The following is a 57,671-nucleotide window of genomic DNA, read 5'->3' on the forward strand; positions in this document are numbered from 1 at the left end:
TTTTGGCATGAAAAAAACCCCTCAATCCATATTCCGGATTTTGGGGTTCAGCTCAAAACTGATCCTGCTTTTTTAATACTAAAATTTTCCTATACCTAATTTTTTATTATCTGCACCCTTGTTGTAAGCTGATTTTACTAATTTATCAATTAGTTCTTCGTACTCAATCCCTGAGGCTTTTGCTTCTAAAACATATGGAGATGAAGTTTTAGATAATCCTGGCATGGTATTTATTTCCATTATATAAGGCTCGCCATCTGCATTAAGTCTAATATCAATTCTTGCGTAAGTATCACAATTCATAGCCTTAAAAGATTTGATGGCTAGGTATTTCATTTCTAGCTCTAATTCTTCATCAATTTCAGCTGGAGTAGTTTTAATAGTCCATTTATTTTTAACGACATCCTTAGTTCTAAAGTTAACTCCACTTTCTTTATCAAAAGTAATTTCGGTTACCTCTAATGCTTTTATCTCACCCATATCTTCAAGAACTCCGACAGTAAATTCTCTACCTGGGAGGAATTCTTCAATGATTATTGGTGGGTTTACTTCAGAAAATATCCTGTCTAAAGTTTTTTCTAAATCTTCTTCGTTTTCTACCAAAGAATCACTCCTGATTCCTACTGAAACAGCTTCTGATTCTGGTTTTACAAATAGGGGATAGCTTTCTTTAAGCTCTTCTTTTAACTCTTCATCTTTTGAAAATAAGATTTGTGATTTTACTATTGGTAAACCATGAGATGCTAAAATTAAGTTTGCAGTCTCCTTTGAGAGAGCAGTAGCTTGCGCTAGCATACCGCTTCCTACTATTGGAATTCCTAGTAATTCTAATGCTGCAAATACATTTCCTTGAAGTTTTAGATTTTCTAATGGATCGTAATGGATAAATATTACATCAAGTCCCTCAATTTCCATAATATTTCTCATCATATCGATATTTGCTGGGATCTCATAAACTTCGTGGTTTTTATATTCCAATGCTTCTTTTATAGATGATAGCATATTTTTCATAATCCTATCTGCATTTGGATTTACCTGTCTGATTTCTTCTGTCATGTTTTCGTATTCTGCGTAAACTAAAGCAACTTTCATATGTACTCTTCCTTTTATAACATTAATATAGTAAATTATTTCCTGATAAACAAAAAGAATTAGGTTTATTCACCTAATTCTAATGATATTTGGTTTTTGGTTTTTTCTCGTTCGCCCATCATTTGATTGTAGCATTCCCTGCATAATGGTTCATACTTATCTTTTGAACCAATTTGGATTCTTGATTCATCAGTTGATTTTCTGTATGATGCCCAGGCATCGTCACCACAATTTGCACAAATGGCATGGTGCTTGGTAAGCTCATCTGCAATTGGCATAATTTCTTTTATAATTTCAAATGGTCTAGTTTTATAATCCATATCAAGTCCTGAGACTACGATGGTGATATTTTTTGCCATAAGTTCATTAAAAATATCGATAACTTCGGTTGGATCATTTGGGAAAAATTGCACTTCATCAATTCCTATGGCATCTAGCTCGTGCTTGGTTGCGTATTCCAGAACATCATTTAGATTTTCAACCTTTATGGCATCTAATTCTAAGTTATCATGAGAAACTATTTTTTTATCATCGTCACGATTATCAATTGCTGGCTTAAAGGCGGCAATCTTGTAATTAGCAATGCGCATCCTATAAAGCTCGCGCCATAGGGAAGTGGTTTTGCCTGAAAACATTGATCCTGTATGAACTATTAGTTTTCCTTGTTTTTTCATTATCTAACCTTACACATTAAATCTAAAGTTAACTACATCACCATCTTGCATAATATAATCTTTGCCTTCCATTCTTAAAAGGCCTTTCTCACGAGCAGCATTTATAGATCCACTATTTACTAAATCATCGTAAGAAACTATTTCTGCTTTTATAAATCCTCGGGAGATGTCAGTATGGATTTTGCTAGCTGCATCCACTGCTTTGGTACCATCTTTTATAGTCCAAGCGCGTGTTTCCATTTCACCAGTTGTTAGAAATGAAATGAGATCTAGGGTTTTGTAGCTATCTTTTATAACTTTATCAGTACCAGACTCGTTTAAACCAAGCATAGATAGGAAATCTTCTTTTTCTTCATCTGTATCAAGTTCTGAGATTTCCTGCTCGATTTTTGCAGATACTATAGAAACTTCTGCATTTTCATTTGCTGCAAATTCACGAACTTTTGCAACATATTGATTATCAGCTCCATCATTTGCTGCATCATCTTCATTTACATTACAAACATAGATTATCGGTTTTGTTGAAAGTAATTGGTAAGAACGAAGCAGTTTTCTTTCATCATCTGTTAGGTTAAGGACTCTGGCTGATTTTCCTTCTTCAAGCACAGCCTTTACCTTATCCAAAACTTCTACCTCTTTAGCCACTTCCTTATCATTTCTTGCAACTTTTCTACGTTTTTCTAAAACTTTATCAATCATATCAAGGTCAGCAAAAATTAATTCTAAGTTTATGGTTTCGATATCACGGATAGGATCAACGAATCCATCAACGTGTGTTACATTTGGATCATCAAAACATCTTAAAACTTCAACAATAGCATCAGTTTCTCTAATATTTGATAAAAACTGGTTGCCTAGACCCTCACCTTTAGAAGCGCCTTTTACAAGACCGGCTATATCATAAAATTCAATTGCAGCCGGAACTATTTTTTTTGACTCACTGATTTTAGCTAGGACATCTAGTCTTTCATCAGGTACATTTACTAGCCCCACATTTGGATCAATTGTTGCAAAAGGATAGTTTGCAATAAGTGCTCCAGCTTTTGTAATAGCATTAAATAAAGTTGATTTTCCAACGTTTGGCAAACCTACAATTCCAAGTTTCATTTATATTATCACCCCTCTAATATTTTTACACGATTGTATTTATTATAATTGATTTGCTAAAAAATTCAATCACTGATATGCTACCAAAAAGAGTGCTAAAAGGTATAATTATTTTATAAAATCAAGGAATTTTAACCTTTTAACAAAGTTACTTTTTTAAATATTTAAGGGAGTTTATATGAATATAGATCAAAGATTAGAAGACTTAAGAAATTTAATGGCAGAAAGAAAAATAGAAGCATACATAATTCCAACTTCTGATCCACATCAGTCAGAATATCTAGCAGCTCATTATAAAGAAAGAGAATTTATTTCTGGATTTACTGGTTCTGCGGGAACTGCTGTTGTTACACCAAATGAAGCAAAAGTGTGGACAGACTCCAGATATTTTTTACAAGCAGAAAAAGAATTGTCTAGATCAGAATTTGAATTAATGAAATTAGGAGATGAAGACTATCCATCTGTTGAAGAATACCTAGACCAAAGTGTAAGTGAATTTGGAAAAATTGCCTTTAATGGAAATTTGTTTTCAGTAAGAGAATATAAAAAACTCAGCGAATCAATGGGATCACGTACTCTAGTATCTGATATTGATTATATTTCAAAATTATGGAAAAACCGTCCAGATTTAAGAAAAGATAAAGCTTGGTTATTAGGCGAAGAATATACTGGCGAAAGTACAGAATCAAAATTAAGTCGTATTAGGGAAGAAATGAAGAAAAATGAATACGATTATTATTTTATAGGGGCAGTAGAAGACATATGCTGGCTTTTAAATATCCGTGGAAATGATATTGATTTTAATCCAGTTGTTCTATCTTACATGCTAATTTCAAAAGATAGGGCCTACTTATGCATAGACCAAGAAAAATTAGATGGAGAAGTAAAAGAATATTTAGATGAAAACAAAATAAAAATTCATTCATATGATTATATTTTTACACTATTAAAAGATATTCCTGGAAAAAATCGTATTTTCCTAGATCCAGCTCGTACTAATGTAGCAATTTATGATGCAATAAACTCCAATGTTAAGGTATCCACTGGGACAAATATTACTACAAATATGAAGGCGATAAAAAGTGAAAAAGAAATAGAAAATACTAAAGAAGCTTACATTATAGATGGAATAACCTTAGTGAAATTCTTTAATTGGTTAGAAGTAGGAGCAACAACTGGTACATTAAACGAATATGTAGCTAGTAAAAAGCTTCGTGAACTCCGTGCAGAAAATGAGAGCTTTGTAGAAGAATCTTTTGAATCAATCATAGGATTTAAGGATAATGCAGCCATAGTTCACTACGCGCCAGCAGATGTGGGCTCAAAAACAATTAGAACAAATGGAATGATTTTGATAGATTCAGGCGCTCACTATAAAGAAGGAACGACTGATATAACAAGAACTATTGCACTTGGAGAACTTAGTCAAGCAGAAAAAGATGATTACACCTTAGTTTTAAAATCACACATTGCACTATTTTTAGCGAAATTTAAAGAAAAAACCACTGGATCAAGATTAGATGCTATTGCTAAATATCCATTATGGCAAGCAGGAAAGGACTTTTTCCACGGAACAGGACACGGTGTTGGTTATCTATTAACAGTTCACGAAGGACCACAAAGACTTGGTATGGGACCTGGATCAGAGATAGAATTTAAAGAACATATGTTTACATCAGTTGAACCAGGTTTATATATTGCAGGCAGCCACGGAATTAGAATAGAAAATCAAGCTGTTGTGAAAAAAGCAATGGGAAATGAATTTGGTAAGTTTTTAGAATTTGAAAATCTAACCTACCTTCCAATTGACACACGTCCAATAAATATTGATATGTTAACAAATGATGAGATTAACTGGATTAATGATTACAATCAAAAATGCGAAGAAGTTTTAGCTCCACACCTAGAAGGAGCAGATTTAGAGTATTTGAAAGAGAGTTGTAGACAAATTTGAGTAAAGAAGAACTAAGGGCGAAGCTTAAAGAACTTCCTGATTTGCCAGGAGTTTATATAATTAGAAATGCCGATGATGAAATAATCTATGTCGGAAAGGCTATTTCTCTTAAAAAAAGGGTTCGCCAATATTTTGATAACAATAAAAACAAGGGTGCCAAAGTTTTGGCCATGGTTTCCCACATTGACCACTTTGAATATATCATAGTAGAAAATGAAGTGGAGGCCTTGGTTTTAGAATCAAACTTAATCAAAAAAAATAGACCAAAATACAATATCGTCCTTCGAGATGACAAGCAATACCCTTATATAAAAATCACAAACGAAAAATTTCCCCGTATCCAAAAAGTAAGACAGATTTATAATGATAAGGCTAATTATTATGGGCCATATCCTGATGCCTATGCAGTAAATGATGCCATAGATTTATTTCATCTATACTATCCATTTAGAACTTGCAATCTAGATTTTGAAAAAGGACAGACATTAGATAGACCATGTCTTAATTATTTTATTAAAAAATGTAACGGACCTTGTACCCATGATGAAGATGAGAGTCGCTACATGAAGCATTTAGATGATATAAAACTTTTTTTGGAAAACAAGTCTGATAAGATTCCAGAATGGGTTTTAGATAAGATGAATGAATCTAGTGCTAATTTAAATTTTGAAATGGCTTCAAAATATAGAGATTATTACAAGGCGCTATCAACGATATCCGAAAGACAAAAAGTTACAGAAGCTGCCGGAGAAGATATGGATATTATTGCCATGAGCAAGGGTGTAACAGCTATTGTCATGCAAGTTTTCTTCATGCGTCAAGGAAAAATTGTAGAACGTGAACATTTTATAATAAAAAATGACTATGTAGAAACCGATAAAGATATCATGAGCTCTTTTATCAAGCAATTCTACCTTGACATAATGTATATACCAAAAGAAATTTTGATAGAGACAGAGCCAGATGATTTAGAAACTATAAATGAATTCTTAAATCAAAAACGTGGGACAAAAGTCTTAATCCATAAGCCAAAACTTGGCAAGAAGAGAGATTTAATAAATATGGCTCTTACTAATGCCAATGATATGCGCATAAAATACGAAAAGCAAGCTGAAAAAAAAGAACGTAAGAAGTCAGCAGGTATCAATCAGCTAAAAGATATTTTGGATATGACGGAGATAAAACGTATCGAATGTTATGATATTTCAAATACATCAGGTGTTCAGTCTGTAGGATCTATGGTAGTTTTTGAAGATGGTCATCCAAATCCAAAAGAATATCGCAAATTTAAAATAAAAACTATTGAAGGACCAAATGACTATGGTTCCTTAAAAGAAGTATTAACTCGTAGATTTAAAAATGGTATAAAAGAGATGGAAAATGGCAATACTTCTACAGGTTTTGGAAATATGCCAGATTTAATTTTAATGGATGGTGGAAAGGGTCAGGTTTCATCAGCCCTAGAAATCCTTGATGAATTTAAATTGGATATAGAAATTGCAGGACTTGTAAAAGATGATAAGCACACCACCCGTGCTATAATTTATCAAGGTCAAGAGATATTTATTAACCGAAATGATCCGGTTTATAAATTAATTTACGAAATCCAAGAAGAAGCCCATAGATTTGCAATAAATTATCATAGAAAACTTATGCAAAATACAATGAAAACATCTGAGCTTGATAATATCAAGGGTGTAGGAATAAAGACTAGAACTAATTTATATAAACATTTTAAAAGCATATCCAATATTAAAAAAGCTAGTGTTGAAGAACTAATGGAAGTACCCTTAGTCGGCAGAGCCCAAGCCCTTGAAATTTACAAATACTTTAGATTAAAGGGATAGAAATAGGAGCATATTTATGGATAAAAATAACAATATGGTGGATAAATCATTAAATGAGCCTCAAGAATCAATGGTGGAAAGCGAAACTATATTAAAAGAATTACAATTAGGTGAGGAAAAAAATACTATAAAACTTCATAAGGTTGTTGAAAGATTAGGACTTGAAATTGTCCACCAATCATCAGATTATTATGATATTTGTCTGTTAAGCGCTGATGTAAATCGTCCTGGTTTACAATTGGCAGGATACTTAGAAGATTTTCCCTATAAGAGACTTCAAGTTATTGGTTCTGTCGAATACACATATCTTACAGGACTAGATAGTAAGCTTCAATATGAAAGATTTAGAGGCATACTTTCATATAGCATTCCTGCGGTAATTTTTTCTTATGATGTTGACATTAACCATGACATATTAGACTTAGCCGATTATTATGACAAAACAGTCTTAAGATCACCAGCAAAAACAACTAAATTAATTTCTGATATTTCTGATGAACTAGAATATCAGTTAGCCCCAAGAAGCAATGTCCATGGTGAGCTTTTGGAAGTTTTCGGTGTTGGGGTTTTAATTATGGGAAAATCCTCAGTTGGAAAAAGTGAAACTGCCCTAGATCTTGTAAACCGCGGTCACAGATTAGTTGCAGATGATATGGTTGATATAATGGCTATTGATAACAAAATTATTGGTGAGTCGCCAGATAATATCCGTCATTATATGGAAATAAGAGGGCTTGGAATAGTAAATGTGAGACGTTTATACGGTACAGGGTCGGTTAAAAATAGTACGCAAGTAGAAATGGTAATCGAGCTTGAGCAATGGAAAGAAGATTACGAGTACGACAGACTAGGGCTTGATGATCATTATATTGAGCTATTAGATGTCAAATTACCTCACTTAGTTGTTCCGGTTAGAGCAGGGCGAAATCTAGCTATGATTGTAGAAGTGGCTGCTATGAACCAAAGAGAGAAAAATTTTGGCTATAATGCAGCTCGTGTAATGACAAATAAGATATTTCATAAAGAATTAGTTGATGAAAACGATGACTTTGAATAAGTTTATCGTTTTTATTTTTTTGCAAATATATTGGTTAATTTTTAAATAAATTAATTATTTTGATATTATTTACCAAAGGCTCTTGACATTCGCTTTCATCTTATCTATACTTAAATTAGTGTTAACGATAATTGCTTATTAATTATTTTAGGAGGTCTAAATGACAATTACTAGAGCAATGAAGACTATGGACGGTAATACCGCTGCAGCTCACGTATCATACGCATTTACTGACGTTGCAACCATTTACCCAATCACACCATCTTCACCAATGCCAGAATCTATTGATGTATGGTCATCAAATGGACGTAAAAATGTTTTCGATAGAGAAGTTATGGTTAAAGAAATGCAATCTGAGGCAGGAGCAGCAGCAGCATTTCACGGTTCACTTGCAGCAGGAGCACTAACTACTACATACACAGCAAGTCAAGGTTTATTATTAATGATACCTAACATGTATAAAGTTGCTGGAGAAAGATTACCAGGTGTATTCCACGTTGCAGCTAGAACTGTTGCTACACACGCACTTTCAATCTACGGAGACCATTCAGATATATATGCAGCTAGACAAACAGGTGTAGCTATGCTTTGCTCAAACTCTGTACAAGAAGTTATGGACTTATCACCAGTATCTCACTTATCAGCTATTAAAGGTAGAGTACCATTTGTTAACTTCTTTGACGGATTTAGAACAAGCCACGAAATCCAAAAAATTAATGTTTGGGATTACGAAACATTAGAAAACCTTGTAGATTTCGAAGCAGTTGATAATTTCAAAAATAACTCACTTAACCCAGAAAGACCAAAACACATGGGTACAGCTGAGAAGAATATCTTCTTCCAAAGAACAGTTTCAAGAAACAATGCTTACACAGAAATCGTGGGTATTGTAGAAGATTACATGAACCAAATTAACGAATTAATCGGTACAAACTACGGTCTATTCAACTACTACGGTCAAGAAGATGCTGAAGAAGTTATCGTAGCTATGGGTTCTGTAAACCAAACAATTCGTGAAACAATTGATGAATTAGTAAAAGACGGTTACAAAATTGGTTTAGTAGAAGTTCACCTTTACAGACCATTCTCTAAAGAACACTTATTAAAAGTTGTTCCTAACACAGTTAAGAAAATCGCAGTTCTTGATAGAACAAAAGAACACGGAGCTGAAGGACAACCTTTATACCTAGATGTTAAATCAGCATTCTACGGAGTAGAAAACGCACCAGTTATCTATGGTGGTATCTACGGACTTTCAAGTAAAGATACAGTTCCTGGAGATATCAAAGCTGTTTATGACAACCTTAGAAAAGAAGATACAAAAGATAACTTCACACTTTCAATCACAGATGATGTTACAAACACATCTTTAGAAAGAGAAGACTTCAAAGTACGTCACGAAGGTACAACAAGATGTAAATTCTGGGGATTCGGATCTGATGGTACTGTTGGTGCTAACAAACAAGCTATCAAAATCATCGGTGATAACACAGACATGTTTGCTCAAGGATACTTTGACTATGACTCTAAAAAATCAGGTGGTTTAACAGTATCTCACTTAAGATTTGGTAAAGAACCAATCAAATCAACATACCTACTTGACGAAGCTGACTTTATGTCACTTTCAAAACAAGCTTACCTACACCAATATGATGTATTAAAAGGGCTTAAAGATGGTGGTACATTCCTTCTTAACACAACTTGGAGTGAAGAAGATTTAGACGAACACCTTCCAGCAAATGTAAAAAGATACCTTGCTGAACACAATATTAACTTCTACATCATTGATGCAAGCCACATTGCTCAAGAAATTGGACTAGGTTCAAGAACAAATATGATTATGCAAGCTGCATTCTTTAACTTATCTCAAGTACTTCCAATTGAAGAAGCTGTTGGATACTTAAAAGATTCTATAGTTAAAGCTTACGGTCACAAAGGTGATGATATTGTAAACATGAACTATTCAGCAGTAGATGCAGGTCTAGAAGCAGCTAAAAAAGTAGAAGTTCCAGCTGAATGGGCAAACGCTACTGAAGAAGAAAAAGCTGAACAAGCAGAAATGTCAGAATTCGTTAAAAACATCTTAAGACCAATGATTGAACAAAAAGAAGATGACATTCCAGTATCTGCTTTCGTAGATCTTAATATTGAAAATGGTGAATTCCCATCTGGTACAACAGAAGTTGAAAAACGTGGTATTGCTCTAAATGTTCCAGAATGGCAAATGGAAAATTGTATCCAATGTAACCAATGTTCATTTGTATGTCCTCACGCTGTAATTAGACCATTCCTAGTAACAGAAGATGAAAAAGCAAATGCACCTGAAGGTTTCGAAACAAAACAAGCTATTGGAAAAGGAATGGAACAATACGAATTTAGAATTCAAGTATCTCCACTAGACTGTACAGGTTGTGGAAACTGTGCTGATATCTGTCCAGCTCCAGAAAAAGCTCTTCTAATGAAACCATTCGATGAACAAGTAGAAAGTCAAAAAGAAAACTGGGAATACGCTCACGAAGAAGTTGGTTACAAAGAAGATGTTATGGATGATAAAACACTTAAAGGAAGCCAATTCAAACAACCATTACTTCAATTCTCAGGAGCTTGTGCAGGTTGTGGTGAAACTCCATATGCTAAACTTGTTACACAATTATTCGGTGACAGAATGTATGTTGCAAACGCAACAGGTTGTTCATCAATCTGGGGAGCAAGTGCACCAGCTATGTCATACACAATCAACCAAGAATCAGGTAAAGGTCCAGCTTGGGGTAACTCATTATTCGAAGATGCTGCTGAATACGGATATGGTATCAAATTAGCTGCAGAATCAAATAAATTACTTCTTGAAACAAGAATGAATTCATTCTTAGACTTAAACCTTGATACACCACTTAATGAAGCATTTAAAATGTGGTTAGAAGGTAAAGAAGATGTAAACTCATCTAAAGAAGCAACAGCTAAAATTCTTACACTTGAAAACGAAACAGTTGACAGTGAAGAAGGTAAAGCTCTTCTAGAAGATATTTACAACCTAAAAGACTACATGATTAAAAAATCATTATGGATCTTCGGTGGTGACGGATGGAGCTACGATATCGGATTTGGTGGTGTAGACCACGTATTAGCAAGTGGTGAAAACATCAACATTCTTGTATTCGATACAGAAGTTTACTCAAACACAGGTGGACAATCATCTAAATCTACACCATTATCAGCAGTAGCACAATTCGCTGCATCTGGTAAAAAAGTACGTAAAAAAGACCTTGGTTTAATGATGACTTCATATGGTTACATCTACGTAGCACAAGTAGCTATGGGAGCTAACCAAAACCAAACAATCAAAGCTATCAAAGAAGCTGAAGCTTACGATGGACCATCATTAATCATCGCTTACGCACCATGTATCAACCACGGAATTAGAATTGGTATGGGTAAATCACAATTTAGAGAAAAACAAGCTGTTCAAGCTGGTTACTGGCACTTATGGAGATTTGACCCAAGACTTGCAGAAGAGGGCAAAAATCCATTCCAATTAGACTCTAAAGAACCAAGCGAATCATTCCAAGAATTCCTTCAAGGGGAAGTAAGATACTCATCACTTAAGAGATCATTCCCTGAAACAGCAGACGAATTATATGCTGAAGCAGAAAAAGCAGCTAACGATAGATACGAAACATATAAGAGACTTGCTGGTAAATAAGGTTAAAAATTAATTAGCAAAAAATGCCATATGAAAATATGGCATTTTTTTTAAAAATAATTAATAAATTTTTTAACAAAATTATAATGGAAGCTAAAATGAATAGAGCAATTTTATTTACAAAAGCACCTAATCTAACTAATAGTAAAACAAGACTAAAAGATTTCCTGTCTGAAAAAGAAAGACTTGATCTGATGAGAAAACTTATAAAGAAAAACTATAAACTTCTAAATCAACAATCCATAGAATCAGTAATATATTTTAGTGGATGTGAGTCAGATTTAGACTTTATAGAGAGCCAAAAAATTCCCCAATGTGGAAAAGATTTAGGGGAAAAAATGCGTAATGCAATTTTTAACCAGCTAGATACTTACAAGAAAGTTCTTTTAATAGGATCAGACTTAGAAAATCTTACAGAGATACAAATTGAAAAGGCCTTCGAAAAGCTAGACAAATTTGATGTAGTAATTGCATCAAGTATTGATGGGGGATATGGCCTGATAGCTATGAAAGAAAAACTGGATATATTTTCTGATATAAAATACTCAACCCCCAATGTATTGGACGATACTATTAAGAAAATAGAAGACCTTGATAAATCATATTTTTTACTTAATCCAATTCGCGATATAGATACCATAAAAGATTTGATAATTGCTGAGTTTGATGATGAAAACATTACAGATCTTGGGAATGGTGAATATAATTTAAATTATAAACTTAATGATATGGTAATTAGAATAAATCTTGCATCCCAGATGGGATTAGGTGAAAATCAATTAAAGTATGAATTTGATGCTTTAAAAACTTTAGAAAAATCTAAGGTTACTCCTAAGGTCTATGATTATTATAAAAATGGTAAATACCTTAATAAATCATTTATGACTATGGAATATGTCGAGGGTAGACCTCTTAATTATGATACAGATATGGATATTGGAGCAAAATTATTAAGCTCAGTCCATAATTTGAAAGTAGACTTCAATAAGTTTATCTGGGCTAAAAAACCTTTTCTTAGTATGTATGAGGAATTTCAGTCCATGTTTTCCCATTATCAAAATTATATCCACAAAGATCCAATTGTCGAGTCAAAAATTTTGAAATTTTTGAAAATAGCTAAAGATTCAGGTTTAGATTCTGAGATAGAAAATCCATGCATTATAAATACTGAGTTAAACAATCGTAATTTTATAATTGGTGAAAAATCAGTGGTAATTGATTGGGAAAAACCAATTATTGGTGAGTGCGAACAAGATTTAGCTCACTTTTTAGTGCCTACTACTACAAATTGGAAGACTGATACAATTTTATCTGAAGGAGATATGCTATCTTTTTTAAAGATTTATGAGAAGTATCGAGAAGTAGATTATGATAAGTTTTATAAGTACTTAATGTTTAACTCATTAAGAGGGGTGACATGGTGTTCTATGGCAAAGGTAGAATACGAACAAGATAGATTTTTATCTAATGAAGATACACTTATAAAAATAAATAAGTTTTTAAGTATTGAATTTTTAGATATGTTAGAGAAGTTTTATAGGAGCTATAATGGATAATAAAAAATTAGAAAATTTCATGGAAAAGGGCTATAACTGTTCTCAAACAGTATTTTCTTATTTTGCTGAAGATGTGGGAATGGATGAAGAAACTGCAGTAAAAATTTCTACGCCTTTTGAAATGGGCATGTATAAATCCGATATTTGTGGTGCATTGACTGCATCATATATGGCATTAGGTCATAAATATGGGTCTACAGATCCTTATAAAAAGATTGAATTAGCAAAGATGATTTATAAACTTGATAAAGAATTTGAAAAAAGAATGGGTCATACAAAATGTGCCAATCTTTTAAAAGTAGATGTAAATACAGATGATGGATTTAATTATGCAGTGGAAAATGGTTTGTTATCAAAAGTATGTGGCAAATGCATTACAAATGCAATTGAGATTACAGAAGAAATAATGAGGGAAAATGATGAAAATTAAAAATTTATTTATTACAAGTCTCCTGTGCTTAGGGATATTAACCGGTTGTGCTAACAATGTTAATGAGAAGGCAGTAGAAGAAAAAGCACCAGTAAAAACAAGCCAATCAGAGGAAAATGAAGAAATTAAAGAAACTTCTGAAACAAGCGATGTAATAAGTGAAGTAAATTATGATGAAATAGCTAAAAAAGCTGAAGGAACATCTGTAAATTTATATGGATGGGGTGGGGATGATAAGCGTAACCAATGGTTAGATGATTATATAATTCCAAAGATGAAAGAAGATTATAACATCGAAGTAAATCGTGTAGGCATGGATATTGATGAAATATTAAATCTTATGCTAGCAGAGAAAGATTCTGAAGAAGGTGATGTAGATGTGGTTTGGATAAATGGTGAAAACTTTGAAAATGCAAAGAATAATGGTTTGCTTTTTGGTCCAATAACACAGGTACTTCCAAATTTTAATGATTATGTAGACCAAGATGATGAAGGAATAAAATACGATTTTGGTGAACCAGTAGAAAATATGGAAGCACCATATGGTGGAGCTCAATTTGTATTTATGTATGACAGCTCAAAAATTGATAATCCACCTAAAAACGCTGAAGAATTATTAGAACTTGCCAAAGCAAACCCTGGAAAAATAACTTATGCTTCTTTGCCAGATTTTACAGGTTCAGCTTTTATTAGAAATATTATTTCTGATATCCAAGGTTATGAAGAATTTATGGATAAGGATCTAACTAAAGATAAGCTTAAAGAAATGCTAAAACCAACAATTGATTATTTAAATGAATTAAAACCATATTTATGGAATGAAGGTCAATCTTATCCAGCAGATAACCCAACTCTAGTAAATATGTTTGCAGATGGTGAATTAATAATGGCTATGAGCTATAATCCAAATGCCGCATCAACTGGTGTAGCTGATGGACAATTTAATGAAAATGTAAGGACAGCAGTATTTGATAAGGGGACAATCGCAAATACACACTTCTTAGCAATAAGCAAAGGATCTTCAAACAAAGATGCTTCAACGGTTCTTATAAACTTAATATTATCCCCAGAAGCTCAAATTTCAAAAGCTGATCCTGAAACTTTAGGAGATCTTCCTATAATAGATTACGATAAATTAACTGATGAGCAAAAGAAATTATATGATGAAATTCCAAGCGGTAAATACACTTTATCTACAAAAGAATTAGAAGAACATAGAATTCCAGAAATGCCAGCAAATCTTGTGCCTTTGATTGAAGAAATATGGGAAGAAGAAGTACTAAACTAAAAAACTTACTTAGCTATTCAGGATTAATACTAATATTATTATTAATCTTGATTGGCTTTAGTAAGTCAATGTTAATAAGTTTTGGACTTTTTAAAGAAGTAGGGCTTGATAGTTTTACCTTTGACTTTTATAAAGAAGTTCTTAAAGATAAGACTTTTATATCAAGCCTTATTTTTTCTTTAAAAATTTCTATTATTTCAAGTATTTTAGCAGTATTGCTGGGTATATTTCTTTCTTATGGCATATTTACCAATAAAATATTTGATATGTATTTAAAACTACCCGTGATTGTGCCACATATTATAGTTGCAATTTTATTTGTAAATTTATTTGCCCAAACGGGGGTGATTTCCAGAGTATTTTATAAGCTAAATTTAATAGATGATTCAAGTTCATTTATTCAATTATTTTATAACAAAAATGCTTTTGGGATAATTTTAAGCTATGCCTTAAAGGGTGGGGCTTATGCAGGCATGGTTTTTTTAGAAATCTATCGAAATATTAGTTCAAATCAGCTACTTGCTGCTAAAAATTTAGGGGCAAATGATATTCAACAATACTATTTTATAATTTTCCCTTTTATAAAAAGGCAAATGATAGAAACTTTTCTAATACTTTTTAATTTCGCTATAAGTTCTTATGAAGTTCCACTTTTGATAGGTCCCACTAGTCCAAGAACTCTTGCTGCAAAATCTTATATCGAATTTACTAAAAATAGCTTTGCCTATAAGCCTAAGGCCTTAGTTATAAATATATTTTTAATCATTCTAGGTCTCTTATCATTAGTAATTGTGTATATCATAAAGGATGAAATTTATGAAGAAAATGTCTAAGATAGTATTATATATTTATATAATTATATTAATATTTGCGGGAATAGATTTGTTATTTACTAGCTTTAGACAAAATTATCCTTGGCCAAACTTAGTATCTGCTAATTATTCTTTACGATCCTATTTGTACTTATATAGAGATAGGAAATTTATCAAAGGAATACTAAATTCATTAATAATTGGCTTAAGTTCTAGTACCTTTTCAGTTTTACTGTCCATTGCAATTACTAAAAAAATTTATTATAAGTCTAGGGGATATAGACTAATAAGTTTTATAGTTTTTTTACCTTTTTTAATAGGCGCTACTAGTATAGGCCTTGGTTTGCAATTATTTTTTAAATCTATTGGAGTTACTGGCTCAAAAATACTTATTATAATTGCTCAAAGCATTTACATTATTCCTTATGCAGTTAGGATACTAAAAGCTGGGTATAGTTTTCTATCTGATAATCTCATTTATGCTGGAAAAATGTTAGGGGCTGGAGATAAAGAAATTAAAAGAGAAATAGTTTTTCCAATCCTAGCGCCTTTTATAAAGACAGCCTTTATTATGGGATTCATTCTTTCGATTAGCGAATACTATCTAACCCTAGTATTAGGATCTGGCCTTGTAGAAAGTTTTATGACTGTAGCTTTTCCATTTTTTGTAGCTAGAGATAGGGCAATTTCTTCAGCAGTGAGCATAGTATTTTTAATTATTAATATCATTTTTATATTAATCATAGAAGTGATTTTTAAAATAGTATTTAGGAGGAAAAAATGGGTCTTATAAGGGCAAAGAATATAAGCAAGTCATATAATAATAAAAAAATACTTGATAATATAAGCTTTGATTTAGAATCTGGTCAAGTTTTATCTATTGTTGGCAATAGTGGATCGGGAAAGAGCACTTTATTAAAAATTATCTCTGGAATTATAGAAGAATTTTCTGGGAAAATATATTTAAATGAAAAAGAAATCACAAACTTATCTATAAAGGAACGTAAATTTATCCTTATGTTCCAAGATGATGAACTATTTCCTCATATGACAATTTTTGATAATGTTGGTTTTGGCCTAAAAATGGATGGTAAAGATAAAGACTATATAACAAAAGAGGTGGAAAAATATCTAAATTTGGTTGGACTAATAGAGCATAAAGATAAGTACCCATCTCAATTATCAGGGGGAGAAAAACAAAGAATTGCCCTAGCTCGTAGCTTGATTGTAAAACCAAAAATGCTTTTACTAGATGAGCCATTTACTGCACTTGATCCAACTTTAAGAAATAAACTAAGAAGTGAAACTTTTAAAATCATAAAAGATCAGAATATCCCAACTATATTTGTAAGCCATGACCTAAATGAAGCAGTGGAAGTAGCAGATAAACTTGCAATCCTTGCTGATGGGAAATTTATAGCCTATGATAGGCCCAAAAATATTTATCAAAATCCAGACAATAAGGCCACTGCAAGTTTTATATTTAAGGATAATATAATAGGTAAAAAACTTATCAAAAAATCTGATATTGATATAATAGACGGTGATGATTACAGTGTTATAGAAAAAACTTATAGGGGAGATTTTTTTTCTTATAAATTGGATGGTCAATATACTTTGTCAGTAGATAGCCCTAAAGAATATTTTTTAGGTGATAAGATAGGGATAAATATAAAACAAGTGATAGAATTGGAGGAGAAGTGAAAAAAGTTATAATAGATACAGATTGTACTATAGATATAAAAGGGTGTGACTTAGATGATGCTTTTGCAATTCTTTATTTGATAGCCCATCCTGATATAGATGTGAGACTTATTACAACAACTTTTGGTAATAATAATGAGGATGTAACTTACAATGCTACAAAAAAAATGCTAGATGATTTAAATATTGACATACCACTTGTAAAGGGCGGCCTTTACATCCATGATGCGGCAGAAGCTATAAAAAAAGAAGTTGAAGAAAATGATGATATCATCATTTTATCTTTAGGAGCAACAAGCAATAGTCAAAAGGCTCTAGCCTTAGGAATGGTTCCTAAAAGAGTAAAATCTTTTGTAGCCATGGGTGGGATTACAGATGAACTTAGATTTAACAAAAAAATTATGCGTGAGCTAAACCTAAGTATAGACTATCTATCCACTATATATGCATTAAAAAGATTTGATAATATTGATGTCATTACTGGCAATAATTGTATGAAGCACAAATATCAAGTGCCAGTTAATGCGGTTTATAAAAGTGAGTTTATGAATTATTTGAAACCATCTCTAAATAGGGTTAGTGAAGAATTTATGGATGAGTTTGGAGAAAGCAAATTAGTTGTTTGGGATGCACTGGCTGCACTTTATATAACAAATCCAGAATACTTCACTGACTATAAAAAAGATATATCATTAGATGAACATTTACTAAATGGATACCTGGTGGAAGGAAATGATAAAAAAGTAAATTTACCAGAAATAAAAGAAAATATAAATGCTATGAAGTATATAGTATCAATAATTGAAAACAATAATTAAAAAGACGGGGAATGATCCTCGTCTTTTTTATATTTTTTTATAAAGTTTAGCTATTTTTTCTATATCATAACCTTTCCTATACATTTTTTGCAAAATTTTCATCATAAATCCAGTCCTTAGGGGATGATTTTTTAATCTTCTTGAGGAAGTATATATAGGGTAGTCTACTTGCTTTAACTTATAACCATGGTCTTTGATATCCATAGATAATTGATAATCTTCCATTAAAGGAATTGCCTTATATCCTCCGATTTTTTCGAAAATTTCTCTTTTTATAAATATGCCTTGGTCACCAAAAGCAATATTTTTTCTCTTTACCCTTAGATTTGAGAAAAATTCTATAAAATCTAGGCTAGGATTTGTTGGATGAAATTTTAAGGTAAAACAACCTGCATCAAGATTGGATTTTTCTATTACTTTTATACAATCAGGACCTATATAGCTATCACAGTGGAGGAAAAATAAGTAATCACCCTTGGCATACTTACTTGCTGCATTCATCTGATTTGATCTATACTTTGTTTCTCTTATTTTAGGATATGTGATTAGGTCGTAAGTTCCATCACTACTAAAACCATCAGTAAATATTACCTCGATATCTCCCTTTATTTTAGCTAATTGTTTTTCAATTTTTTTTACATTTTCTACTTCATTATAAGTTGGAATTATTATTGTTACCATGTTTTTTATCATATATTTTTTTAGCTAGGAGGGTCAATACTGTAAATGCCACAAGAATTACTATTGAAATTATAAATTCTTTACTACCCACATCTGTTATAGCTGTCCCTACATTTAAATAAACCAAAGTTCCTGGAATAACTGAGATGATAGTAGTAAGTAAAAATGGTACAAATTTTATTTCAGTTAAGCCTGCAAGATAGTTTTCAAAAATATAAGGAACTGCAGGTACTAGTCTAAATATAATAAAAGTAGTTATAAGTTTTTTCTGATCTTTAGTATAAATTAAATCTAAATATTGATCAGGTAATTTATCTTTTAAGATATTATAAACTTTATCCTTAGCATATTTGTGTGAGATTAAATACATCAGTGTTGTATTTGTAGCAACCCCAATTGTTGTATATATTAGTCCGTTTAAAAATCCAAACAATGTTCCACCTACTATTACAATACTAAGGGTCGGGAATAAAAAGACAGGAAGTATTGTAAATGCGATTATATATATTATAGGTGCTAAAGCTCCGTAAGATTCTATTTTTGCTTGTAATATATCTATATTAATTGATTTATTTACCCAAACTATTAAAGCTATCACTAGGATAGCTTTAATAACATTATAGATTTGTTTTGTGTTTTTCATTGTATCTTTTTCTTATGAAAGCTACGAGAACAGCAAGGATAGATATGATTATTACAAACATAAATATTCCACGTGCTCCGCCATCAAGCTCTCCACCTGTGTAGGAATACACAATAGTTGCTGGTAATTGTCCAAGTCCTGTGGCTAGGAAAAATCCCCAGAAACCCATTGATGTAAGTCCTGCAGCATAGCTTACAATATCAAAAGATATAAATGGTAAAAGTCTTGCTAAAAGAATAGTGTGTTTACCATATCTTGCAAAGAAATCTTCGATATTTTCTAAAGCTCCTTTGCTAGAAAGTTTGATAACTGCATCACGGCCTAGTGATCTTGCTATAAAAAAGCATAATGCGGCTCCAACCATAGCTGAAGACCATGAAAGTATAGCTCCCTTAACCCAGCCAAAAATAGCTGCATTGGCTAGTGTTATCAAAACTGCAGGAATAGGTGCTATAACAGATTGTAAAACCATTAATAAAAAAGAAACTACAGCTGCTTTTGCGCCATAACCACGGATGTATTCAATAACACCACTTAAACCACCAGTACTGATGGCTTTTAAAGCGTTATTAATTCCATTTCTAAATGATGGGATTATGAAATAAGCTAGTAATAAAACTAATAGGGGCACCAAAATAGCAAGTTTAGAAGAATTTTTTAATCGTTCTTCTTGTGGATTTGTCTTATCTGTGTGTCTCTGTGTCATATTTTATTACCTTAATTTTCAGATAGATCATATCCGTCGTATTCTTTAGTACCATCAAGAGCGTTTATTACTTCATGGCCTTCATTTGCTAACATATCAGCTACTTTAAATGATCTGTTTCCTGAGTAGCAGTGTGTTAAGAATGGTTTATCAGTTGGTAATGTTTTGATTAATTCTTCTGCTTGATCAACTGGAACATTAATTGCTCCTGCTAAGTGACCTTTATTGTAGTCTTTCTCATCTCTAACATCTACGATTGTGTAATCGCCTGTTTTTGCAAGTTCTATAAATTCTGGTCCTGATACTGATGTTACTTTTGTTTTTGTGGTGTAATCAAAATCTCCATATGCTCCAGCAGATTTTACATTTGTAAATCCATTATCTACTAAAGTCTTATAAGCTTCTTCTGCTTTTCCAGTAGTTTCACCGTAAACAACAACATTTTTGTCTTTAGAATCAGCTAGTTCATCAATTCTTTCAGCTAATTCATCAGCTGGAAGTGTGATAGCGTGTTTTACGTGTCCTTCTTTGTAAGCTTCAGCTTTTCTTGTATCAATTACTAGATATTTTTCCTTTTCGTCGTTATCTTCTTGGATTTTATCTAGTTCTTCACCTGTAATTGTTTTAACTTCAGTTTCGGAATTATCTTTAGCAGTATCATCAGTGGTTGCTTCATCTGTTGTAGATGTTTCTGATTTGTTAGTATCTTCACTTGTATTTTCTGTAGAAGTAGTATCTTCAGTTTTTGTTTTTTCTGGTGCTGTAGCTGTGTTATTTCCACAACCTGTTAGGGCAAAAGTACCAATTAGCATAAGTGTAAGTAGTTTATTTGTTTTTTTCATATTTTTCTCCTATTTTGTTAAATTCTAAAATATTTATCAATAGCAATAAAAATGATATTGCATATTTAGTAAGCTTAAATTTATTAATATTAATGGTCATTAAGATTAATATTGCAATTGTAGACAATAAATTAATAACTCTTAATGTTTTGTACTTATAAAAGTTATAGATTAAATAAATCAATAATCCCAAGCTAATAAGTATTATTATGATTTTAATATTATAATTATTTTCTAAATTGTAATTATAGTAAACTAGTGTTCTTTGAACTCCCATTTTTTTTCTTGAAAAGTATTGGATTAAAAAAATGCCTAATAAGAAAATTAATTGAAAGATCGAAAGTATAATATTTTTATTCTGTGGCTTTGTCATTTGATAAGTCGCCGACTTTTTTTATTTCTGCACCATCTTTTGGATCACCAAGTTGGGCAGGAAGTTCATCATGCATTTGCCACTCGTTCCATCCACCATCAAATAATTTTGCAGTAATTCCTTTTTCATAGAATTTTAGGATTGGCAGGGCAGCTCTCCAACCAGTTCCGCAGTAAAATACCATTTCTTTGCTGGTGTCTACACCTTCAGCCTCTAACATTTTTATCATATCTGTGTAGATGATATATGTTCCATCTGGATTTTTATAGTTCGCTTCATCATGGCCGTATATTGCACCTGGCAGTTCACATGCTTTTGGAATATAAGAATATCCACTGGTTTCACCGACATATTCTTCATAGCTTCTAGTAGAAATGTATTGAACATCATCATTTTCATCTTCAATGTCTTTTTTAGCTTCTTCTAGGCTCACTATAAATTCTGGGTGGGCAGGATATTCACCTTTAAAATCATCTTTGGCAACTGCTTTATTTTCACCATCTTCTGTTTCATAACCCTTGTCCATCCAAACTTTAAGGCCGCCATCAATTAGCTTTATGTTTTCAACACCTTCTATCAGATAGGCTAGAGCTACTCTTGGTGCTCCAGAATCAGGACCGTATAAAAATACTGTTGTATCTTTATCAATTCCGTAATCTAGCATTGATTTTACAATTTCATCATCGCTTTTTAAATTCCAAACTGGGCCCTCTTCGATAGTATCAGTATTTATATGAATAGCTCCTGGGATATGATTTTTTAAATAATCCTCGCTGGCGTCAGCTTCACCCCAAGTAACTTCTGCTATTACATAATCACCAACATCTTCTTTGCCATCAATTACATCTTTTACATACTCAGCTGTAACAAAAATATCCTTGTTTTTTGTCCTTCCACAGCAATCAAGTATTTCACCGTCATCAGAATCTTTGATAGTTTCAGATGCAATTTCTTTTTTTTCACCATTTTTTGATTCTTCATTTGATTCTTCTACTTCATTGCTGTCTGATGTTTCTTCGCTTACTTTTTCATTTTCTGCAGTATTTTCATTTGCATTTTGATTTGAACAAGCTGTAATACTTAAAACAAAAAACAAAGTAAAAAATGAAAGGCCAAGTTTTTTTATGATTTGATTAATATTTAATTTTTTCATTTATTCTCCTGTTTATTTAAAAAATTTCGCTTTAAGTGCATTTTTTAAATAATCCGTATTTACTTCTTCATCGATGCCTAAAAATACTGAGACAAAGTGGTGGACCTTGTTATATTTGGAAAATCGCATAGAACAAGTTGCACAATAAGTATAAATCTCATCATTTTTAATAGATTGAGCCATACCATCTGCTATTTCTTTTTCCTTTTTACTTGCTAGACCTCCTGCACCACAGCAATTAGTTGATTTAAACTTATCTTGCCATTTTGGAGCGTGTCTTTTAATGACTTCAAATATTTCTCTATTATATCTATCAGAACATGGGTAAAATACATTGCATTCATGATCTATGTCTTTTATATAATTATATTCTTCTAGCCATTCAAATATAGAAATTATTTGAGCATCGTATTTATTTTTCATCTGATGGTAGCAGTTTGGACATGCAGTTACAATCCTATCTATATCCAGATTTTTTATTTGATCATCTAATAACTTACTAGGAGTATCTTTGTATCCTGAGCTTTTAACTGGATTTTTGCAACAGTCGATAGAAAAATCAAAACCCTTATCTTTAAATAAGTCTATTAAAGTCTTAGAAGTTTCTGGATAAAATGCTGGAAAGTTGCAACCTAGATATAAAAGATCCCTTGATTTACCTTTGTTTTTTGGAAGGTTTCTAAAGGGGTAGGATTCTTTAGTAAGTTTTACGAGTTTATATTTTGGAGTATTTTGTCTAAATGCCAGTGAAATATATTTGCCGTTTAAATTTTTAGGACAAACATCACTACATTTATTGCATAAAAAGCATGAATAAGCTAAGTCTTCTCTTTTAGTAAAATCTAATAAGTTTATACTATATTTACTCAAAAATGGACAATTATCAGTACATAGCCCGCACTTGATACAATTGTCCTTAACTATTTTCAGATAATCCATTTTATTTCCAATCTTTATGATAAAATATTTTAAGTGTGTACTAAAGCCTAGGGCTTATCTTAAAATATTACATTTAGCTTATAAATATATTCAAACTTCATAGTGTACTTATTGCCTTTGCAATTATGAAAATGTTGTCATATATCCGTTTATATATTAACACAAAAGATTATTTTGTCAATATATATACAGCAAATCTAGAATGCTTATAGTATAATATAACAAATATATATGATATAATAGGTCCAAATAATGGAGGATACAATGTCTATAAAATACGTAAATAATTTAGGCAAGGTTACTATAGATGATTCTGTACTCAGCAACATAGTTGCAGCTACAGTAATGCAATCATACGGTGTAGTCGGCCTTGCATCACAATCAGCAAAAGATGATATTTATCAATTATTAAAACTAGAAAATATGAGCAAAGGTGTAGAAATACATAGAAGAGATGATGGAACTCTTACAATTAATATTTCAATTTTTATCCTGTATGGTGTAAGAATTTCAGTAGTAGCACAAAATATAATTGACAATGTAAAATATACAGTCGAAAAATCTCTAAATGTTAGAGTTTCTGATGTAAATATTTTGGTGCAAGGAATAGGACAGTAGGTGAATATGAGAGAAATTGATGCAAATAAACTCCACCAGATGATAATTGGAGCTTATGAATTATTAAATGAAAATAAAGAGATGGTTAATCAATTAAACGTCTTTCCGGTTCCAGATGGAGATACTGGAACAAATATGACTATGACTATGAAGTCAGGGGTTGATAAAGTTAATCAATTAAATAGTACTAGTTGCTATGAAATTGCAAAAGCTTTATCCCAAGGAACCCTTATGGGAGCTCGTGGGAACTCCGGAGTTATCCTATCTCAACTTGTAAGAGGGCTATCTAAAGCTATTAAGGGCAAAGATATTATCGAAATTTCTGATATAAAAGAAATTTTTCAAATAGCAAATCAAACAGCTTATAAGGCTGTAATGAAGCCAACTGAGGGAACAATCCTTACAGTTAGTCAAAAGATGACTGATAAGGCAAATGAAGTCTATAGCGAAGAAATTAACTTAGATGAGTATCTATTTGAAATAATTAGTGCAGGGCAAATAGCATTAGATAACACACCAAATCAACTTCCAGTATTAAAAGAAGCAGGTGTGGTTGATTCTGGTGGACAAGGATTGATCACTCTACTTAAAGGTGCATTTACTGCTTTAAATAGTGATATCAAAATCGAGGATATTCATAGCAAAAGTCAAGCAGCAAAAAAAGATTTGCCTTATGAATTAAGTTTTGAGATAGCCACTACAGAAGAGTCTTATAAAACTATTTTAAAGAATCTTGAAACAATGGCCGATGAAATAGAAGAATCTTTTGAAGATGAAGTATTAAAAGCAAGCTTAAAAACTGATAACCCATATGGGTTACTACAAATGTTAACTGTAGATGGAGAGATTTTAAAGGCTGAGTTTAAAAATTTAAAACCAAATGCAGAAAAAGTTACAAGCAAAAAGTCAAGTCAGGCTAAAAAGTATGGTTTTATAGCTGTAAGTCGCGGCGAAGGCTATGATGCAATCTTAGAATCAATGAATGTAGACGAAATCATTTCTGGTGGCCAAACTATGAACCCATCCACAGAAGATATTTTTAATTCATTAGATCGTGTTAATGCTGAAAACATTATTATTTTCCCAAATAATAAAAATATAATAATGAGTGCTAAACAGGCAGCTGAAATTACAGAAAAAAATGCAGTCGTTGTAGAAACTAGATCTATACCAGAAACATTTGCTGCAATGCTAGAATTTGACGAAGATAGTGATATTGAAACAAATGTAGAAAATATGAACGATGCTATCAAAGAAATGCACGTAGCTGAAATTTCTATATCTATCCGTGATACTTCAATCAATGGCATAGAAATTGTAAGAGATGATTATCTAGGAATACTAGATGGTAATATCGTAACATCAAATGCAAAAATTGTTGATACAGCATTAAAAACTATTGCAAGTGCATTAGAAGATAATGAAGATTTATCGCTTATTACTCTATATTATGGAGAAGAAGTAGACAAAAAAGATGCCAAAGACTTGGTAAATAAAATCAGCAAGAAAAATAAAGATGTCGATGTAGAGCTAGTTTATGGTGGACAACCAGTTTATTATTACACAATAACACTTGAATAATGGACTTACTTGATCTAAAAGGCATTGGAAAAAAGAAAAAAGATACACTAAGAAAACTAAATATCTACACGGTTTCTGATTTGTATAATTACTATCCGACTAGTTTTGAGGATAGAAGTCATAAAACAAATATATTAAAGGCAAATCCAGATAAAAAATCATATTTTGAATGGAAAATAGTAAGTAGGTCATATCAAAATCGTACCAGAGTAGGGATTATAACTTACTTGTTTGCCTTTGAAGAAGAGACAAATCAAAAAATAAAAATCATATGGTTTAATGATAGATTCTCACATCAAAAATTAAAAGTGGGAGATAACTATAAATTTTATTGTAAAGTGAAATCAGAAAATGGGATTTACGAGACTGTCAATCCAATTTTTTGTGAACTAGATGATGAGCAGATTGGCAACATAATTGCAATCTATCCGCTTACAAGTGGGATAAATCAAAAGCAATTATCTGGATTTATTAAAGAAAGCCTTAAAAACTTTGATAAGGATGAAGAGATTTTAGATACTAGTATTTTGAATAAGATCTCCTTTAATACTAAGCTGGATAATTTAAATCAAATTCATTTTCCTACTGAAAAAGAAAATTTGATGGCCGCTAAGTCACAAATTAAAATTATAGATTTTGTAAAAGAACTTATCTATATTGACTATATAAATCAAAATCTCCAAAGAAAACAAAGTTTAGATCTAAAATATGATTTGGATAATATATTAGGGAAATTAGAATTTAAACTCACTAGATCTCAGCTTATTTCTTTAAAAGAAATATTAAATGATGCAAGCAAAGATCAATTGATGAATAGGTTATTAATTGGTGATGTAGGATCTGGAAAAACAATTGTTGCTATAATTGCAATGATTATATTTGCCTTAAATGGCTATCAAGCTGCTATGATGGTTCCAACAGAGGTCTTAGCTATCCAACAATACGAAAAAAATTTAGATTTAATTAGCAAATTTGGATTGAATTTAGGGTTGCTAACTGGATCTCAAAAAAATAAGGATGAGATTAAGGAAAAACTTGCTAATGGTGAAATTGATATTGTAATTGGCACACATGCTCTTATTCAAGAAGATGTAATTTTTAAAAATTTACGTTTTGTTGTAAATGATGAGCAGCATAGATTTGGTGTTGGACAAAGGCAGGCTTTGGGCAAAAAAGGTGAAAAAGTTAATTACCTTACCATGACTGCAACTCCAATCCCAAGAACAATTTCCTTAAGATTATCTAAAATTTTAGATTTATCAATGATAAATGAACTTCCAAAAGGCAGAAAACCAATTACTACAAGTGTAATCACTGAGGCAATGGAAGAAACATTATTTTATGAGATAAACAAAAATTTAGATGAAGGACGACAAGTCTATGTAGTTTCAAATAATATCGATGCCGATGATAAAAATAGTGTAGAAAAGCTATACAAACGTTATATAAAACAATTTAAAACGAGGAATGTAAAAAAACTTCACGGGGATATGAAAGCCGCCGATAAGGATAAAACTTTGAAAGAATTTGCTGAAGGGCGTATAGATATTCTGATTTCAACCACAGTAATTGAAGTTGGAATAGATGTCGCAAATGCTAACACAATGGTAATTTATAATGCAAATCACTTTGGACTTTCATCTCTCCACCAATTACGAGGCAGGGTTGGTAGAGGCCAATACGATTCATATTGTTATTTAGTAAGTAAACATGCTGATAATATGGCAAAATTAAATATCTTGGTAAATAACGAAAATGGCTTTGATATTGCAAAAAAAGACTTTGACCTACGTGGTGGTGGTAAAATTTTATCATCCATCCAACACGGTAGAAATATCAGCCAAATAGAGTTTTTAAATATGGCAAGTGAAGAGATTGATAAGGGCTTTAAAATATTTGATTATCTAAAAGCAAATAATTTTAGAGGCGTAAATTTTTCTTATGTAGAGAAATTTTTTGAAATGGATAAAAGGATAATTTTAAATTAATGAGAGTAGTAGCAGGAAAATATAAGGGTTTTAATCTAACCGCACCCAAAAATAAAAATACTAGACCTACTGATAATAAAATCAAGGAAGCAATTTTTGATATGCTTTATCCAATGAAGACAAATGGTAATGCCCTAGATTTGTTTGCAGGAAGTGGGCAAATGGGTATAGAATTTTTATCAAGGGGTATGGATTTTATTTATTTTAATGAGATAGATAGGTCAAGTTTAAAAACTCTAAATGAAAATTTAGAAAAAATTAATAATCCAAATTATGAGCTTAGTAAATTAGATTATAAATTGGCCTTGGAAAATTATAAAAATAAAGGGATAAAGTTTGACTATATATTCCTAGATCCGCCCTATGATGAAGAATATATCACAGAATCTATCGAATTAATTTTAAATTATGAATTGTTAAATGACGATGGTATAGTAATAACTGAATCAGATAGAAACATTGAGTTTTCTGATACATATGATTTATATCTCATTAAAGAGAAAACTTATGGAAGGAAAATAGTTAAAATTTATATAAAATGAAAGTAATATATCCCGGAACCTTTGACCCACCAACATTTGGGCATCTTGACATTATAAAAAGACTTAGTCAAATGTTTGATGAAGTAGTAGTTGCACTTTTGATAAATGGTAATAAAAATCCGATTTTTACCCTAGATGAAAGAATCGAAATGATAAAATCAGATATAGATGACCATAATCTTAAAAATGTAACTATAAAAACATTTGATGGCCTGATGGTAAACTTTGCAAAAGAAGAAAATGCACACATAATTGCAAGGGGGCTGAGGGGCATGGCTGACTATGAATATGAAAGAAATCTTGCAAGGGTAAATGAAGCACTTTTTAAAGGACTTGAAACAGTTTATCTTTTAAGCAATCCTGATTATTCGCACATTAGCTCAAGCATGGTAAAAGAAGTTGCAAGCTTTGAAGGAGACATTTCCTCCTTTGTAAGCGCAGATGTTGAACGTAAAATGAAAGAAAAATTCAATTATTAAGGAGGAAAACATGGCAAGTACAATTACAGAATTAATAAATGAAATGGAAGATGTTATGGATGAAGCAAGTGCTGTTCCATTTTCTAGAAAAGTATCAGTGGATCCAGACGAAATTTATGAAATATTAAATGAAATGAAAGATTCTCTACCTCAAGAAATTAAACAAGCTGAGTGGACTTATCAAGAAAAAGATAGAATTATTGGTGAAGCTAATGCTGAAGCTGATCGTAGACTAGCAGATGCTGATAAAGAAATTCAAAACTTCAAAGAACAAGCTAAAACTCAATACCAAAAAATGATTTCTGAACACGAAATCACTCTACAAGCTAGAACAGAAGCGGACAGAATCTTACAAGAAGCAGCAACTGAAGCAAATAAAATTAGACAACAATCATATGAGTATATCGACAAATTATTCTCATCTTCATCAGAAAACTTCAGTACTCTAGCTCAACAATTAGAAAAAAATAGAAGATCTATTCTAGAATCTAGATAATAAAATAAGGCGCCATTAGTTTTCCTAATAGCGTCTTATTTTTTTTGTAAAATCCCTATTTATTTCTCGATTCGTAGAAAGATTATATAAATTTGAAGCTTTAATCATTTGTGATAATATTTCTAAATCATCACCATCTAAATTATCCATATCTTTTTTTGTTAGTATTGATTTACTTTTTGCATTTCTAAAAATATATTCACTTTTTTTATTAAATGCCAACACTCTATAGAAATTTGGATCATAATCATTAAGTTTACTCGTATTATCTAAGATATAATTTAAAATTAACCTTTTAATCCTAGAAGAAGTGTATCTTTTAGTAGTGACTTCGTCTAAAAATTGCTCAAATAAATTGTTTTTACTAGCAATTTTTGAAAGATAATTATCAATTCCATTTTCATATCCCAAAATATTTACCATTGGTTTTTTATCTATAAGCAGCAAAAATTTAAATAAATCATATTCATATTCCATATTAGGGATGCCATAGTCTATTTTATTTTTTTCTAAAAGCTTGTAAGAATAATCTGGGACGTGATCTTTGTAGTCAGCGAAAATATTATTCCTAATTGCAGTTGATGAAGAAATTTTTTCTTTTCTTAAGTCACTATCCCTATTTAAAGATGATATTCTATTAATCGGTATAGCTTTAATTTTTGAATTAATTTTCCTGATAGCTCTTATATATTCTAGAGCTAGTATATTATTTGCAGTGATAAAATTACTTTCTCCTAGTATTTTACAAGTAGCATCATAACGAGCCTTGGTGAAAGATGAATTAGAAAGATTTTCCTTAGTTAATCTTTCAAGCTCACTGGATTTGTCAATTAATAAATTTACTTTTTCTAAAAAATCATCAGAATTTATATTCTCAATACCAAAACATAAATAATCTATGCCGATTTTTTCCAAAATTTTGATAGATCCTAGGGCAAAGTATTCTGCAGATTGTAAGGTGATAAATGTTGGCATTTCAATTATCATATCAAATCCAGCTTTGATGGCACTATCTGATCTAGCGAATTTATCTATTATTGCTGGTTCTCCTCTTTGAACATAGTTTCCGCTCATAATGCTTATAGAGATATCTGCATTTGTTAATCTTTTTGCTTCATCCAATAAGTATTTATGGCCATTATGAAAGGGGTTAAATTCCGAAATTATTGCTAAAGTTTTCATAAAATCTTTATACCCCAATTGTATTTTATTTCATGAATAAGAATAATTTTAGATATATTTGAAATATAATTTTAATAAAATTTCCAAAAAAATACAGAATATGGTATAATAATGTAAACTAAATTTACATAGGAGGAATTATGATTTCTGCAAATGATTTAAGAAAAGGTGTTACTTTTGTATATGACAATGATGTTTACCAAGTAGTTGATTTTCAACACGTTAAACCAGGTAAGGGTGCTGCTTTTGTGCGTGCTAAAATTAGATCAGTTATGGGTGGAGGAACAAAAGATGTAACTTTTAACCCAAATGAAAAATTTGAAAACGCTGTTATCTCTACTACAGAAATGCAATATTTATACAATGACGGTACTCTATACTACTTTATGGATCCTGAAACTTTTGAACAAATTGGTATAGAATACGAGGCTGTAGAAGAAGCTATACAATATGTAAAAGAAAACGACTCAGTTCAAATCAAATTCTATGATGGCAATCCATTTAGTGTTGAAGCACCAAATTTTGTAGAACTAAAAGTTACAGAAACAGAACCTGCTATCAAAGGTGATACAGCAACAAACGTTACAAAACCAGCTACAGTTGAAACAGGTGCAGTAATAAACGTTCCAGTGTTCGTAAATGAAGGAGACACAATCAAAATTGATACAAGAACTGGAGATTACCTATCCAGAGTTTAAGGAGAAATGATGGCTAATAATTTTAGAAATGGGCAAGTAAAGATTGCAAATGAAATCTTAGATCAACTTGCTATCAGAGCAAGTGAAGAGATAAATGGAGTTTGTGGACAAGAAGAGAATGATAGCAAACTAAATATTTCGCAACATGGCCCAAAAAGTACAGTTACACATTCAAATGGTAAACTTTTAATAGATCTTAGTGTAAATCTTGATAAAAATGTAAATGTAAGAAAAACAGTAAAAAATATTCAAGAAAATGTAGTAAGAGTTATTGAATCTATGACAGGCCTTAGTGTATCACGTGTAAATGTATCTGTGGACAAATTAGTAATCTAATGAAGCGTAGTAAGCAAAGAGAGTGGGTTTTTAAACTCATCTATGAGGACAGTATAAATAAAATATCAGATGTTGAAAAAACATTGGAAAATCACAACATAGCTGATGAAGATTTTATAAGGGAATCTATAATTTCTTACAATAACAATTATGAAAATATAGAAAAAACTTTAGAAGAATCTTTAAAAAAGAGATATAGTCGTTTATCAAAAGTTGAGAAAGCAATATTATTTTTAAGCCTAAATGAAATGACCTACATGGATATCCCAGTTTCTGTATCTATAAATGAAGCTGTGGAGCTTGCAAAAACTTATGCTGATGACAATGATTACCAAATGATAAATTCAGTTTTAGGGAAAATTGTAAGAAAATAATATGTTAAAGGCTCTTTCTGTAAAACAATTTAACGAATATTTTAAAACTAGCATAAAACATGATCCCATCCTAACAAGAGTTTATATAAATGGTAGCCTTGCCAATATTAGGTTTAATGGCGCCCATTTATATTTTTCTCTTAAAGAAGGAAACGATATTATAGACTGCGTGATTTATTATTACGATGATAAGGATATTGATTTTGACTTTAAGGAGGGGATGGATGTTTTAGTTCGAGGTAATTTTTCCTATAACAACTATTCATCTAGAGTAGTCATAATTACAAATGAAATAAAGGAAAATGGAGTATCAGAAGAATATTTAAAGTTTATCAAAATGAAAGAAGACTTTAAAAATCGAGGATACTTTGATTTAGAAAATAAAAAACAAATTCCAAAACTACCCAAAAATGTAGGTCTTATAACTTCGAAAGATGGAGCAGCCATAGTAGACTTTGTTTCAGTAATCAATCAAAAACCGAATGATATCAATATAAAATTATTTCCAGTAAAAGTTCAGGGAAATGATGCAGTTGATTTGATTTTAAAAGGTCTAAATGATTTGGAAAAAATGAATTTAGATGTAATTGTAATTACACGTGGTGGGGGATCGAGCGAAGACTTGTCAGTTTTTAATGATAAGGAAATAATTGAACAAGTATTTAGGTCAAATACACCTATTATCTCAGCAATAGGACATAAAATTGATACAACCTTATTAGATTTGGTAGCTGACTTATCATTACAAACTCCAACCGAAGCAGGATCTTATATTATTGCAAATTATACAAATTTAGAAAGTGAAATGAAGAAAAATTTATCTTTGATGAAAGATATTATTTTAGGTCAACTAAGGCTAAATGAATACAAACTTGCAATATTAAAACAAAAATTAAAAGCAGAAAATCCCAAAAACAGTGTTGAGCAAAAAAATAAAGATGTTAAAAGTTTAAAAATTGCTATGGACAAGGCAATAAAAAATAATATTGCCCATAATATAAGCAAACTCAATTTATTAGAAGCAAGACTGAAATCTGCAAAAACATTAATTGAATCTAGGAAAGAAAATATAGTGATCAAAAATGCTCACAATGCTGAAATATTTTCAAAATATTCTATAAATATAGGGGATGAGATTGAAATCAACTTTAGTGATGGAAGGATAAAAGCAGTAGTTACTGATGGATAAATCATTTGAAGAAAATTTAAAAAAAATTGAAGAACTCTTAGAAAAATTAGAAGAAAACAAAGAAAACTTGGATGAGAGTATAAAGATATATGAACAAGCAAATGGTCTTTATGATGAGCTTAAATCTCAGCTTTCAGAATACCAAGCAAAAATTGAAGTAATAGGCAAGCATGAATAAGGAAATATTTCAAAAATCATTAAATGATAATAGAAATTTAATAGATAAGAAAGCAATTTCATATTTTACTGATAAATATAAGCTAGTAGAGCCCTTAGTTTATGCTATGGATTCTGGAAAAAGAATCAGAGCTAATCTTTATCTTGAAACTTTAAAAATGTTTAATAAAGTGATTACGGATCTAGACTTAAATTTTGCTTTAGCCTTGGAAATGGTTCATGCATATTCATTAGTTCATGATGATTTACCAGCTATGGATGATGATGATATGAGACGCGGAAAAGCATCTTTACATATTAAATTTGGTGAAGATATTGCAATATTAACTGGGGATGCTCTTTTAAATGAGGCAAGTTCATTAATATTTGATTTAGCCAGTGAGAATTTAGACTATTCAAAGGCTGGAAGATATCTTTTTGAACACACAGGTTATAAGGGTATGGTCGAGGGCCAAGTATTAGACCTAAGATGTCCTAATGATTATAATAAAGATTATTTATTAAATGTCTATGATAAAAAAACTTCTGATTTATTTAAAGCTTCTATTGTTTCTGCTGCTATTGTTAGTAATTGTTCAGATCAAAAAGTGAAAAAATTAGAAGAATTTGCCTATAATTTAGGTTTGGCCTACCAAATCCAAGACGATTTATTAGAAGATAGCTATACAGATGAACTTAATATTTTAAATGTTTTAGATAAGTCCGCTGCTATAAAATTGTTAGATGATATAAATAAAAAAGCAAAATCATCGATATTAGAATTTGAAAATAACGATTTTTTATTATTTCTGATAGACTATCTATCAGTGCGCGAGAAATAAGGAAATAATATGAAAAAATATACTAGACAAAGACTAATACTTGATATTATTCAGAATAATGAAGTAAAAACTCAAAGCCAGCTTTCTCAAATGCTTAGGGATCATGGAGTTGATGCGACACAAGCTACAATTTCTAGAGATATCAAGGAACTTCGCATTTCAAAAGTACAAACAGATGATTATGAATATAAATATACTGTTGTAGATACAGTATATGATACTTTAAATGAGCGTATGGAAAAGATTTTTAAAGAGTCTGTACTTTCTGTTGAAAAAAGTGGACAATTTTGTGTGATAAAAACTATTTCATACTGTGCGACTGTTTGTGGCCAATATATTACAAATGCAAAACTTGAAAATATTCAAGGTATAGTAACAGGAATAGATACTATGTTTATTACACCACGAGATTTTGATGCCCTAGATGATTTGATAGAAGAATTAAGGGATATGGTTAGATAATGCTTTCTGAGCTGTTTATAGATAATTTTGTAATTATTAAAAGAAATCATATATTTTTTGAAGATGGATTTAATGTACTAACTGGAGAAACTGGATCTGGTAAGTCTTTAATTCTAGAGTCTATAAATTTGCTTTTAGGAAAAAGAGCTGACAAAGATATAGTGGGCCGTTTTGCAGATAAAACTGTAATCGAAGGAGTTTTTGAGCTTGATAAAAAGGCTAAAGATATACTTATAAATAATGGTGTTATATTTGATGAAGATGATAATAAACTAATAGTAAATAGAACTATTTCTCAAAAATCATCCACTTTGCGTATTAACGGGAGAGTGGCAAATCTTACTATACTTAGAGAGATATCACCAATTTTAATTGATATCTATAATCAAGGCGATTCTAATGCTTTTATGAACAAGGCAAACTATATTTATCTTATCGATAATTATTCTAACGATCAAGAAACTATCGATCTTAGAAAAATGATTAAGGCCTTAGTTAATCAAAAAAATGAATATTTAGTAAAATATAACAATCTAAATCTGTCAGATGAAGAAATAACTAGAGAACGAGACTTGATAAAATACCAAATCGAGGAAATTGATAAAATTGATTTGTTTTCTATAAATGAAGAAGAAATTGATGAAGAATACAAGAAGCTAAATAATATCAATGCTTTGCGAGAGTCTATAGAGCTTACGAAGGGTGTGTTGGATAATAGCGATTATGATGTAAATTCAATCTCTTCAATGCTTGGAACAATACTAAGTGAAATTAATTCTTTTTCTGATATCGATAGTAAGGTAAGTGAGTTTTATGATAGAATTTCTGCACTAAATGATGAAGTCAATGATATTTATTCAGAGATGGATATTTATCAAGAAACTTTAACTGGAGATCCAGAAAGAGCTGCAGAATTAGAAGATCTTATAGAACACATTTATAATCTAAAGAGAAAATATGGGGCGAATATCGATGATATCATATCCTATTATGATGAAATCTCAGCTAGAATTAAGGAACTGGATGAGATTGAAGATTTAAGAGATAATCTAGATGATATCTTATCAGATATTGACCAAAAGCTAGATAAAAATGCAAACAAACTCCATGAGATAAGAGTTAAAAAAAGTAAAATTCTTGAAGAAAATATAAATAAATCCATTGCTGATTTAAATATCAAAAATGGTTTGTTTAAGATAGAATTTAGTAAAAAAGAAAATATTGATACTACAGGAGCTGATGAAGTAGATTTTCTGATAAGAACAAATAAGGGAGAAAATCTAAAATCTCTTACTAAAACAGCATCAGGCGGTGAAATATCCAGGATTATGTTAGCCTTTAAAGAAATATTTGCTGATTTTGATGATGTAGATACAATGATTTTTGATGAAATTGATACAGGAATATCAGGAAGAACTGCCCAAATTGTAGGTGAAAAAATACTCGATTTATCAAACAAAAGGCAAGTAATAGCTATAAGCCATTTGCCACAAATTGCATCTCTTGCAAGCAATCATATACTGATTAGTAAAGAAGATGTGGGAGATTTTACTATATCATCTACACAAAAAATTGAAGGTAAAAAGCGTATATTGGAAATAGCTAGACTTATAGGCGGAGTAAATATAACAGATATAACCATAAATTCAGCAAGTGAAATGCTTGAAATGGCGGAGGAATTAAGAAATGAGCGAAAATAAATTTTACGAAACATCGATAAAATCAGATACTATTTATGATGGCAAAATTTTAAAACTCAGAGTTGAAACGGTAGAATTACAAAATAAAAAATATTCAAAAAGAGAAATTGTAGACCACCAAAAAGGAGTAGGCATTATAGCTTATGACGGCGATGATAAATTATGGATGGTTAGCCAATATAGGATTGTAGTTGATAAAGTAATGCTAGAAATTCCAGCAGGTCTAGTTGACCCAAATGAAGCTCCAATTGAATCTGCAAAAAGAGAACTACAAGAAGAAGTGGGATTTTTCCCAGAACAAATAGATTTCTTATTTACTATGCATGCATCTCCAGGATTTACAAATGATAAATTATTATTTTTTGTAGCAAAAAACTTAAAAGAATCAAAACTTGAATTAGATGAGGATGAGAACCTAGAAGCAAAATCTTATCCTATAGATGAGCTCTACAATATGGTAGAAAATGGCGAAATCACAGATGCAAAAACAATAATTGCTATTCAATATGCAATAATGAATAAAAATAATTAATGGAATTTACTATTGAACTAGAGGGCTTTACAGGCCCTTTTGATTTGTTATTAAAACTAATTGAAAAACAAAAAATTGATATTTACGATATTAATCTAGAAGATGTAACTAATGATTATCTATCGGAGATCGAAAAGCTGGACCCTGCTATAGAAGACTTAAGTAGTTTTATATACATAGCTTCAGTACTTTTAAATATAAAATCAAATAAACTATTACCTAGAGAAAAGGAAGAAAATCTAGAAGAAGATTTTATTGCGTATCTAATTGAGTACAAAAAAATAAAATCGGTTCAGGATGATTTAAAACTCTTAGAAGCAGAAGCTAGAAAAATTCATAGCAAATATGGGGAAGACTTGGCAAAATTTGAAGCAGAAGAAGAGATAATTACTAAAGATGTAAAAATTTTAGCCAATCAATTTCAAAAGCTTTTAAAAAGAATAGAAAAGGAAGAAAAACCTCAAAACATCATTTCTCAAATCAAGATACCAGATGTAAATGATTATTTATCAAGCTATAGAAAGGCTTTAGATATAAGAAATGATTTGAAACTTGATCTAATAATAAATGAAATCCATACAAAGGCAGAATGTATAGCAAGTTTCTTGGCACTTTTAGAACTTTGCAAGCTAAGAGAAATATATTTAGAACAAAATCAAGGAAATAAATTTCATATTAAAAAGAGAATGTAGGAAAAAATGGATAAAATTTATCTAAAAGGACTTATTGAAGAGGTCTTATACATTTGGGGCGAACCAATTGGTATAGAAGATCTCTCAACAATAATAACTGATGCAGATAAAAATCAAATAAAGATAGCTATCGATGAGATGGTTGCAGAAAGAAAGCAAAATCAAAGTGGGCTTTTGATAAATAATTTTGATGAAAAATACCAGTTTGTGACAAGGGTTAAACATGATAAGTATTTCTCTGCCCTTGTTAAAAAAAGCGAAAAAAAATTAACATCCTCAGCCTTAGAAACTCTATCAATAATTGCATATAAGCAACCAATAACTCGAGCAGAAGTTGATAAGATCCGTGGTATAAATTCTCAAACTACAATTGATAATCTTTTAGAACGTGGACTTATAAAAGAAAATGGACGCTTGGAGAAAATTGGCAAGCCGATTATTTATGTAACTACTACATTATTTTTGCAATATTTTAATATATCTTCCCTTAAAGAATTACCTGAAATTAAAGAGTTAGAAGAGGATAGTTATGAGGATTAATAAATTTATTGCCCAATCAGGATATACATCTCGTAGAAAAGCAGATCAGTTAATTTTAGCTGGAAAAGTAAAAATAAATGGGAATGTTTTAAATGAAATGGGATATGATGTAAAGGAAGATGATATAGTAAGTATCAATGGTGAGATATTAAAACTAGAAGAATATTTTTATTATAAACTAAATAAGCCAGTTGGATATATAACAAGTAATTTTGACCCTCATAATGACAAAGATTTAAATAATCTAATTGACATTGACGAAAGATTTTTCGCGGCTGGTAGGCTCGATAAGGATAGCCATGGGCTTTTGATAATTACAAATGATGGAGATTTTACAAACTCTCTAATCCATCCTTCATCTGGGATTAGCAAAGAATATATAGTAAAAGTTGATAAATTGCTCAATCAAAATCAAATCGAAAAATTTAAAAGTGGTCTTGATATCGGTAATGGTGAGATGACATCAGATGCTGCTATTCGCTATATAAAAAATAACACATATATAGTTGCTATCCGCCAAGGATACAACCGCCAAATTAGAAGGATGTTTGCTGTGTTTGGATCAACTGTAATTGACCTAAAACGCACAAGAATTGGTGCAATACATCTTGATAAATTAGAAGAAGGCGAATACAGGAAATTTGATGACAAAGAAATGGAATTTGTTTCTTTATGGAAGGAATAGTTATCTATTTCTTTTTTTTATGGTAAAATTTTTATAGTATATGAAAAAAATAGGAATCATTGGAGCTGGAGCTAGTGGACTTTATGCTGCAATAAATTTAAAAAATCAAAATACAGATGTGACTATACTTGAAAAAAATGATAGGATTGGCAAAAAAATCCTCATGACTGGCAATGGTAGATGCAATATAACAAATGCAAAGTTTTATGATGAATTTTTAGAAAACATTGTGACAAATCAAAAGTTTTTATATTCATCATTTAGCCAGCATGATAACTATGCTAGCATGGATTTTTTTCAGAGCAAAGGTCTAGAATTAGTTACCAAAGAATATGATAGAGTATTTCCAAAATCTCAAAAAAGTACTGATGTAATAAGATTTTTCAAAAGAGAAATTATAAAAAATAATATAAAACTTATTACAAATACTGAGGTTTTAAGTATTAAAAAATTCGAAAAATTCTTAGTTAAAACTGATAAAAAAAATTACGATTTTGATTATTTAATCATTGCAACAGGTGGATTGTCATATCCAAATACTGGGGCAACTGGTGATGGATATAAATTTGCAAAAAACTTTGGACACAAAGTTACAAAAACAATTCCATCTTTAGTGCCTATTTTCTTTAAGGATAAAGATTTAGAAAATATAAAAGCCCTATCCCTTGAAAATATAGAAATAAAAGCAGAAACAAATAAAGGAGATTTTTCGCAATTAGGACCAGTTTTATTGACAAAAAACTTTATATCAGGACCTAGTGTTTTAAGACTATCTTCTTTTATAGTGGGAACAGATGTAAGACAAATTTCACTAAATTTATCAGTTTTAGATGAGAATGAACTTGATAAAACTCTAATAGAAATATTTGATAAAAATTCTAATAAGGATATATCAAATGTTTTAGACCCAATTTTACCAAATGCTTTAGTCCCAGTAGTAATAAAAAGAGCACACATAAATCCAGATAAAAAATCTAATCAAATTACAAAAGATGAGAGAAGTAGAATAGTAAAAAATATTAAAAATTTTACCTTGGATTTTGATAAATTCGGCGGATTTAATACTGCGGTTATTACTAAAGGCGGAGTAGATGTCAGAGATATCGATCCTAAAACTATGGAATCAAAACTAGTTTTTGATTTATATTTTGTTGGAGAAGTCTTAGACATAGATGCTTTAACTGGAGGATTTAATTTACAAATCGCATTTACAAGCGCATTTGCTGCAGCAAGTGCTATAAAGGAGAGAATATGACTTATATAATTGCCATAGATGGGCCAAGTGGTTCTGGAAAATCAACTATTTCAAATAAACTGGCAAAAATTTTAAATATAGAATACCTAAATACTGGTGCTATGTATAGGGCAGCAACTCTTTATTTTCTAGAACATTCTTTAAATGAAGACTCAAGTACTGAGGAAATATCAAAGGCCTTAAATAATATAAAAATAGATTTTAAGGATAATGAAATATTTTTAAATGATATAAATGTAGAAAATGAAATTAGGACAGATATTGTGACTAAAAATGTGTCATGGGTTTCTGCAATTGCTCTTGTACGAGAGAGACTAGTTGATATGCAAAGAGAAATTGCAAAAGAAAAATCATTTGTACTTGATGGTAGAGACATCGGTACTGTTGTATTTCCAAATGCTAAGTATAAATTTTATTTAACTGCAAATGCTAGGCAGAGGGCCATAAGAAGATTTGAGCAAAAAGAATCAAAACTAACAGTTGAAGAAATTGAACAAGCGATAATTTCCCGTGACCAATACGACTCCACACGTGAAATATCACCTTTAAAAAAAGCTGAGGATGCAATTGAGATTGATAACTCAAATTTAAATATAGATCAGACGATTGATCTAATACTAAAGAATATGGAAAAATCAGATGTTTTATAGAATTATAAGAATAATAGCTAAAATTTTTATATGGCCACTTTATAGAGTCCATGTAGTAGGATATGAAAATATACCAGCAGATAATTATATCTTATGTGCCAATCACAAATCTGGATTTGATCCGATATTTCTAGTAATAGCCTTTCCGCCTCAAATAAAATTTATGGCTAAAAAAGAATTGTTTGAAAACAAGTTTTTTGCCTGGTTATTAAAAGGACTTGGAGTTTTTCCTGTAGACCGTAAGGGTCGTGACTTAGCTAGCTTAAAAAACTCAATAAGCTTACTTAAAGAAGGAAAAACACTTGGAATCTTTCCAGAGGGAACGAGAACAAAAAATATATCTCGTGAGAATATGAAAGATGGTGTGGCCTATATTGCCTTAAAAGCGAAAAAGGATATATTGCCTGTTGAAATTGTTTCAACTTATAAACCTTTTAGAAAAACATATATTTATATAAATCAACCAATTAATGTAGATAAATATTTATCTATGAAATCAAAAGAGGCTATGGTAAAAATGACTGATGAGGTATTTTTAAATATCTATCAAACACAGCTAAGATAAAAGAAAGAGAAAAAAATGGAAATAATTATAGCAGAAAATTCTGGATTTTGTTTTGGGGTAAAAAGATCTGTTGATCTAGCTCATGAAGCCCTAGATAGCAAAAGAGATAAATATACAGTTGGACCGCTAATTCATAACCCACAATTAGTAGAAAAGTTAGAAAGTCAAGGATTAAAAGTTTTAACTAAAGAGCAAGCTCTTAAAATAAAGGATTCATTAATTGTAATTCGTGCCCATGGAGAAAGTGCTGAGTTTAAACAAGCACTCTTAGATAATGGAAATGAAATACTTGATGCGACTTGTCCGGTCCTAGGAAATATATATATAAAAATAACAGAAAAAGAGAAAGAAGGATACCAAGTTATTATTGTAGGGGACCCTGATCACCCTGAGATAATTGCTATGGACTCTTATTTAAAAAATGGTATAATAGTAGATGATGAGACTGAAGCAAAAAATATTAAAAGTGAAAAACCACTCTATGTTGTAAGTCAAACTACAAATAGAGCTGATTTTTACTATGATATTGCAAATACGCTCAAAGAAAATAATGGTAGTGTTGTGATAGAAAACACAATATGCAACGCAACTAAGCTTAGACAACAATCAGCAGCAGAGTTGTCAAAGGAAGTTGATTGCATGATTGTAGTTGGTGGTTTTAATAGTTCTAATACTAACAAGCTATATCAAGTAGTGAGTTTGTATAACAAAAATGTTTTTAGGATTGAGACTGTTAAAGATCTACCTTTGCAAAAGCTCTCGGAATTTAAAAAAATTGGAATAATCGCAGGTGCATCCACACCTGATGAGATTATTGAGGAGGTAGTTAGTAAAATGGACGAATTTACAAAAGAAGATTTTATGAATAGTCTTGAGGATAGTTTAAAAAAGGTATATCCAAAAGATGTTATCACAGGAACAGTTATCGATGTAAAAGATGATGAAGTTTTTGTTGATATCCAATACCGTGCAGATGGTATCATTAAACTTGACGAAATGACAGAAGAAGAACAAGAAAATCCTAAAGATCATTTTGAAGTAGGAACAGACATTGATGTTTATGTTATTAAACTAGATGATGGTGAAGGAAACGTAGCTCTATCAACAAGAAGAGTTCAAGGAATGAAAGTTTGGAAAGAACTTGCTGAAAAATTCGAAAACGAAGAATTAGTAACAGGTACAGTTTCAGGCTTTAACAAAGGTGGACTTACAGTTGATGTTGAAGGAGTAAGTGGTTTTGTACCAGCTAGCCAAGTTGCAACATACTTTGTTAAAAACTTCAAAAAATTTGTTGGTGAAACATGGGATTTAAAAATTGTTTCAATCGATGAAAGAAAAAATAGATTAGTTTTATCTCGTAAAGATGTTCTTGAAGAAGAACTTGACGAAAGATGGGATGAACTTGAAGAAGGTCAAGTACTTGAAGGTGAAGTTGCAAGACTTACAGACTTTGGTGCTTTCGTAGAAGTAAATGGACTTGATGGTTTACTTCACGTTTCAGACATTGCATGGACTAGAGTAGAAGTTCCATCAGATGTACTTAACGTTGGAGATACTATCGAAGTTAAAATATTAAAATTAAACAAAGAAAAAAATAGAATTTCTCTAGGTCGTAAACAACTACTAGATAAACCGTTCGATTCATTTGTAAATGAACACGAAGTAGGTGATGTAGTAACAGGTAAAGTTGTAAACTTACTTGACTTTGGTGCTTTCGTAGAAGTAGCTGATGGCGTAGAAGGACTAGTACACGTTTCAGAAATTTCTTGGGACCATGTAGAAAAACCATCTGATGAATTAAATGTAGGAGATGAAATCCAAGTTAAAATTATTTCATTAGATAATGAAGAAGAAAAAATTGGTCTATCAATCAAACAACTTGAAGAAGCTCCAGAAAGACCAGAAAGAAAACCTAGACGTGAGAAAAGAGAAAATACTAATAACAACAGACCAAGAAGAAAAGCTGAAAGATCTAACTCAAATAACTTTAGCTCAGATGCTGATCTAAACAACAACCTTGGTAACTTATTAGAACAAGCTCTATTTGCACAAGGTTCATCTGATTTAATCTCTGAAGACTCAGAAGTTGACAATGTAATTGATGATTTCGATTCTGTTGAAGCTCCAGAAGAAAATCTTGATCAAGAAGTTAACGAAGAATTAGCTACAGAAGCTGAAAAGCTAGACGATGAAGTAGTTGATGAAGACATCGTAACACTTGAAGATGAAGAAAATCTTGATCAACCAGCCGATGAAATCGATGATGTTGATGAAAATGAAGAAGAAATAGAATATTAATCTATAAATAAAATTAAAAATTAAAGAAGATGATTTCGATCATCTTCTTTTTTTAAGTGAGGATATAATGCAAAGTTTACAAAAAGAAAAATACAAAGAATATTTTAAGAATAAAACTTACAATATAACCACATTTGGTTGCCAGATGAATGAACATGATTCTGAGCGTATCTCATATATTCTTGAAGATTTAGGATACACATATACAGATAATAGGGAAGAAGCTGACTTTATTTTATTTAATACTTGCTTAGTTCGTGAAAATGCTGAGTTAAAACTGTATGGTCAAGTCTCATCCCTAAAAAGATTAAAAAAAGAACACCCAGAAAAAATCATTTCAGTATCTGGATGTATGATGCAAACCACAGAAGCTCGACAAGTAATAATAGATAAGCATCCAGAGGTAGATATTATTTTTGGTACAAAAAATATTAATTCACTTTCTGATTTGATATTTAGATATCTTGAAACAGGTGAAAGAGTTATAGATATTTCTACAGATGCAGTAAAAGATGATTTCGAAAAATATAATTCCACCAATGATTTCCAAGCCTATGTAAATATTATGCGCGGATGCGATAATTATTGTACTTATTGTATAGTTCCAGAATCACGTGGACGAGAAGAATCTAGACGTCCGTATTCAATTATTGAAGAAATAGAGTATTTAGTCTCTCAAGGCTTTAAAGAATTTACTCTGCTTGGACAAAATGTAAACTCATATGGAAACAACACAGACTATGACTTTACTTTTCCAGAGTTACTAGCAAGAGTTGCTAAAATTCCAGGTGTAAAAAGACTTAGATTTACATCAAGCCATCCAAAAGATTTATCAGATGAGCTAATTGAAGTAATGCGAAATAATGACAACATTTGTAACTACTTCCACTTACCAATGCAATCAGGATCAGATGAAGTATTAAAGAAAATGAACCGTCATTATACAATAGAAAAATACTTAGAAAGAGCAAACAAATTAAAAGAAGAGATTCCAGGCATTGCCCTTTCTACAGATATAATTGTAGGTTTTCCTACAGAAACAGAAGAAGATTTTCAAAAAACAGTTGAAGCATGCAAAAAAGTTGGTTTTGACTCAGCTTATACTTTTAAATACTCACCAAGACCAAAAACAGTTGCAGCAAAATACCCAACAATAGATGATGAAATAGTTCAAGACAGATTCCAAAGACTTTTAGATGAACTATATCCAATGTTTAACGAAAAGAATGCAGAGTATGTTGGAAAAACTGTAGAAGTTTTATTAGAATCAGAATCAAAAAATAATCCTGAAATTTTAACAGGTAGGACTGATACATTCAAATTAGTTCACGTAAAAGCACCGAAAGAATTAATAGGTGAATTTGTAAATGTAAAAATCACAGATCATACATCGTTTACTATATCAGGGGACTTGGTAAATTAATTATCAAATCATTTATGGATAATACAAACTATTTATTATCCTTTTAAAGAAAAGTTATAAGTGATATTATTTTTCTGTAGGGAGAAAAGAGGCGATAAATGAGAGATGTATTAGTAAAAGCCAAGGCAAAAATGGGAAGACTCCCAGATAACGAATTATATTTAGCCTTAGCAAATGAAAGCAATATAGACAAAAAAATTGATATTCTTTCAAAAGCTTATCCTGAAATTGATAACAGGAAAAATAAAAGAGCCCTAGAAGCTGATAATTTCAACTATATGTTTAGTGAACTAAAAAGCATTGATTACTTTTTACGCGGACTTGAAAGTGAATTTTTCAACTTATACTTCTCAAAATATGAAATATTATTTTTGCAAGAAGTTATAGAATCACTAGTAAATAAAAACTACAAAAGAAACTATGTAAGCTTTACAGCTAGTCCTTTATCAAAAGAATTTATTTTGACAGAGGACATGGATCTAGAATCTTTTGTAAATATGAATAAATCTAGCAAGTATTATAGAATTTTGCTTCCATTTTTAAATGAAAATATGGAGGCAGAGTCTATAATATTTTTATCTTCAAATGCTTTAATCAAATTTTATTATCGTAATTTATTAAAACTTGCTAAAAAATTTAATAGCAAAGAACGCAAGCAAATAGAAAAATTCCTAGGTGAAGAAATTAATTTGCTTAATTTTGAGATGCTTTATAGACTAAAATCATATTACAATAGAAATGACGGCGATGTTTTCAACTACCTTATTGCAGGAGGAAATACATATAATGGACAAAGGCTAAAGGAATTAGCAGAAATGTCAAAGATAGATTTTCTCGAAAAAATGAGTGATAGTAAGTACAAACATATTTTCGATGATTACACCCATACTCATAAAGAAATCAGAAAAAGGGAATTAAAACTCTATTATGGTGAAATAACTAAACAAGAGTGCGATATCCTATACGTGATTTCTGCAATGAATATAATGTTTATCAGCGAAGAAAATATCGAAGCCCTTTTAGAAGTTGATGACAGTTTCACAGTAGAAGAAGCAATGGAATATCTAATAGTGAGGTAATAATGGCAGTAGAAAAAATGTACCTGGTAAATATGATATCCGATAAAAAAAACCTGGACAGTTTTTTGGAAGATGTGATCAAAATTGGTGATATCGAGCCACTTGATTCATTTAATCAAATTACAAACAGGAATTTTAACATAACAGCTAGTGCTGAAAATGTTGACATTACTGAAGATATCAATAACTTATCAGGATTTGACAGAAATGATGATGGGTTTATTAACAAGCTTGAAGAGATGAAAAATTCTCTAGGCATTGATAGTAACTCAGAAAATGGACAATTACTTGACCATGAAAGAGTCGATGAACTTTATGATAAACTTAAAGTTTTATTAGACAAAAAAACAGAACTAGAAGAAAAATCAAAACAGCTTGAAGTCTATAAAAAGAATGTAGACTTACTTAAACAATACGATATCGATATCGATAAAATTCAAAATTTAAAATATTTTGATTATAGATATGGAGTAGTTACTGAAGATGGTCGTTTTATCCTAAAAAATAACTACGAAAATATCCCATCTTTAATTATCCATTTGGATGAGAATGTAGATCGTGCAAGCTTAAATGCATTAGATGAAATTTATGCAATTGATGAAGCAACTTATAACTTAAATGAAAAAACAAATCAAGTTTTAGAAAATGAAAGAGAAAATGCTCGCAATGTTTCTCTAAAACTTGATCAAGAATATAGTTTAAAAACAAAAAATGAATCAAATCAAATTTATAATGATATTATGCAAGGCGCTTCAGATAGAGAAAATAAAATCAATGCAGACTATCAGTCAAGAATTAACAACATGAATGATACTTATAGTAAACATAAGGATGAAGTTGTTGATAAGATAGTAGACTTCTTAGTTAATTCTGAAAGTTAGATAAGAGGTATATGAAAATGGCAGGTAATCAAAATTTTAATAATATCAGATTGGAAAATACTGGCGATTATCTACAAATTCAAGCCCAAAATGTTAAAGATGATGTAGGGGAAAAGTTAAAAAGTAAAGTCTTTAAAGATAATAAGTTGCAAAAAGAAAAAAATAATTTTTTAGATGCAGATATTATTGGAGACACTTATGAGGATAATTTGACAGATATAAATAATTCTAAACAAAAAATAAAAAAAATACCTAATATCGACAACCAAGACCTACTTGAAAAACAAAGTTATCTGATGGTTTATCCAAAAAAAGTTAGCAAAGACTTAAATAGAACTATCAATACTCTAGGTTTTGTAGAAAATACTATTCCTGAGGACAGTAATTACAAAAATATTGATAATGAAATTGCACAAATAGACGAGAAACTAGAATCATTAAACGATGAGATTAATCGATTAAGCAATGAATATCAAGATGTAATCAAGGATTTATCTTATAATTTAAATTATGAACAAAGTGCAAGCGACTATCAAAATAGCATGGCCTTTGGAGATAAATACTTTTATTTCTCAGCTTTAGTTCCTGAATCTGATCTTAAGAATATCAAAGGTCTTGAGGATAAGTATTCAGATACTAAAATTGTAAAAAAAGATATTATGGTTGAAGATAAAAAGAAGAAACCTAAAAAAAATGATAATAAGCAAAATAATAGAAATGAAGAAAGTTATTTGCTTGTTTATCCAGAGAAAGTTAAAAAAGATGTATCTCGTTCTATAAACACTCTTGGATTTATAGATAATGAAATTCCAGAAGATATTGATATAAAAAATATAGATCGAGAATACGCAAGTGTAAATGCTGAGTTAAATAATATAAATCTTGAGATAAATGAACTTGATAAGCAATATAAAGATGTTATGAACAATATTGCTTATTCACTAGATTATGCTCAAAAAGCAGAGGATTTAAAAAGCAATATGGCTCAAGGTGATAAATATTTTTATTTATCAGGTTGGGTTCCAGAATCTGAAGTTGATAAATTTAAATCTTTAGAAAATAAATATGAAGATACAGTTTTATCAACCAAAAAAGTTGAAGAAACTAGTGAGGCACCACCAACAAGGCTTAAAAATAATTCATTATTTAAACCTTTTGAGTTTTTAGTTAATATGTATGGTGCACCAAACTATGATGAAGTTGACCCGACTCCATTTTTTGCAATCACATATTTATTATTATATGGATTAATGTTTGGGGACTTGGGCCAAGGTTTAGTATTTATAGCTATAGGTTTGTGGCTGTCAAAGAAAAATAAAGTTTTTGGCGGTTTAATCAAGCGAATAGGGATATCTGCTTCGTTTTTTGGACTTATGTATGGTTCATTCTTTGGACGCGAAGACTTAATTCCAGCTTTACTTATCAAACCATTTGATAATATTATGACTGTTCTAATTGCTTCTGTAGCCTTTGGTGTGGGACTTATGGTAATTTCTTATTTAATAGGGGTCTACAATAAAGTTTCAAAACAACATAATATTGAAGAAGGTATATTTGGCAAGGAAGGTTTGGCAGGACTTATGATGATGCTTTCATTTATCATCATCGTGTTAAATATAGTAAACATAAGCCCAATACCAATGCCAGTGGGATTAATTTTATTAATAGCTTCCATTGTCATGATGGTATTTAAACAACCTATAGCAAGAAAACTTGAAGGTAAAAAACGACTTTACGATCAATCAAAAGGCGATTACTATGTAGAAAGTTCATTCTCTATCATAGAAGCACTTCTTTCAGTTTTCTCAAATTTAGTATCCTTTACAAGGGTAGGTGCCTTTGCTATAAACCACGTTGGTTTATATATGGCCTTTGAAGTAATGGCCAAGCTTGCGGGTGGAGGCATAATTGGTTTCATAATTCTAATTCTAGGTAATGCATTAATTATCGGTCTAGAAGGAATGATAGTATTTATCCAAGGTCTAAGACTAGAATTTTATGAAATGTTTAGCAAGTATTATGAAGGTAACGGTCGCTTATTTAGACCAATCGGTAGAAAAAAAATTAATAACTAAATGGAAAGGAAAAGTTATGATTAAAAACATAGGATTATTAGCACTAGCAGTAGTAGTTATTACAATTTATTCAGGTATTTATCTATTAAGAACAAATGAAGACCCATCAAAAGAAAAAATTAAAAAAGCGCTAAAGATAAACTTAACAACATTTGTACCACTTATGGCAATGATTGTAGTTTTACTTTTACCAGTAAATGCAAAAGCAGCCGCAACTGATGCTGCAGCAGCTACAGCAGCAACAAGCGCTGAAGGATTAAAATATATTGGTGCTGCTTTATCAACAGGTCTTGCAACAATTGGTACAGGTTATGCAGTAGGTACAGTAGGTTCTGCAGCACTTGGAGCAATCTCAGAAGACCAATCAATATTAGGACGTACAATCATCTTCGTAGGTCTTGCTGAAGGTATCGCAATCTTCGGTGTTATCATCTCAATCCTTATTTTATACGCATAAAATGAAGGCAAAAATATTAACTAACGACCCAAGTCTTATTGTAATGTTTAGACTTGGGTCTATTGAAGGAAAGCTAGTTACTGAGCCTGATGAGGCCTATGAAGATTTTAAGGCTTCATTAAAAGATAATGATCTTGCAGTTCTAATTTTAACTAAAACAGTAGAATCATGGATTGAAGAAGATGTTAGAACTCATAGGCTTAGTGAAGGGGCTCCTTTAATTGTAGTCATTGATGGTTAATTGGAGGTATTATGCTTGATATAAATCAAAAACTAAGAACCTTTAGAAAAATGGTTTGGGATGAAGAAAAAGCAAGAAGTAACGAAGAATTATACAATTCTACAAATATAAATAGTGAACAAATTGATGAGAAAAAAGCAAGTCTTGAAAAAGAGCTAAAATCAACTTTAGAAAATCGTAGAAGTTTTGCAACAATTCGTGGAAACGAGAGAGTATCAAAACTTGAAGAAGAACAAAAGACAAATTTTTACGCTCATAAAGAATCTCTCCTTAATGACTTGGTGGGAGAAGTTAAAGATAAGCTTAAAGAGTATACAAAAACAGATGAATATAAAAATTCTCTGGCAAAAAATATAGAAAAAGTACTTAACGAATTAAATGAAAGCGTTGATAATTTTGATATTTTGTTAAGAGAAGAGGACAAGAATTTAGTAAACTATCCTAATATTGGTACTTTGGATGATGAGTATATTGGTGGATTTATTTTAAAAGCAAAAGATGGATCATTCCAATATAACCAAACTTATCTAAAAAAAATCGAAGAAAAACAATACGATATAGGCAGAACTTTATATAATCTGTTTGAAAGTGAGAGTTTTAATGAATCCAATAATTAAAACAATAAATGGTCCAGTAGTTGTAGCAAAAAATGCAAGCTCACTTAAAATTCGTGAGATGGTTTCTGTAGGTAAACTTAAACTTATTGGTGAAGTTATATCTGTAGATGGTGATAATGCTACTATCCAGGTTTATGAAGATACATCTGGACTTGCTGCAAATGAAGAGATAGTTTCAACAGGTAGACCACTTTCTGTAAGACTTGGACCAGGCCTACTTAAAAATATGTTTGATGGTATCGAACGTCCACTACAAAAAATTATGGATGAAAATGGTGCTTTTATTCCCTCAGGAATTGGTTTTGAAAACTTGGATGAAGAAAAATCTTGGGAAGTAGAAATCAAGGTTTCTGTAGGCGACACTATAAATGTTGGAGATATTTATGCCACAATTATGGAAACAAAAACCATCGAACATAGACTTATGTCTACAGTAGAGGGTGAGATCACTGATGTAAAACCATCAGGGACTTATAAATTAGAAGATACAATAGTAAAAGTAAAGACAAATAAGGGCGAAGAAGAAGAATTAAAACTTTATCAATATTGGCCAGTAAGAAATCCTCGTCCAGTTAAAAAAGTTAGACCGCTTGAGTTATTATTAAATACAGGGCAAAGAGTCCTTGATGTATTTTTCCCAGTAGCTAAGGGTGGTACAGTAGCAATCCCAGGTGGATTTGGTACTGGAAAAACTATGCTTCAACACCAATTTGCTCAATACGCAGATGCTGATATTATTATCTATATCGGTTGTGGTGAACGTGGAAACGAGATGACTCAAGTACTAGAAGAATTCCCAGAGCTTATTGACCCAAATACAGGTTATGGGTTGATGGAGCGTACAATTCTTATTGCAAATACATCAAATATGCCAGTAGCTGCCCGTGAAGCTTCAATCTACACAGGTATTACAATTGCAGAATACTTTAGAGACATGGGATATCACGTAGCCTTGATGGCTGACTCTACATCTAGATGGGCAGAAGCTTTAAGAGAGATCTCTGGTCGTTTGGAAGAAATTCCAGCAGAAGAAGGATATCCAGCATATCTTGGATCAAGACTTTCTCAGTTCTATGAAAGAGCAGGATACTTTACAAACTTAAATGGATCAGAAGGATCAGTTACCCTAATTGGTGCGGTTTCACCATCAGGTGGAGACTTCTCAGAACCAGTTACAGAAAATACAAGAAGGTCTGTAAATGTATTCTTAGGTCTAGATAGAAAATTAGCATATTCACGTCACTATCCAGCAATTAACTGGTTAACATCTTATTCAAACTATGTTGATACCATTAGATCATACTATCAAGAAAAAACTGGAGAAGATATTATTGCAGTTCGTAATGAACTTATGAATGTACTTTTACAAGAAGACGAAGTGCGTTCTATCCTTATGCTTGTAGGTAAGGATGCTCTATCAGATGCTCAAAGAAATATTTTAGATGTATCTGAACTTATCAGAGTAGGATTTTTACAACAAAATGCCTACAATGATACTGATAAATACGTGCCACTTGATAAACAAATTGAAATGCTAAATGTAATTAGAAATTATTATCATAAATCAGCAGAAGCAATTGAAAATGGTGTACCATATAGTAAAACTTATAACTCAGAACTTATAAATGACATTACTCAAATGAAATACACCATTAAAAATGATGAGCTAGATAAATTTACAGTTTTAAATAATAAACTAGAATCACATTTCTTAGGACTTAGGGGAGGAGAATATTAATGCGTAAAGAATATACAAAAGTTAAAAGAATCGAATCCTCAATCATAGAAATTGAAAAAGTAGCAGATGTAACCTACAATGCCGTAGTTTCTGTTCATGCATTAGGAATGGACTTTGTAGGACAAGTTGTAAAGATAGATGATGATACTATATCTATAGAAGTTTTTGGTAATACTCAAGATTTTTCACTAGATGATATAGTGATATCATTTGAAGAAAAACCACTCGCTATTCCACTAAGTGAGAAAATACTTGGTCGTACATTTGATGGACTTGCTCGTCCAATTGACAATGGTGGAGATATCTATGCTGAAAAAAATTATTCAGTAGAAGGTGAACCACTAAATCCAGTGGCTCGTGAGTACCCAAGAGACTTTATACAAACAGGTATTTCAGCAATAGATACACTTACAACCCTAATACGTGGTCAAAAACTACCAATATTCTCGGGATATGGACTATCACATAATCAAATAGCAGCTCAAATAGTAAGACAAGCAAAACTAAAAACTGATGAAGACTTTGCCTTTGTATTTGCCGCTATGGGAATAAAAAAAGATGAAGCTATGTTTTTTGAAGATGCCTTTAATAAAGCAGGAGTCCGTGATAAAGTAGTAATGTATCAAAATCTAGCTGATAGCCCAATTATGGAAAGATTAATAGCGCCAAAATGTGCATTAACCGCAGCTGAATACTTAGCATATGAAAAAGGCTATCACGTTTTAGTAATTATCACTGATATGACTTCTTATTCAGAAGCTTTACGTGAAGTTTCATCTATCAGACAAGAAGTGCCATCTCGTAAGGGTTATCCAGGATATCTATATTCTGATCTTGCTACTCTTTATGAAAGAGCTGGTATGATTCGTGATGTAAATGGATCTGTTACACTTATTCCAATTTTAACTATGCCAAATGATGATATTACTCACCCAGTTCCTGACCTTACAGGTTACATCACTGAGGGACAAATAGTAATTGATAGGGGATTATTTAATAAAGGAATCTATCCACCAATAAATGTACTACCTTCACTTTCTCGTCTTATGAAAGATGGTATTGGTGAAGGGTATACACGTGCTGACCATGAAGATTTAATGAACCAAATTTATGAATCATATTCTCACGTTGGTGAAGTAAGAAATATTGCCCAAATTGTTGGAGAAGATGACTTATCAGATATTGATAAAAAATATCTAGAATTTGGAGATGAATTCGAAAAAAGATTCTTATCTCAAGATCCAACTGAAAATAGAGAACTTGACCAAAGTTTAGATCTAGGTTGGGAGATTTTAAGTATTCTTCCAAGGACAGAACTACACAGGGTAAGTCCAGAAAACCTAGATAAATTTATAGGTAAGTAAAATGGAAATAAAATCAACTGCCCCTACTAAGGCAAATTTAATTGCAGCTAAAGACCACTTAAATTTACTTAAGGGTGGTCTTGATATTCTTGATAAATCAAGAAAAGCTTTAATACAAGCCCATGATAGCAAAATTAAACAAAGAGATAAACTAAATGATGATGTAAATGATACTATCAAAAAAGTTAGCAGAAATTTCAAAAAAGCTATGGTAACCATGGGTGAGTCAAAACTTGATGATATTTCAAGAATTGTTCCAGTAGATAATAGTATAGAGTTAAAAGAAAGCGAATTTATGCAAACAAAGGTTTATGATATAAACTTTGTACCAACTATGCTAAATCTTTCTTATTCATTTTATGAAACAAACGAAGCCTTTGATGTGGCATTGCTATCATTTAATGAACTTAAATATAAAATTTATAAGTTAGCCGAGCTAGATACTACAATTAATAACCTTGATAGGCAAATAAAAAAAACTAGTAAAAAAGTTAATTCTCTAGAAAAAGTACAAATACCAAAAACCGAAGAGAGAATAAAAACAATATCATCCTTGATAGAAGAAAAGGAAAGAGAAGAATTTTCTAAGACAAAAATGGTTAAGGATAAAAAAATACGAGATGAAAAAAACACCGCAAACTAATTTGTTGCGGTGTTTTTAATTTCTCTCTTTTTAGATGTGCGAATCTTGTTTGGATCGATAACTTTTATAGTTTCATAATCCAAGATATCATCATCCTTGTATGATTTTTGCATAGATGCTGATAAGGCAAGTCCAATCATAATTAAGCATATTAATTGAAAAGTACCTCCAGCTGATAAAAATGGAAGTGGGATACCAGTTACTGGCATTAGGCCAATTGTCATACCTATATTTTCAAAAATATGAATAAATAGCATGGCTGCGATGCCTGTTACCATTAATGAAATAAAAGTATTATTAGATTTTTTAGCAAGTCTAGCTAGTCTTAGAATAATAATTGTAAATAACAATACTAATAATATTGCTCCTATGAATCCTAATTCCTCAGCCAAAACTGAAAAAATAAAGTCAGTTTCTTTTTCTGGAACATATCCATATTGGGATTGAGTACCATTTAAATATCCACGGCCTTTTAGCATTCCAGATCCAATTGCTATCATTCCTTGTTGTTGTTGCCAATTAGATCCAGATGTATCTCTTGCTGGGTCCAAAAAGTTTTGAATTCTATCGGCTCTATAACCAGATAGATTTGATAAAACTAAGTATCCAACAGTTATACCACCCACTGCAAAGAACAAAATCCATTTCCAAGACAAGCCTGCTACAAAAAGCATAGCAGCGATGAAAAATAAAAATACCATTGCAGTTCCAAAATCTGGTTGAAGTAGGATTAGTCCTACAGGTACAGCAACAAATATTAAAGCTTGTATAAGTTTTTTTGGCTCATTTATTTGATATTTGTTCTGATCTAGATAAGCTGCAAAAGCAAATATAAGCCCTACTTTTACAAATTCAGATGGTTGGAAGGAAAATGATCCTATATAAACCCACGATTTTGCACCCCATTCATCAAGGCCTCGTCCAAATATTAAGGTTAAAATCAATAAGCCAAGACCTATTCCATAAATCCATAGGTAAAATCGTTTTAATACTTCCAAATCAATAGTACAAAAAATACCAATTAGTACAAAACCTAAAAGGGTCGATGCTATTTGCATCTTTATAGAATCAAAATCTCCTCCATAGGCCGAGTATAGAATTACTAGACCATAAATACTTAGGATAAGTGTTGCGAAAAGCAAAATCAAATCCAAATCTTTTAAATTTTTTTTCTTTATATTAAACATTCAATCACTCCATATCTAATGACTTATTATACCATTTTAAGAAGTTTTAATAAATATAATCTTAAAAAATAGTATAGTATTAAAAGAGGATAAGGTGATATTATTTTAAAGAAAAAAGAAATTCGAGAGGTTTTAGACATTTTATCTAAAATGTATGAGGATCCAAACAAAAATCTGTTACACTTTGAAACTCCTTTTGAAGCGCTAATTGCAACTATGCTTTCAGCTCAAAGTACTGATAAAAGAGTAAATGCAGTAACATCTGAACTATTTAAAGAGGCAAATACTCCAAAAGATTTTGTTAAGATGGATATTAAAGTTTTAGAAAACTGGATAAAATCTATTGGAATATATAAAAATAAAGCAAAAAATATAAAAGCAACCAGTCAAATTTTGCTTGAAGATTTTAATAGTGAAGTTCCTAAACAGAAAAGTGAACTAATAAAGTTACCTGGAGTAGGCAATAAAACAGCAAATGTAGTTCTTGCAAATGCATTTGACATCCCAGCCTTTGCAGTAGACACTCATGTTTTTAGAGTAGCTAATAGAATAGGTCTAGCTGAGGCAAAGAATGTTAGTCAAACAGAGATGCAGCTTACAGAAAATGTGCCAGAAAATGAGTGGAATATAACACATAAAAGGCTTATTACCCACGGCCGAGCAATCTGTAAGGCGCGAGGACCACTCTGTGAAGAATGCAATTTGAATAAGTTATGTTTATATTATAGGAGAGATAATGATTAAACTTTTTGCAATTGATATGGATGGTACACTTTTAAATACTGATGATAAAATAGATCCATCTACGAAAGAATCCATCTTAAGATTAAATGCATCTGGTGTAAAAACAGTTTTAACAAGTGGCAGGGTAATGTCATCTATTAAATTTGCTACAAAAGATCTTGGAGAAGATAATCCCATGGTGGCAACTAATGGAGCCTTGATTATGGCAAATAATAAAATTTTAAAGCAATATCCACTTAAAGATGACCATCTTAAAGAATTAGTAGACTTTTGCCAGGAACACAAATTTATATATCATTTTTATGATGAAGATACTTTTTATTCAAATAGACTTGATGAAGACAGGATAAGACATTTAAAAATTGATAATGATTATGGTTTAAACTACCAATGCAATATTTCTATTACAGACGATCCCATTAAGAATCTGAAAGAAAGAAAAAAATTAGCCTATAAGATATTAATCGGATGTTTAAGTAGCCATCCTTATGGCGAAGAAGAAGCAGTAGAAATAATAAAAGAAAAATTTAATCATATACTTTATATAACTTCTTCTGGTCCAGGTGCAATAGAAATCATGGAACCCCATGTTAATAAGTGGGAAGGTATAAAAGAACTAATAGAATTTTTGGGTATAAAAGTTGATGAAGTTGCTGCAATTGGAGATTCTTATAATGATTTGCCAATGATTGAAAATGCCAAAATTGGATTTGCTATGGGCAATGGTAACGAAAAAGTAAAATCAATATCCGATTATGTTGTAGCAGATAATGATAATGGCGGCATTAGTGAAGCAGCAGAAATAATTTTAGAATATAATAAGGAAAATCCAAGTGCTTAATATAGTTTTATTAGCCCCAGAATATCCTGGGAATGTTGGAAATATTGGAAGAACTTGTGTATTAACCGAGTCTAATTTACACTTAGTAAGGCCATTTAAATTTGATTTTTCAGATAAGGCCTTAAAAAAATCTGGAATTGATTATTGGGATAAGGTAAATCTTACTATTCATGATAGTATGGAGGAATTTTTAGATTTTATCAAAGATAAAAATTTTTATTTAGTAGAGACAGGTACAGATACAAAGTATTCTGATATTTCTTTTAATAATAATGATTTTTTAATATTTGGTAGGGAAAAAGAAGGTATAAATTCAAGTATTCTAGAAAAATATAAAGAAAAAATAATTACTATCCCTATGACTAAAAAGATAGATAGGTCTTTAAACTTGGCCAATTCAGTAAATATAGTTTTATACGAAGCCTTAAGGCAAAATAATTTTAATTTTTAGGAGAGAATATGTACGATATTATAATTTTAGGAGCAGGTCCAGCAGGTCTTACTGCAGGACTTTATGCTGGTAGATCAAAATTAAAAACACTTATAATTGAAAAAAATATACCAGGTGGACAAATTGCGACAACAGCATTTGTAGATAACTACCCTGGATCTATGGAAGATGCAACAGGCATGGGTCTATCAGATAGGATGTATGATCAAGCAAAAGAATATTGTGAATTTTTAACTACAAATGTTACTAGTGTTGAGCTAGAGGGAGAAGTTAAAAAAGTTCACACAGATGATGGCAAAACCCTAGAAGCAAAAGTAATAATTATTTCAACTGGAGCAAGCCATAGAAAACTTGAAGTCCCTGGTGAAAGTGAATTTGCAAATATGGGTGTTTCTTATTGTGCTACTTGCGATGGTCCATTTTATAATGGACTAGATATATTTGTTGTAGGTGGTGGGGATAGTGCAGTAGAAGAAGCGATATATCTTACAAAATTTGGAAAATCTGTAACTATTATCCACAGACGTGATGAGTTTAGAGCAAGCCAAGTTGTTGTAGATAAGGCACGTGCAAATGAAAAAATAAAATTCGAACTGGATTCTGTAGTAAATGAAATAAGGGGAGATAAGGAAACTACTTCTCTTATTATAGAAAATGTAAAAACTGGGGAGAAAAAAGAGCTAAAAAGTGATGA

General features: G+C 31.0%; 59 protein-coding genes (1 of these 59 running past the window's edge). 47 read left to right on the forward strand and 12 right to left on the reverse strand.

Annotation, left to right across the window (positions count from 1 at the left end):
- Positions 1 to 78 precede the first annotated feature (78 nt).
- The 3 genes from JNO63_RS04440 to ychF all read right to left on the reverse strand — a co-directional run bounded on the left by JNO63_RS04440 (position 79) and on the right by ychF (position 2,873).
- Positions 79 to 1,092, reverse strand: coding sequence for a D-alanine--D-alanine ligase family protein (locus JNO63_RS04440; RefSeq protein ID WP_203127291.1), 1,014 nt, complete (start codon positions 1,090 to 1,092; stop codon positions 79 to 81).
- A gap of 65 nt (positions 1,093 to 1,157) precedes the next feature.
- Positions 1,158 to 1,766 (reverse strand): thymidine kinase, encoded by a 609-nt coding sequence (locus JNO63_RS04445; RefSeq protein WP_203127292.1) that lies wholly within the window; start codon positions 1,764 to 1,766, stop codon positions 1,158 to 1,160.
- 9 nt (positions 1,767 to 1,775) lie between these two features.
- Positions 1,776 to 2,873: a redox-regulated ATPase YchF gene (gene ychF / locus JNO63_RS04450; protein ID WP_203127293.1), complete on the reverse strand. Its 1,098-nt coding sequence runs from the start codon at positions 2,871 to 2,873 to the stop codon at positions 1,776 to 1,778.
- A gap of 178 nt (positions 2,874 to 3,051) precedes the next feature.
- Between ychF and JNO63_RS04455 the strand changes: the two genes are divergently transcribed.
- From JNO63_RS04455 to JNO63_RS04505, 11 genes are all read left to right on the forward strand, one after another.
- Positions 3,052 to 4,827 carry an aminopeptidase P family protein gene (locus tag JNO63_RS04455; protein ID WP_203127294.1) on the forward strand — a complete coding sequence of 592 codons (1,776 nt, stop codon included), beginning with the start codon at positions 3,052 to 3,054 and terminating at the stop codon, positions 4,825 to 4,827.
- Positions 4,824 to 6,674 carry an excinuclease ABC subunit UvrC gene (uvrC, locus tag JNO63_RS04460; protein ID WP_203127295.1) on the forward strand — a complete coding sequence of 617 codons (1,851 nt, stop codon included), beginning with the start codon at positions 4,824 to 4,826 and terminating at the stop codon, positions 6,672 to 6,674. The genes JNO63_RS04455 and uvrC overlap by 4 nt, the downstream gene beginning before the upstream one ends.
- Before the next feature lie 70 nt (positions 6,675 to 6,744).
- Positions 6,745 to 7,731 (forward strand): HPr(Ser) kinase/phosphatase, encoded by a 987-nt coding sequence (hprK, locus tag JNO63_RS04465; RefSeq protein ID WP_203127365.1) that lies wholly within the window; start codon positions 6,745 to 6,747, stop codon positions 7,729 to 7,731.
- A 160-nt stretch (positions 7,732 to 7,891) separates the two neighbouring features.
- Positions 7,892 to 11,431: a pyruvate:ferredoxin (flavodoxin) oxidoreductase gene (nifJ, locus tag JNO63_RS04470; protein WP_203127296.1), complete on the forward strand. Its 3,540-nt coding sequence runs from the start codon at positions 7,892 to 7,894 to the stop codon at positions 11,429 to 11,431.
- A 98-nt stretch (positions 11,432 to 11,529) separates the two neighbouring features.
- The gene (locus JNO63_RS04475) at positions 11,530 to 12,987 is read left to right on the forward strand and encodes a TIGR04282 family arsenosugar biosynthesis glycosyltransferase (protein ID WP_203127297.1); all 1,458 of its coding nucleotides are present in this window, start codon (positions 11,530 to 11,532) and stop codon (positions 12,985 to 12,987) included.
- Entirely contained in the window at positions 12,980 to 13,417 is a 438-nt protein-coding gene (locus JNO63_RS04480) for a C-GCAxxG-C-C family protein (protein WP_203127298.1), read from the forward strand. The genes JNO63_RS04475 and JNO63_RS04480 overlap by 8 nt, the downstream gene beginning before the upstream one ends.
- Positions 13,404 to 14,705 carry an ABC transporter substrate-binding protein gene (locus JNO63_RS04485; RefSeq protein ID WP_203127299.1) on the forward strand — a complete coding sequence of 434 codons (1,302 nt, stop codon included), beginning with the start codon at positions 13,404 to 13,406 and terminating at the stop codon, positions 14,703 to 14,705. Before JNO63_RS04480 ends, JNO63_RS04485 begins: the two co-directional genes overlap by 14 nt.
- The gene (locus tag JNO63_RS04490; protein WP_203127300.1) at positions 14,681 to 15,538 is read left to right on the forward strand and encodes an ABC transporter permease subunit; all 858 of its coding nucleotides are present in this window, start codon (positions 14,681 to 14,683) and stop codon (positions 15,536 to 15,538) included. The genes JNO63_RS04485 and JNO63_RS04490 overlap by 25 nt, the downstream gene beginning before the upstream one ends.
- Positions 15,522 to 16,310: an ABC transporter permease gene (locus JNO63_RS04495; protein ID WP_203127301.1), complete on the forward strand. Its 789-nt coding sequence runs from the start codon at positions 15,522 to 15,524 to the stop codon at positions 16,308 to 16,310. Before JNO63_RS04490 ends, JNO63_RS04495 begins: the two co-directional genes overlap by 17 nt.
- A complete protein-coding gene (locus JNO63_RS04500; protein ID WP_203127302.1) occupies positions 16,298 to 17,221 on the forward strand; it encodes an ABC transporter ATP-binding protein in 924 nt (307 codons plus the stop codon). Before JNO63_RS04495 ends, JNO63_RS04500 begins: the two co-directional genes overlap by 13 nt.
- A complete protein-coding gene (locus JNO63_RS04505) occupies positions 17,218 to 18,039 on the forward strand; it encodes a nucleoside hydrolase (RefSeq protein ID WP_203127303.1) in 822 nt (273 codons plus the stop codon). The genes JNO63_RS04500 and JNO63_RS04505 overlap by 4 nt, the downstream gene beginning before the upstream one ends.
- 27 nt (positions 18,040 to 18,066) lie before the next feature.
- Here JNO63_RS04505 and JNO63_RS04510 read toward each other — a convergent pair whose 3' ends face one another.
- The 7 genes from JNO63_RS04510 to JNO63_RS04540 form a co-directional block, all read right to left on the reverse strand.
- Entirely contained in the window at positions 18,067 to 18,720 is a 654-nt protein-coding gene (locus JNO63_RS04510) for a TIGR04283 family arsenosugar biosynthesis glycosyltransferase (protein WP_203127304.1), read from the reverse strand.
- The gene (locus JNO63_RS04515) at positions 18,692 to 19,363 is read right to left on the reverse strand and encodes a TVP38/TMEM64 family protein (protein ID WP_203127305.1); all 672 of its coding nucleotides are present in this window, start codon (positions 19,361 to 19,363) and stop codon (positions 18,692 to 18,694) included. The genes JNO63_RS04510 and JNO63_RS04515 overlap by 29 nt, the downstream gene beginning before the upstream one ends.
- Positions 19,338 to 20,069 (reverse strand): TVP38/TMEM64 family protein, encoded by a 732-nt coding sequence (locus tag JNO63_RS04520; protein ID WP_203127306.1) that lies wholly within the window; start codon positions 20,067 to 20,069, stop codon positions 19,338 to 19,340. The genes JNO63_RS04515 and JNO63_RS04520 overlap by 26 nt, the downstream gene beginning before the upstream one ends.
- Positions 20,070 to 20,080: 11 nt before the next feature.
- Positions 20,081 to 20,911: a rhodanese-like domain-containing protein gene (locus tag JNO63_RS04525; RefSeq protein WP_238390475.1), complete on the reverse strand. Its 831-nt coding sequence runs from the start codon at positions 20,909 to 20,911 to the stop codon at positions 20,081 to 20,083.
- Positions 20,895 to 21,188 (reverse strand): hypothetical protein, encoded by a 294-nt coding sequence (locus JNO63_RS04530; protein ID WP_203127307.1) that lies wholly within the window; start codon positions 21,186 to 21,188, stop codon positions 20,895 to 20,897. The genes JNO63_RS04525 and JNO63_RS04530 overlap by 17 nt, the downstream gene beginning before the upstream one ends.
- 76 nt (positions 21,189 to 21,264) lie before the next feature.
- Entirely contained in the window at positions 21,265 to 22,437 is a 1,173-nt protein-coding gene (locus JNO63_RS04535) for a sulfurtransferase (RefSeq protein ID WP_203127308.1), read from the reverse strand.
- Between the two features lie 12 nt (positions 22,438 to 22,449).
- Positions 22,450 to 23,376 (reverse strand): (Fe-S)-binding protein, encoded by a 927-nt coding sequence (locus JNO63_RS04540; protein ID WP_203127309.1) that lies wholly within the window; start codon positions 23,374 to 23,376, stop codon positions 22,450 to 22,452.
- A 264-nt stretch (positions 23,377 to 23,640) separates the two neighbouring features.
- On the opposite strand from JNO63_RS04540, the gene JNO63_RS04545 reads away from it, so the two are divergent.
- The 6 genes from JNO63_RS04545 to JNO63_RS04570 are packed head-to-tail and all read left to right on the forward strand — an operon-like array spanning position 23,641 to position 29,080.
- Positions 23,641 to 23,994 carry an Asp23/Gls24 family envelope stress response protein gene (locus tag JNO63_RS04545; protein WP_203127310.1) on the forward strand — a complete coding sequence of 118 codons (354 nt, stop codon included), beginning with the start codon at positions 23,641 to 23,643 and terminating at the stop codon, positions 23,992 to 23,994.
- Positions 23,995 to 24,000: 6 nt separating this feature from the next.
- Positions 24,001 to 25,575, forward strand: a complete 1,575-nt coding sequence (locus JNO63_RS04550) for a DAK2 domain-containing protein (RefSeq protein ID WP_203127311.1) — start codon at positions 24,001 to 24,003, stop codon at positions 25,573 to 25,575.
- On the forward strand, positions 25,575 to 27,563 hold the full coding sequence (locus JNO63_RS04555) for an ATP-dependent DNA helicase RecG (RefSeq protein ID WP_203127312.1): 1,989 nt from the start codon (positions 25,575 to 25,577) through the stop codon (positions 27,561 to 27,563). Before JNO63_RS04550 ends, JNO63_RS04555 begins: the two co-directional genes overlap by 1 nt.
- Entirely contained in the window at positions 27,563 to 28,105 is a 543-nt protein-coding gene (gene rsmD, locus JNO63_RS04560; protein WP_203127313.1) for a 16S rRNA (guanine(966)-N(2))-methyltransferase RsmD, read from the forward strand. Before JNO63_RS04555 ends, rsmD begins: the two co-directional genes overlap by 1 nt.
- Positions 28,102 to 28,584 carry a pantetheine-phosphate adenylyltransferase gene (gene coaD / locus JNO63_RS04565; RefSeq protein ID WP_203127314.1) on the forward strand — a complete coding sequence of 161 codons (483 nt, stop codon included), beginning with the start codon at positions 28,102 to 28,104 and terminating at the stop codon, positions 28,582 to 28,584. The genes rsmD and coaD overlap by 4 nt, the downstream gene beginning before the upstream one ends.
- A 10-nt stretch (positions 28,585 to 28,594) precedes the next feature.
- Positions 28,595 to 29,080, forward strand: coding sequence for an ATPase (locus JNO63_RS04570; protein ID WP_203127315.1), 486 nt, complete (start codon positions 28,595 to 28,597; stop codon positions 29,078 to 29,080).
- 24 nt (positions 29,081 to 29,104) lie between these two features.
- On the opposite strand, the gene JNO63_RS04575 is transcribed toward JNO63_RS04570, so the two are convergent.
- Positions 29,105 to 30,262, reverse strand: coding sequence for a tRNA(Met) cytidine acetate ligase (locus tag JNO63_RS04575; RefSeq protein WP_203127316.1), 1,158 nt, complete (start codon positions 30,260 to 30,262; stop codon positions 29,105 to 29,107).
- 140 nt (positions 30,263 to 30,402) lie between these two features.
- Here JNO63_RS04575 and efp point away from each other — a divergent pair, with 140 nt between their 5' ends.
- From efp to JNO63_RS04705, 26 genes are all read left to right on the forward strand, one after another.
- Complete coding sequence (efp, locus tag JNO63_RS04580; RefSeq protein ID WP_203127317.1) at positions 30,403 to 30,960, forward strand: elongation factor P; 558 nt, start codon at positions 30,403 to 30,405, stop codon at positions 30,958 to 30,960.
- A gap of 9 nt (positions 30,961 to 30,969) precedes the next feature.
- Positions 30,970 to 31,296, forward strand: a complete 327-nt coding sequence (locus JNO63_RS04585) for an Asp23/Gls24 family envelope stress response protein (RefSeq protein ID WP_203127318.1) — start codon at positions 30,970 to 30,972, stop codon at positions 31,294 to 31,296.
- Positions 31,296 to 31,670: a transcription antitermination factor NusB gene (gene nusB, locus JNO63_RS04590; RefSeq protein WP_203127319.1), complete on the forward strand. Its 375-nt coding sequence runs from the start codon at positions 31,296 to 31,298 to the stop codon at positions 31,668 to 31,670. The genes JNO63_RS04585 and nusB overlap by 1 nt, the downstream gene beginning before the upstream one ends.
- A 1-nt stretch (position 31,671) precedes the next feature.
- Positions 31,672 to 32,859 (forward strand): exodeoxyribonuclease VII large subunit, encoded by a 1,188-nt coding sequence (gene xseA, locus JNO63_RS04595; protein ID WP_203127320.1) that lies wholly within the window; start codon positions 31,672 to 31,674, stop codon positions 32,857 to 32,859.
- Positions 32,852 to 33,037, forward strand: coding sequence for an exodeoxyribonuclease VII small subunit (xseB, locus tag JNO63_RS04600; protein WP_203127321.1), 186 nt, complete (start codon positions 32,852 to 32,854; stop codon positions 33,035 to 33,037). Before xseA ends, xseB begins: the two co-directional genes overlap by 8 nt.
- The gene (locus JNO63_RS04605; RefSeq protein ID WP_203127322.1) at positions 33,030 to 33,857 is read left to right on the forward strand and encodes a polyprenyl synthetase family protein; all 828 of its coding nucleotides are present in this window, start codon (positions 33,030 to 33,032) and stop codon (positions 33,855 to 33,857) included. The genes xseB and JNO63_RS04605 overlap by 8 nt, the downstream gene beginning before the upstream one ends.
- A gap of 9 nt (positions 33,858 to 33,866) precedes the next feature.
- Positions 33,867 to 34,319 carry an arginine repressor gene (locus JNO63_RS04610; protein ID WP_203127323.1) on the forward strand — a complete coding sequence of 151 codons (453 nt, stop codon included), beginning with the start codon at positions 33,867 to 33,869 and terminating at the stop codon, positions 34,317 to 34,319.
- Complete coding sequence (gene recN / locus JNO63_RS04615; RefSeq protein WP_203127324.1) at positions 34,319 to 36,019, forward strand: DNA repair protein RecN; 1,701 nt, start codon at positions 34,319 to 34,321, stop codon at positions 36,017 to 36,019. The genes JNO63_RS04610 and recN overlap by 1 nt, the downstream gene beginning before the upstream one ends.
- Entirely contained in the window at positions 36,006 to 36,551 is a 546-nt protein-coding gene (locus JNO63_RS04620; protein WP_203127325.1) for an NUDIX hydrolase, read from the forward strand. The genes recN and JNO63_RS04620 overlap by 14 nt, the downstream gene beginning before the upstream one ends.
- On the forward strand, positions 36,551 to 37,243 hold the full coding sequence (locus JNO63_RS04625) for a segregation and condensation protein A (protein WP_203127326.1): 693 nt from the start codon (positions 36,551 to 36,553) through the stop codon (positions 37,241 to 37,243). The genes JNO63_RS04620 and JNO63_RS04625 overlap by 1 nt, the downstream gene beginning before the upstream one ends.
- A gap of 6 nt (positions 37,244 to 37,249) precedes the next feature.
- Entirely contained in the window at positions 37,250 to 37,783 is a 534-nt protein-coding gene (scpB, locus tag JNO63_RS04630; protein WP_203127327.1) for an SMC-Scp complex subunit ScpB, read from the forward strand.
- Entirely contained in the window at positions 37,773 to 38,468 is a 696-nt protein-coding gene (locus JNO63_RS04635; RefSeq protein WP_203127328.1) for a pseudouridine synthase, read from the forward strand. Before scpB ends, JNO63_RS04635 begins: the two co-directional genes overlap by 11 nt.
- A 40-nt stretch (positions 38,469 to 38,508) precedes the next feature.
- A complete protein-coding gene (locus JNO63_RS04640; protein WP_203127329.1) occupies positions 38,509 to 39,723 on the forward strand; it encodes an NAD(P)/FAD-dependent oxidoreductase in 1,215 nt (404 codons plus the stop codon).
- On the forward strand, positions 39,720 to 40,373 hold the full coding sequence (gene cmk, locus JNO63_RS04645) for a (d)CMP kinase (protein WP_203127330.1): 654 nt from the start codon (positions 39,720 to 39,722) through the stop codon (positions 40,371 to 40,373). The genes JNO63_RS04640 and cmk overlap by 4 nt, the downstream gene beginning before the upstream one ends.
- Positions 40,363 to 40,938 carry a lysophospholipid acyltransferase family protein gene (locus JNO63_RS04650; protein ID WP_203127331.1) on the forward strand — a complete coding sequence of 192 codons (576 nt, stop codon included), beginning with the start codon at positions 40,363 to 40,365 and terminating at the stop codon, positions 40,936 to 40,938. The genes cmk and JNO63_RS04650 overlap by 11 nt, the downstream gene beginning before the upstream one ends.
- 15 nt (positions 40,939 to 40,953) lie before the next feature.
- Positions 40,954 to 43,236: a bifunctional 4-hydroxy-3-methylbut-2-enyl diphosphate reductase/30S ribosomal protein S1 gene (locus JNO63_RS04655; RefSeq protein WP_203127332.1), complete on the forward strand. Its 2,283-nt coding sequence runs from the start codon at positions 40,954 to 40,956 to the stop codon at positions 43,234 to 43,236.
- Positions 43,237 to 43,303: 67 nt separating this feature from the next.
- Positions 43,304 to 44,659 (forward strand): tRNA (N6-isopentenyl adenosine(37)-C2)-methylthiotransferase MiaB, encoded by a 1,356-nt coding sequence (gene miaB, locus JNO63_RS04660; protein ID WP_203127333.1) that lies wholly within the window; start codon positions 43,304 to 43,306, stop codon positions 44,657 to 44,659.
- Between the two features lie 98 nt (positions 44,660 to 44,757).
- Positions 44,758 to 45,738, forward strand: coding sequence for a V0D/AC39 family V-type ATPase subunit (locus JNO63_RS04665; RefSeq protein WP_203127334.1), 981 nt, complete (start codon positions 44,758 to 44,760; stop codon positions 45,736 to 45,738).
- Positions 45,739 to 45,740: 2 nt separating this feature from the next.
- The gene (locus tag JNO63_RS04670) at positions 45,741 to 46,619 is read left to right on the forward strand and encodes a hypothetical protein (RefSeq protein WP_203127335.1); all 879 of its coding nucleotides are present in this window, start codon (positions 45,741 to 45,743) and stop codon (positions 46,617 to 46,619) included.
- 11 nt (positions 46,620 to 46,630) lie between these two features.
- On the forward strand, positions 46,631 to 48,694 hold the full coding sequence (locus JNO63_RS04675) for a V-type ATP synthase subunit I (protein ID WP_238390476.1): 2,064 nt from the start codon (positions 46,631 to 46,633) through the stop codon (positions 48,692 to 48,694).
- 16 nt (positions 48,695 to 48,710) lie between these two features.
- Positions 48,711 to 49,151 carry an ATP synthase subunit C gene (locus JNO63_RS04680; protein ID WP_203127336.1) on the forward strand — a complete coding sequence of 147 codons (441 nt, stop codon included), beginning with the start codon at positions 48,711 to 48,713 and terminating at the stop codon, positions 49,149 to 49,151.
- 1 nt (position 49,152) lies between these two features.
- Positions 49,153 to 49,392: a V-type ATP synthase subunit F gene (locus tag JNO63_RS04685; protein ID WP_203127337.1), complete on the forward strand. Its 240-nt coding sequence runs from the start codon at positions 49,153 to 49,155 to the stop codon at positions 49,390 to 49,392.
- Between the two features lie 11 nt (positions 49,393 to 49,403).
- On the forward strand, positions 49,404 to 50,009 hold the full coding sequence (locus JNO63_RS04690; RefSeq protein ID WP_203127338.1) for a V-type ATP synthase subunit E: 606 nt from the start codon (positions 49,404 to 49,406) through the stop codon (positions 50,007 to 50,009).
- A complete protein-coding gene (locus tag JNO63_RS04695; RefSeq protein WP_203127339.1) occupies positions 49,993 to 51,747 on the forward strand; it encodes a V-type ATP synthase subunit A in 1,755 nt (584 codons plus the stop codon). The genes JNO63_RS04690 and JNO63_RS04695 overlap by 17 nt, the downstream gene beginning before the upstream one ends.
- Entirely contained in the window at positions 51,747 to 53,111 is a 1,365-nt protein-coding gene (locus JNO63_RS04700; protein WP_203127340.1) for a V-type ATP synthase subunit B, read from the forward strand. Before JNO63_RS04695 ends, JNO63_RS04700 begins: the two co-directional genes overlap by 1 nt.
- 1 nt (position 53,112) lies before the next feature.
- The gene (locus JNO63_RS04705; RefSeq protein WP_203127341.1) at positions 53,113 to 53,754 is read left to right on the forward strand and encodes a V-type ATP synthase subunit D; all 642 of its coding nucleotides are present in this window, start codon (positions 53,113 to 53,115) and stop codon (positions 53,752 to 53,754) included.
- Here JNO63_RS04705 and rodA read toward each other — a convergent pair.
- Positions 53,751 to 54,941 carry a rod shape-determining protein RodA gene (gene rodA / locus JNO63_RS04710; RefSeq protein ID WP_203127342.1) on the reverse strand — a complete coding sequence of 397 codons (1,191 nt, stop codon included), beginning with the start codon at positions 54,939 to 54,941 and terminating at the stop codon, positions 53,751 to 53,753. The genes JNO63_RS04705 and rodA overlap by 4 nt on opposite strands.
- 99 nt (positions 54,942 to 55,040) lie before the next feature.
- Between rodA and nth the strand changes: the two genes are divergently transcribed.
- The 4 genes in view from nth to trxB are tightly spaced (at most 8 nt apart) and all read left to right on the forward strand, a layout consistent with a single transcriptional unit that may run on beyond the window.
- The gene (gene nth, locus JNO63_RS04715; protein ID WP_295885597.1) at positions 55,041 to 55,685 is read left to right on the forward strand and encodes an endonuclease III; all 645 of its coding nucleotides are present in this window, start codon (positions 55,041 to 55,043) and stop codon (positions 55,683 to 55,685) included.
- Positions 55,678 to 56,526, forward strand: a complete 849-nt coding sequence (locus tag JNO63_RS04720) for a Cof-type HAD-IIB family hydrolase (protein ID WP_203127344.1) — start codon at positions 55,678 to 55,680, stop codon at positions 56,524 to 56,526. Before nth ends, JNO63_RS04720 begins: the two co-directional genes overlap by 8 nt.
- A complete protein-coding gene (locus JNO63_RS04725; RefSeq protein ID WP_203127345.1) occupies positions 56,519 to 56,977 on the forward strand; it encodes a TrmH family RNA methyltransferase in 459 nt (152 codons plus the stop codon). The genes JNO63_RS04720 and JNO63_RS04725 overlap by 8 nt, the downstream gene beginning before the upstream one ends.
- An 8-nt stretch (positions 56,978 to 56,985) precedes the next feature.
- Positions 56,986 to 57,671 carry the 5' portion of a thioredoxin-disulfide reductase gene (trxB, locus tag JNO63_RS04730; protein WP_203127346.1) on the forward strand. It continues 244 nt past the right edge of the window, so the window shows 686 of its 930 coding nt (coding positions 1–686); the start codon lies at positions 56,986 to 56,988; its stop codon lies beyond the right edge, outside the window.

It is taken from the genome of Anaerococcus sp. mt242, assembly GCF_016798225.1.
Classification (GTDB): Bacteria; Bacillota; Clostridia; order Tissierellales; family Peptoniphilaceae; genus Anaerococcus.

Bases quoted from the DNA above. Each gene is read 5' to 3' on its own strand.
- JNO63_RS04440 (WP_203127291.1), bottom strand. From the start codon at position 1,092: ATGAAAGTTGCTTTAGTTTACGCAGAATACGAAAACATGACAGAAGAA.
- JNO63_RS04445 (WP_203127292.1), bottom strand. From the start codon at position 1,766: ATGAAAAAACAAGGAAAACTAATAGTTCATACAGGATCAATGTTTTCA.
- ychF (WP_203127293.1), bottom strand. From the start codon at position 2,873: ATGAAACTTGGAATTGTAGGTTTGCCAAACGTTGGAAAATCAACTTTA.
- JNO63_RS04455 (WP_203127294.1), top strand. From the start codon at position 3,052: ATGAATATAGATCAAAGATTAGAAGACTTAAGAAATTTAATGGCAGAA.
- hprK (WP_203127365.1), top strand. From the start codon at position 6,745: ATGGTGGAAAGCGAAACTATATTAAAAGAATTACAATTAGGTGAGGAA.
- nifJ (WP_203127296.1), top strand. From the start codon at position 7,892: ATGACAATTACTAGAGCAATGAAGACTATGGACGGTAATACCGCTGCA.
- JNO63_RS04475 (WP_203127297.1), top strand. From the start codon at position 11,530: ATGAATAGAGCAATTTTATTTACAAAAGCACCTAATCTAACTAATAGT.
- JNO63_RS04480 (WP_203127298.1), top strand. From the start codon at position 12,980: ATGGATAATAAAAAATTAGAAAATTTCATGGAAAAGGGCTATAACTGT.
- JNO63_RS04485 (WP_203127299.1), top strand. From the start codon at position 13,404: ATGATGAAAATTAAAAATTTATTTATTACAAGTCTCCTGTGCTTAGGG.
- JNO63_RS04490 (WP_203127300.1), top strand. From the start codon at position 14,681: ATGGGAAGAAGAAGTACTAAACTAAAAAACTTACTTAGCTATTCAGGA.
- JNO63_RS04495 (WP_203127301.1), top strand. From the start codon at position 15,522: ATGAAGAAAATGTCTAAGATAGTATTATATATTTATATAATTATATTA.
- JNO63_RS04500 (WP_203127302.1), top strand. From the start codon at position 16,298: ATGGGTCTTATAAGGGCAAAGAATATAAGCAAGTCATATAATAATAAA.
- JNO63_RS04510 (WP_203127304.1), bottom strand. From the start codon at position 18,720: ATGGTAACAATAATAATTCCAACTTATAATGAAGTAGAAAATGTAAAA.
- JNO63_RS04515 (WP_203127305.1), bottom strand. From the start codon at position 19,363: ATGAAAAACACAAAACAAATCTATAATGTTATTAAAGCTATCCTAGTG.
- JNO63_RS04520 (WP_203127306.1), bottom strand. From the start codon at position 20,069: ATGACACAGAGACACACAGATAAGACAAATCCACAAGAAGAACGATTA.
- JNO63_RS04525 (WP_238390475.1), bottom strand. From the start codon at position 20,911: ATGAAAAAAACAAATAAACTACTTACACTTATGCTAATTGGTACTTTT.
- JNO63_RS04530 (WP_203127307.1), bottom strand. From the start codon at position 21,188: ATGGGAGTTCAAAGAACACTAGTTTACTATAATTACAATTTAGAAAAT.
- JNO63_RS04535 (WP_203127308.1), bottom strand. From the start codon at position 22,437: ATGAAAAAATTAAATATTAATCAAATCATAAAAAAACTTGGCCTTTCA.
- JNO63_RS04540 (WP_203127309.1), bottom strand. From the start codon at position 23,376: ATGGATTATCTGAAAATAGTTAAGGACAATTGTATCAAGTGCGGGCTA.
- JNO63_RS04545 (WP_203127310.1), top strand. From the start codon at position 23,641: ATGTCTATAAAATACGTAAATAATTTAGGCAAGGTTACTATAGATGAT.
- JNO63_RS04550 (WP_203127311.1), top strand. From the start codon at position 24,001: ATGAGAGAAATTGATGCAAATAAACTCCACCAGATGATAATTGGAGCT.
- JNO63_RS04555 (WP_203127312.1), top strand. From the start codon at position 25,575: ATGGACTTACTTGATCTAAAAGGCATTGGAAAAAAGAAAAAAGATACA.
- rsmD (WP_203127313.1), top strand. From the start codon at position 27,563: ATGAGAGTAGTAGCAGGAAAATATAAGGGTTTTAATCTAACCGCACCC.
- coaD (WP_203127314.1), top strand. From the start codon at position 28,102: ATGAAAGTAATATATCCCGGAACCTTTGACCCACCAACATTTGGGCAT.
- JNO63_RS04570 (WP_203127315.1), top strand. From the start codon at position 28,595: ATGGCAAGTACAATTACAGAATTAATAAATGAAATGGAAGATGTTATG.
- JNO63_RS04575 (WP_203127316.1), bottom strand. From the start codon at position 30,262: ATGAAAACTTTAGCAATAATTTCGGAATTTAACCCCTTTCATAATGGC.
- efp (WP_203127317.1), top strand. From the start codon at position 30,403: ATGATTTCTGCAAATGATTTAAGAAAAGGTGTTACTTTTGTATATGAC.
- JNO63_RS04585 (WP_203127318.1), top strand. From the start codon at position 30,970: ATGGCTAATAATTTTAGAAATGGGCAAGTAAAGATTGCAAATGAAATC.
- nusB (WP_203127319.1), top strand. From the start codon at position 31,296: ATGAAGCGTAGTAAGCAAAGAGAGTGGGTTTTTAAACTCATCTATGAG.
- xseA (WP_203127320.1), top strand. From the start codon at position 31,672: ATGTTAAAGGCTCTTTCTGTAAAACAATTTAACGAATATTTTAAAACT.
- xseB (WP_203127321.1), top strand. From the start codon at position 32,852: ATGGATAAATCATTTGAAGAAAATTTAAAAAAAATTGAAGAACTCTTA.
- JNO63_RS04605 (WP_203127322.1), top strand. From the start codon at position 33,030: ATGAATAAGGAAATATTTCAAAAATCATTAAATGATAATAGAAATTTA.
- JNO63_RS04610 (WP_203127323.1), top strand. From the start codon at position 33,867: ATGAAAAAATATACTAGACAAAGACTAATACTTGATATTATTCAGAAT.
- recN (WP_203127324.1), top strand. From the start codon at position 34,319: ATGCTTTCTGAGCTGTTTATAGATAATTTTGTAATTATTAAAAGAAAT.
- JNO63_RS04620 (WP_203127325.1), top strand. From the start codon at position 36,006: ATGAGCGAAAATAAATTTTACGAAACATCGATAAAATCAGATACTATT.
- JNO63_RS04625 (WP_203127326.1), top strand. From the start codon at position 36,551: ATGGAATTTACTATTGAACTAGAGGGCTTTACAGGCCCTTTTGATTTG.
- scpB (WP_203127327.1), top strand. From the start codon at position 37,250: ATGGATAAAATTTATCTAAAAGGACTTATTGAAGAGGTCTTATACATT.
- JNO63_RS04635 (WP_203127328.1), top strand. From the start codon at position 37,773: ATGAGGATTAATAAATTTATTGCCCAATCAGGATATACATCTCGTAGA.
- JNO63_RS04640 (WP_203127329.1), top strand. From the start codon at position 38,509: ATGAAAAAAATAGGAATCATTGGAGCTGGAGCTAGTGGACTTTATGCT.
- cmk (WP_203127330.1), top strand. From the start codon at position 39,720: ATGACTTATATAATTGCCATAGATGGGCCAAGTGGTTCTGGAAAATCA.
- JNO63_RS04650 (WP_203127331.1), top strand. From the start codon at position 40,363: ATGTTTTATAGAATTATAAGAATAATAGCTAAAATTTTTATATGGCCA.
- JNO63_RS04655 (WP_203127332.1), top strand. From the start codon at position 40,954: ATGGAAATAATTATAGCAGAAAATTCTGGATTTTGTTTTGGGGTAAAA.
- miaB (WP_203127333.1), top strand. From the start codon at position 43,304: ATGCAAAGTTTACAAAAAGAAAAATACAAAGAATATTTTAAGAATAAA.
- JNO63_RS04665 (WP_203127334.1), top strand. From the start codon at position 44,758: ATGAGAGATGTATTAGTAAAAGCCAAGGCAAAAATGGGAAGACTCCCA.
- JNO63_RS04670 (WP_203127335.1), top strand. From the start codon at position 45,741: ATGGCAGTAGAAAAAATGTACCTGGTAAATATGATATCCGATAAAAAA.
- JNO63_RS04675 (WP_238390476.1), top strand. From the start codon at position 46,631: ATGAAAATGGCAGGTAATCAAAATTTTAATAATATCAGATTGGAAAAT.
- JNO63_RS04680 (WP_203127336.1), top strand. From the start codon at position 48,711: ATGATTAAAAACATAGGATTATTAGCACTAGCAGTAGTAGTTATTACA.
- JNO63_RS04685 (WP_203127337.1), top strand. From the start codon at position 49,153: ATGAAGGCAAAAATATTAACTAACGACCCAAGTCTTATTGTAATGTTT.
- JNO63_RS04690 (WP_203127338.1), top strand. From the start codon at position 49,404: ATGCTTGATATAAATCAAAAACTAAGAACCTTTAGAAAAATGGTTTGG.
- JNO63_RS04695 (WP_203127339.1), top strand. From the start codon at position 49,993: ATGAATCCAATAATTAAAACAATAAATGGTCCAGTAGTTGTAGCAAAA.
- JNO63_RS04700 (WP_203127340.1), top strand. From the start codon at position 51,747: ATGCGTAAAGAATATACAAAAGTTAAAAGAATCGAATCCTCAATCATA.
- JNO63_RS04705 (WP_203127341.1), top strand. From the start codon at position 53,113: ATGGAAATAAAATCAACTGCCCCTACTAAGGCAAATTTAATTGCAGCT.
- rodA (WP_203127342.1), bottom strand. From the start codon at position 54,941: ATGTTTAATATAAAGAAAAAAAATTTAAAAGATTTGGATTTGATTTTG.
- JNO63_RS04720 (WP_203127344.1), top strand. From the start codon at position 55,678: ATGATTAAACTTTTTGCAATTGATATGGATGGTACACTTTTAAATACT.